We start from the raw sequence: 57671 nt of genomic DNA on the forward strand, positions 1-57671 counted from the left end.
TCCGGTGGGCGACGAGAACGGCGAGCGCATCGCCGCGTACCCGACAGACCCCATGGGCGAGGACGACGAGGCCCCCGTTTTCCGCAGCGGATCCGCCGTTGACTGGTCAGCGGGACGTGGCGACTACCTGCAGGGGTTCAGCGAGTGACCGTCCTGATCGCCGACACGTCGGGACTGTACGCGTACTACGACGGAAGCGACCCAGAGCACCGGCAGTGCCGCAAGGCGGTGGCCGCCGCAGCCCACTTGGTCGTGACGCCTCTGGTGCTGGCCGAGCTCGACTATCTGCTGAGCACGCGGATCGGCCCCGAGGCAGCACATGGTGCGCTCGCCCACATTCGCGACCGCGTTGCCGTTCGGCGGTACGCAGTGCCCGAGATCGAGCCGCACCTGTCGACCGCGCTGGTGACGATGCGGCGGCATCCGCAGATCGGCCTCACGGACACCATGAACGTGGTCATGGCATCCCAGTACCACACGGACTCGATCCTGACTCTGGACCGCCGACACTTCCGGATGGTGCGCCCCCTGACCGGGCACACGGCGTTTCTTCTGTGGCCCGACGATCTCTGACACCTGCGGGATAACTGTCAGCTCCTGCCGGTGACTGCCACTACGTGCTCGGTTGTACACGGGTGGTGTCAGCGACGCGTCGCCGAATTCAGGCAGCCACCGGGTTGCCTCGCCCGCCCGTGTCAGCGCCGCCGCCTGCCTCCCCTCCGTGCCCCCCGGCCCCTGCCGTGCGGCCCCTGCTGGACGATGCGGCCGATGCGTGCGCTCGGCTTGCGCAGCGCGCGCCCGGCGACGGTCCTGAGTTCCGCGATGCCCGCCCGGTCCGGGTGGCGGGAGGCGAGAGCTGCCTCGAGAGTGTCCCGGGCCTGTGGGCCCTGGCTGCGCAGCATCTCGATCACCCCGTCAGGACCGGCCGCTTCAAGGAGCTGAAGCAGGCTCTCGGCGACCATGAGCCGCGCCTCCGGCTCGGTCAGGTCCTCGGCGTCGAGGATGTCCCGGCGTACCAGGACGCTGAGTGCGGTGGGGGCCAGCGACGGATCCGTACGCAGGCTTCGCAGCAGGGTCTCGCCGTCGTCGAGCGCCTCGACGAGGGCGTCCAGCATGGCTTCGGCGCGGGTGCGGAACGGCATGGCCCGTACCGCATCGGTGAGCTGCTCCACCGCTGCGCGCGGGTCGCCCGCTGCGTGTGGAACCCCCGCTGCACAAGGATCGCCCGCTGCCTGCGCGTCGTCGGCTGCCTGCGCATCGTCCGCTGCCTGCGAGTCGCAGTGGGCCGCGATCCACGCGGCGAGCTCCGCGCGGGCCGATTCCGGGTCGTAGTGGTCGACGAGGACGCCCAGCAGACCCGCCGCGGGAGCCTGCGTGAGTTCTCCGACCAGCGGGGCGTCCCGGCCTTCCGCCAGCAGCCGCCGGCGTACGGAGTCCGTTCCGAGCTCGGTGAGCTGAATCAACTCGACTGGCCCCGCGGTCAGTTCGGCTCTCAGCTGCTCGGCCCGCTCGGCGGCGGCACCCTCGTCCGGGGCGGCGGCGCCGAGTAGCTGCGCGACCTCCAGCGGCATCCCGGCGGGTGGCAGCTCGGGGATCTCCTCGTCCAGAGGCACGTCCAGCGGCACGTCCAGCGCCACGTCCAGGAACACCCGGTCGGCCATGTCCCGGTGGCGTGCGACGGCTCCCAGGTCCTCCAGTGCTGCCAGCACCGTCCGCAGATCGCGGTCGGCGTGTTCGGACCATATCGAGTGCCCGCCGAAGCCGCCCAGCTGGAAGCCGGTCCGGTCCCTGATGGCGAGGTGGACGGAGTCCCGCAGCCGGGGCCACGGCATGGGGTGCGGCAGGCTGTAGAGGGTGGCCAGGACATCGGGCAGGACGTCGTCGCAGGCATCGAAGAGCATGGATTCCACATGCCAGCCGCTGCGCGGGCCGATCAGTGGCCTGCGCAGTTCCAAGAACGCTTCGAAAGCACGCCGCCACAGTGCCAGGGGGTCCCTCAGCAGCGGCTCGGCCTTTGCCACCGCGTACAGCCGTCCCTTGGCGACCCGTACCAGCCTGGCCGTCTTCGCCCACTCCAGTACGAGGCCGAGGCGCGGCAGGTCCCCGGAGGAACGGACCCCGGCGGTGGCATCGCCGGTGCCCAGCTGTTCGACGAGTTCGCGCGCATCAGCCAGGCGCAGCCTGCCGGTGCCGGTGAGCGCCCGGCCGTCCCGCCCGGCCCACTCGGTCAGGCCACGCAGCCACCCCAGCACCGGCGACCGCTCGGCCTGCTCACGCAGCACATCGTCGCCGGGCAGGGTGACGGGCAGCTGCGGCTCGGCCCGGGACACGGGCCCGAGGCCGCGCCTCAGGTGCCGCTGGACGATGGCGTCCAGGACGTCACGATCGTGGGGCACCTCGCCGCGCTGCGCCCGCTCCACGAAGTCCTGCATGGCCTGCTCGTCGTGAACGTCGACGCCCTGCTCGGCGGCGGTGGTGACCCAGAACTTCGACAAGCCCCAGCGACTGCGGTCGGCCATCTCATCTGGATAGCGGGGTGCCGCGGCATCCACGGCCGCCAGGCACTCGGCGAGGGTTGCGCCCCGGGGATCTGCGAGGTGGGCGGCGTTCAGGTAGCGGAGCAGGGCGCGCAGGGTGCCCGGGGCGTCGGCCAATTCCTCATCGGGCAGTACGGTGACCGTCCGGGGTAGCCACTCCAGCAGGAATTCGTCGACGTGGCGCGGTTCCCACAGTCCCAGTCTGCCGTCAGGTGTGCCGCGGTGGCGGTAGTCCAGCGCGGCTTCGGCGACGAACATATCGGCGTCCAGGCCCTCCTCTCGGGCCCACCGCTCGAACCGGTCGAGGAGCAGGCTGGACGCCGCCTCGTACTCGTCCTCTTCCTCGGGTTCGAAGATCATCCGCATGAGGAACCAGCCTTGCCTTTCGCCGTACGCAGTCCGTCCTCTCACGCTATCGGCCTTGCATCGGCAAGGTCGTGTTTGCGGTTCGGCCAACGGACGACGGGCTGCCTCACAACCGGCGAGACACCCTGGAGCCGCGGCACGGCCGACACGGCCCACGGCATGGCGGACACAGCCCGCGGCACGGCCGACACGGCGGACACGGCCGACACGGCGGTGCTTCCCGTGCGCCTGCCACCACGTCGGGCCAGCGGAGCCCGGGGGCACCCGGGGGCTCCGACCGACACTGCTTGCCCGACCGTCCCCGTTGCCCGACCCGTTAGCATCTGTGCGGATGGCACGGCTGACACGCGCATCGACTCAGCGCTGCGTTCACTGCATGCTTCCCACCCCACGGCGCGGGCCGGCACGGCGCACGGCGCACGGCGCTTACCAGGCCATCAACCACATGAGCCAGGGCCACCAAACCGAGCAAAGGCGCCGACCATGGATCCAGCCGCCGCGGAACCCCCATCCGGCACCGGCACCGGCCATGGCCCCGGCCCCGGCCCCGTCCCCGTCCCCGTCCCCGTCCCCGTCCCCGGCGTAAGCCTGCGCCAGCTGCTGATGTCCCTGGGTGAACCGCTGGTCGAGCTGCAGACCGCTCCCGCCGGACTGGATGTCGAGATCCGCAGCGTCGCCCTGCTCGATCCCGAGGACCCTCCAGCCTTCCGTCCTGGCGAGTTGGTCCTCGCCATAGGCGCCCGCGGCCGCGCCGCGTTCCCGGCGCTGCGTGCCGGTGGGCGCGACGGAGCCGCCGCTGTCGCGGTCAAGGTGGACTCCCCCGAGCAGGCCGGCGCCCTCAGCGAGACTGCCGTGGAGGCAGGGGTCGCCTTGCTCTCCGTACGCGGTGACGCCCGCTGGGAGCAGGTGAACGCCCTTGCCCGCGCCGCCCTCGACGATGCGCCGCCGGGTCACCCCGGCGAGGGGATCGATGAGGGCGACCTCTTTTCGCTGGCCCAGACCACCGCCGTTCTCACCGGCGGCATCGTCAGCATCGAGGACACCGCCAACCGCGTGCTGGCCTACTCCCGTTCCACGGACCCCGACGAGGTCGACGATCTGCGGCGGCTCTCCATTCTGGGCTGGCAGGGCCCGGAAGCGTATCTGGCGAAGCTGCGCGACTGGGGAGTCTTCCAGCGACTGCGCGCCTCCGACGAGGTCATCCGCATCGACAGCCACCCCGAGCTGGGCATCCGCCGCCGCCTCGCGGTGGCCATCCGCTCCGGGAATCGGCAACTGGGCACCATCTGGGTGCAGGAGGGCTCCGTGCCCCTGACCGAGCGCTCGGACCAGGCGCTGCTGGGCGCGGCGCGCGTCGCCGCGCTCCACCTGGTACGCCGCCGCCGGGAGCCTTCCCCGGACCTGACGCTCACGTGGACCTTGTTGGCCGGACTCCTGGAGGGCAGCACCAGACCCCAGCCGCTCGCCACCCACTTGGGACTGGACGCATCACGCCCCAGCGCGGTCCTGGGCTTCTCGTACGAGGCGGCCGATGTCACCACGCCGGAGCTGACCCGCACCGAGGTCACCAACCTGATCTCGGTGCACACAGCCGCTCACCATCGCAGCGCCCTGGTCACGCGGATCGATCCCCGGATCTACGTGCTCCTGCCGCAGTTGCCGCCCAGCATCGACGTCGCCACACTGCGGGCCTGGGGGCACGAGATCGCCGATGCCGCCCACCGCCACCTTGGCCTGTCGCTGCGGGGCTCGGTCGGCTGCATTGTGCCGGGACTTGCCCGCGTACCCGAGTCACGCCGCGAGGCCGACCGCATCCTCGACGCCATGGCGAGCGTCGACGTCACCAGGACCACGGTCGCGGCACTGGCCGACATCGAGGCGGAGGTGCTTGTCAGCGAACTGGTGACGCTGCTCTCCGCGCACGCCGACATACGGGACTCACGGCTGACCGAGCTGGTCGCACACGACAGTCGGCACCAGGGGCGGTTGGCCGAGTCGGTCCTCGCCTACCTGGATGCCTTCGGCGACGTACGGGTAGCCGCCGCTCAGTTGCATGTGCACCCCAACACGCTGCGCTACCGGATCCGCAGGGCCGAGCAGTTGACCGGTCTCGACCTGAGCCGCCCTGAGCAGCGGCTGCTGGCCATGCTTCAGCTGCGGTTGCCGCCCGCCACCTGATCCGGAACCGCGGTGCGCTGATCTGCGGTGCGCAGGCCCGGCGTCAAGCAAGTCTCTTATCTCCTGTGTCCTGTGACCCGGTGTCGGCATTGTTCAGCTGGACAGCAGTCCGGCGTGAACTTCGTCCCCCATCACAAGCAAACCACCCCATCCCCCCTAATACGCTGCTCAAATCCCACTCTGAAGTGATACCGCTCACCTCTCACAAGGAGGAGGAGCGAAAAACAGACGTGGGGTAACGCTCCGTTCCCGGCACCGGAATCCCAAAACGCGCGGCCGTGCATGCACCACTTGCCACACGCATCAGGGGGAACGCATCAGGGCCGCGATCACCGACTGCTGAGATGCCCCGGCCCGCCCACCCGTTCACCCGCTGTCCGGCGATCCGAGCCGTGGTGCCGCGCCTCATCCGCCGACCCAACTCATTGGCAGTCCCCCAACTCATTGGTAGTCCGCCCAACTCATTGGCAGTCCCCCCAACTCATTGGAACTTCAGATGACTACACGTCCCCCAAGCCCGGTGGCCTCCGCATCTCCTCCCCCCACGGACGGTCAACCTCCCCAGCGCTCAAGCCTGCAGGCCGGACTCAAGAACCGCCATCTATCCATGATCGCCATCGGCGGCGTCATCGGCGCCGGCCTCTTCGTGGGATCCGCCTCCGGCATCGCGGCCGCCGGTCCCGGCATCCTGCTGTCCTACGCCCTGGTCGGCGCCCTGGTCGTCCTCGTGATGCGGATGCTCGGCGAGATGTCCGCGGCCAACCCCAGCTCCGGCTCCTTCTCCGCCTACGCGGACCGGGCGCTCGGCCGATGGGCGGGGTTCTCGATCGGCTGGCTGTACTGGTTCTTCTGGGTCGTGGTACTCGCCGTCGAGGCGACCGCCGGTGCCGTGATCCTCGAAGGATGGATCCCGGCCGTTCCGCAGTGGGCGTGGGCTCTGATCGTGATGGTCGTGCTCACCGCAACGAACCTGGTTTCGGTCGGCTCCTTCGGCGAGTTCGAGTTCTGGTTCGCGGGCATCAAGGTCGCAGCCATCGCCGCCTTCATAGTCATCGGCGGCCTGGCGGTCTTCGGTGTGCTGCCCGGCTCCGACAACGCCTCGGCCGGCTTGGGCAACCTCAGCGCGCATGGCGGCTTCCTGCCGAACGGGCCGAGCGCGATCCTCACCGGTGTGCTGCTCGTCGTCTTCTCCTTCATGGGCAGCGAAATCGTCACCCTCGCCGCCGGTGAGTCCGCCGACCCGCAGCGCGCGGTCGCCAAGGCCACCAACAGCGTGATCTGGCGGGTCGGCGTCTTCTACCTGGGCTCGATCTTCGTCGTGGTCTGCCTGCTGCCGTGGAACGATCCGGCGATCGCCGAGAAGGGCTCGTACGTCGCGGCCCTCGACTCGATCGGCATCCCGCACGCCGGCCAGGTCATGAACGTCGTCGTGCTCACCGCTGTGCTCTCCTGTCTGAACTCCGGCCTCTACACCGCCTCCCGGATGGCCTTCTCACTGGGCCAACGCGCCGACGCCCCGAAGTCCTTCGCACAGACGAACGCGCGGGGTGTGCCGGGGGCCGCGATCCTGGCGTCCGTCGCCTTCGGCTTCGTCGCGGTCGCCTTCAACTACCTGTGGCCCGACACGGTCTTCCAGTTCCTGCTGAACTCATCCGGCGCTATCGCGCTCTTCGTGTGGCTGGTCATCTGCTTCTCGCAGCTGAGGATGCGCGGGATCATCCTGCGCGAGGACCCCGAGAAGCTGGTCGTCCGGATGTGGCTGTTCCCGTATCTGACATGGGCGACCATCACGTTGATCGTGTTCGTGCTCGGCTACATGCTCACCGACGACGGTGACGGCGGTGGGCGGATCCAGGTGCTGCTGTCGGTGCTGCTTGCCGCACTGGTCGTCGCGGTGTCACTGGTCCGGGAGCGGATCGGCCGGAGGGCCGAAGCCGAAGCGGTCAGCCGCCGATAGGAGCAGTGGCGGCCGCGGGGACATGGTGGTCGGCGGCGGGTACGTACCCTGCCGGCCGCCACACCGACCGTGGCCTCCGTCATGATGACCTCGTGCGAACCCTTGGCATCGACCTTGCCGCCGGCCCCCGGACCACCGCGGCCGCCGTGGTCGTCTGGGAGGCATCGACCGCTGTGGTCGAGCCGCCGCGGCTGCGGTGCACCGACGAGGATCTGCTTGGGCTCCTCGGCGGGCTCCAGCCTGGTGACCGCGCAGGGGTCGACTGTCCCTTCGGGTGGCCGATCCCCTTCGTGGAGGCCGTCTCCGCCCATGCCGCCGGGAGGCCGTGGCCCGGGCGGGGCACCGACAGCACCACGCACCGGGCCACGCTGCGCCTACGCCGTACCGACCTGTTGACCCACCGGGCACTGGGAGCCGGGGCCCGTCCGCCGCTGTCCGTGTCCTTCGACCGGCTCGGCGCCACCACCGCCCGCTGGGCGCACCTTGCAGATGCGCTGGCCGCCCGGGGGCTGGAGGTGGAGCGGACTGGAACGGGCAGTGTCGTCGAGGTCTACCCCGCCGCCGCCCGGCTCCGCTGGGGTCTCGGCAGCCCGCGCTCCATGGAGGTCCTGCTGGGCGCGGCACCGCAGCTCCGGTGCGATCCGGGCGTCCGTGAGCTGTACGACCGCAGCGAGCACGCCTTCGACGCGCTGATCGCGGCGCTGGTGGCGCGTGCCGCCGCACTCGGACTCACCGAGCTGCCCGAGGAGCAGGACCGGGCCACCGCCGAGATCGAGGGATGGATCCATCTGCCGTCGGAGGGCAGTCTGCCTCGGCTGTTCCGGCGTTCAGTGGGCGGCCTCTGAGCCGCATCGGCGCACCTACTTCTTGCCGCCGACCGCCTCCTTCTTCTTGCCGGCTTCCGCCTCCTTCTTCTTGCCGCCGACCGCCTCCTTCCGGAGAAGGTCGAGGAGGCTCGGTGTCCCTTCCGTGGTGCGCACATCGATGAACGTACGCACATGACCGCCGTCCACTGCCCGGCGCAGCAGCGCGTTCGCGAGATCCGCACGCGAGGTGAACCGGCCGGGAAGGCGCGCGTCGCCGACCTGGTAGTCGCTGACGGCGGTCGTGTCGAAGAGACCGGCGGGACGGATGACCGTCCAGTCGCGGTCGCAGTCGCGCACGATCTCCTCCATGCGCCGCATGTCGTCGTACACCGTGCGCCCGGGAAAGCGCACGATGAACGGCTCGAGCACCTTGCGGAAGAAGAAGCCCTCCCCGGGCGCTTCCACCCCGAACAGCACGGTCGAGGTGACACAGACCAGGCGTCGGACGCCCTGTTTCGTCATCGCCTGTGTGATGTGGGTGATGCCTTCCGAGTACACCGTGACGGGGTCCGGGCTGTAGGGAACGCCGAGGGCCGAGATCACCGCGTCCTGACCGGCCACGGCCCGTTCGACCGCAGCCGCATCGAGCACGTCCGCGCGTACCACGTGCAGGCGCCGGTCCTCCAACGGGAAGGTGTCGGGCCGGCGTGTGACGGCGGTGACCGTGTGGCCTTCGGCGAGCGCCTGTTGGGTGACCTGCCGTCCGGTCGGACCGTTCGCTCCGAAAACGACGAGCTTCACTGGCTTTCCTCTCAGTTCTGGGGTGTCTTCGCCGTCCAAGAGGGGCCGCCGGGCGGCGAGTGTGACATCCCGGTGAAGGGGCGACGATGGGAGGTACAGAGCAGGCAATCGTGGCGGGGAGCTGGGTGATGCATCCGGAAGACAGTGCACGGCACGCCGGACACCGCGGTGTGCCGCACACCGCGGACCTGCGGGTGGAGGCGTGGGCCCCGACCCGCGAGGAGTGTCTGGCACACGCGGTGCGGGGTGTCTGCGAATCGTTCCTGGATCTGTCGGGGGCGGGCGCGACCGGTGTCCGCAGGCGGGACGTGGTCGTACGGGCGGACAGTGATGCAGACCTGCTCGTGGCCCTGCTGGAGGAGGTCGTGTACTGGCTCGACACCGCGGACGAGGCACCGGTCGACGTGGAGCTCACCGAGACGCCCGACGGTCTGCGAGCCGGTCTGCATATGGCTGACGCCTCATCATTTCCCGTGACAGGGGCGGCGCCCAAGGCGGTCACGCTGCACGAGCTGGACTTCACTCACGGCCCCGAAGGCTGGACCTGCTCCGTGACGCTCGATGTGTGAGGGCCCGCTCGACACGTATGAGGGCCCGCTCGACGTGTGAGGGCCCACTCGACGTATGAGTGCCGTGATCCCTGCGCACGGCGGCATCTGCCGCCCCAGCCGTGTGATCCCTGAGCACGGAGCGCATCCGCACTCCTGGCCCGTGGAAGACGGATCGCGAGCAACCTTTTCCGAGCGGGAGCCGAGCCCGGGCGAACCGAGTGCGGCCCGATGACCGCAGTACATCGAGGAGTGAACCTTCATGGCAGTGTGCGAGGTCTGCAACAACGACTACGAGATGTCGTTCGAGGTACGGGCGCAGGGAGCCGTCCACGTCTTCGACAGCATCGAGTGCGCGGCCCAACGGATGGCCCCGACGTGCGTGAACTGTCAGTGCCGCATCCTCGGCCACGGGCTGCAGAGCGACGGGCAGTTCTTCTGCTGCGCGCACTGCGCCCGCCAGCAGGGGTTCTTGCAGCTGGTCGATCACGCCTGATCCCGGCCCGCCCCCAGTGCACTCGCGGGATCCTGCTCGTACCCCGGAGGATCTCGTACGGGCCCTCCGCGCGGCAGGGATCACTGATGAACGTCTGCTCGAGGCCGTGCGTACGACGCCGCGAGAGCATTTCGTCCCCAGCGGCCGTGCGGCTGCGGCCTACGACGACGTACCCGTGTCGATCGGTCATGAGCAGGTGACCACGCAGCCGTCGCTGTCGGCCATGATGATCGAGAGCCTCCAGCTGGGTGGGGACGAGCACGTACTGGAGGTCGGTACCGGTCTCGGCTTCCAGACCTCGCTGCTCGCCCGGCTGGCCGCCGACGTGGTGAGCATCGAGATGTGGCCGGACGTCGCTGCCCAGGCCGAGCGCAACCTGGCAGCCCAGGGCATCCGGAACGTGGAACTGCGGGTCGGGGACGGCAGCGGCGGCGTGCCCGACCGTGCTCCGTACGACGCCGTCATCGTGTCCGCCGCCTTCCCCGAGGTCCCCGCGCCGCTGATCGAACAGTTGCGGCTCGGGGGCCGCCTCGTGCAGCCCATCGGTCACGGCGGCGACGAGGAGGTCGTGTCGTTCCGGCGCACGGCTTCCGGGCTGGACGAGGGGCGGCTGCTGACGGCGGCCCGTTTTGTACGTCTGCGGGGGCGGTACGGCTTTCCCTGATCCAACGGTGCTTCGGCGACACCGCCGCACGTACGCTCGAAGCATGGACATCACGCTGGTCCAGGACGGCCCGTTCCGTTTCCGTATCGACCAGCAGGATCCGATGCGGGTGCCTGGGGTCGTCTTCGCCACGCGCGACCTGTTGCCGCAGGCCGCCGGGGACAAGGCGCTGGAGCAGGTGGCGAACGTGGCGACGCTGCCAGGCATCGTCCGGGCCTCCTTCGCCATGCCGGACGTGCACTGGGGGTACGGCTTCCCGATCGGCGGTGTGGCCGCCACGGACATCGACGACGCGGGTGTGGTGTCGCCGGGCGGGGTGGGATTCGACATCTCCTGCGGCGTCCGGCTGCTGGCCGCCGACATCGAGTGTGATCCGCTGGCCCCGAACATGCGGACGCTGATGGACATCCTCGGCGACACGATCCCGCGCGGCATGGGACGCGGCGGGCTGTGGAAGCTCAAGGGCCGTCCGCAGATGGAGGAGCTGCTGGTCGGCGGCGCCCGGTACGCGGTCGAGAGCGGCCACGGTGTGCCGCGCGACCTGGCGCGCTGCGAGGACTACGGAGTGCTGGACGGGGCCGATCCGTCACAGGTCGGGCAGCGGGCGGTGGAGCGGGGGCTTCAGCAGGTGGGGAGCCTTGGCTCGGGCAACCACTTCCTGGAGGTGCAGGCCGTGGACCGCGTGTACGACGCCGAGGCGGCGGCCGCCTTCGGCCTTCGGCCCGACCAGGTCTGTGTGATGATCCACTGCGGCTCGCGGGGCCTGGGGCACCAGGTGTGCACCGACCACGTCCGCGTCATGGACCAGTCGCTGCGGGCCTACGGCATCCACATCCCGGACCGGCAGCTGGCCTGCGTGCCGGTCGTCTCGCCGCCCGGCCGTGCGTATCTCGGGGCGATGGCAGCGGCCGCCAACTACGCGCGCGCCAACCGTCAGCTGCTCGCCGAGGCCGCACGCCATGCCTTCGCCGTCGCGGCGGGGGTGGACGTGGACCTGGTGTACGACATCTCCCACAACACCGCGAAGATCGAAACCCATGAGGTGGACGGCGTGCAGCGCCGGCTCTGCGTCCACCGCAAGGGCGCCACCCGGGCGCTGCCGCCTGGCGACCCCAGCCTGCCGGACGATCTCGCCGGAGCCGGACAACCCGTACTGGTCCCGGGCACCATGGGCACCGCCTCGTACGTGATGGTCGGCACCCCCGGGAACGACGCGTTCCTGTCGGCCTGCCACGGCGCGGGGCGGGTGTGGAGCCGCCACCAGGCGCTGCGCCGAGTCCGCGGTGAGGAACTCCGCAGCGAGCTGGAGTCGCAGGGCATCGCCGTACGACCGTCCTCCTGGCGGGGACTGGCCGAAGAGGCACCCGGCGCCTACAAGGACGTCGACGCGGTCGCCACCGCCACCGAAGGCGCGGGACTGGCCCGGCTGGTCGCCCGCCTGCACCCGCTCGGCGTCGTCAAGGGATGACGCCGGAGGCTGACCGTGCGGCTTCTTCCGCCAGCCCCTCAAGCACCGTAGCTGACAGCGCTCGCGGCGTGCGACGAAGCGACTCCCGCCGCCCCCGCGCACCGCGACCGCGCAGGCGCTGGAACTGCTCGGAGAGCCCCTACGGATCTGCGTGGCCAATTTGGTTCACATGGGGTGTCGCTGGCTCGACTGGTACCCACGGTCCTTATGGTCTTGGTGCTCGTGCTCGTTGGGCACCGCCCCCGAAGTGGTAGGTGCCCGCTCGGCCGAATATGCGAAGCCGGGGCAGGAACGTACGTGCTCGGTCGACCAGGAGTGCTGCCGTGCCATCTACCGAAGCCTCATCAGCGCCGGGCAGTCTCGGCTGGAACCGTGAGACCGCGACACTGGCGCTGCTGTCGTTCGCGATGCTGATCGTCTCGCTGGACCAGTACATCGTGGTGGTGGCACTGCCTGACATCGCACGCGATTTGGGCTACTCAGCGCAAACGCTCCAGACGGTCATCAGCGCTTACTCGGTGGCCTCGGCCGGCTTCCTGCTGTTCGGCGGTCGTGCGGCGGACCTGCTGGGGCGACGCAGGATCCTGGCGACTGGGCTGGTTCTCTATGCCGGAGCGTCACTTGCGGGTGGGCTCGCCACCGGGCCAGGCATGTTGCTCGCTGCCCGCGCGATTCAAGGACTTGGCGGAGCCTTGGTTTTCCCCACCACTCTGGCGCTTGTCAACACCACGTTCCCCGAAGGTCAGGTGCGCAACCGTGCGCTGGGTATCTGGGGTGGTGCGGGCGCGGCCGGCCTTGTGATCGGCGTGTTGCTCGGTGGACTACTGACTCGGGCTTTCGGTTGGGAAGCGGTCTTCCTGGTCAACGTCGCCTTGGCGGTTCCGGCGCTGCTGCTTGCGTTCGTACTGATCCCGCCCGACGGTGAACGCGAGAAGGGCCGCAAGTTCGATCTGCCTGGCGCGCTGACTGTCACTCTGGGCGTCACCCTGATCGTGTTCGCTCTGGTTCAAGGACCCGGGCTGGGCTGGCTTTCTCCAGGCATTCTCATCAGCGCAGTGGCCGGTCTGCTACTGATCGGAGCATTCGCGCTGATCGAGCGCCGCAGCTCCGACCCGCTCATGCCCCCTCGGCTGCTCTCGAACCGAAATCTCATCACCGGCGTCGTCATCGCATTCATGTTCATGGCGACCTTCGGCTCTGTCCTCTACTTCCTGTCGCTCTACCTTCAAGAGATCCTCGGCTACGACGCCCTGCAAACCGGCGCCGGATTCCTGATCCCCACAGCGGTGGTGGTGGCAGGCTCGACGATGGCGGGCCAGATTGTGACGCGCATGGGACTCAGAGCCACGCTGGTGGCCGCGCTTGGCATAGGGGCGATCGGCGCCGTGGCGCTCGGCTTGGCGATCTCGCCGGACGGCTCGTACGTCGAACTGATCCCAGGACTCGTGGCGCTCAGCATCGGTGACGGCGTGGTGTTCACCACCATGTTCATCACCGCCGCGACTGGGGTGTCGGACCGAGATCAGGGCATCGCCTCAGGGGTCGCCTCCACGGGCTCCGGAGTCGGTGCCGCGGTGGGCCTCGCCATCCTTGTCCTGGTAGCCACCGCGGGTCTCGACGACCTCACCGGCGAGCGCCTGCGGATCGCGACCGCAGACGGGATCCGCACCACGCTGTTCGTCGTGGCCGGCGGGATCGTCGTCACGCTGCTCGTTGCTGTAGCGCGGTGCCCTACGCCAACAGCGCCACCACCTGCTCCCGTACCCGCCCAGTGGCGTCGGTGTTGACGCGCGTGGGACGCGGCCACCTCCGGCAATGCTGCCCGATGTCGCGACATCTACGGGCGACCGTTCGGGCCCGACTGCACGCCCGGGGCCCTTGTCTCTGGTCCGCCCGGTGATCCAAACGAAACTGCCTACTGATCCGGCGGGATCCGGTAAACGGAAACGTGGGAACGCGACTCGGAAGTGAAGTCGGATCCGGTCCAGTCCGCGTGCCTGGTCTCCACCTCGAACCCGGCCAACTGAGCCATGAGGTCGAGCTCGGCCGGCCAGATGTAGCGGTGCGGGCTGCGGAACAGCTGCGCTTGCCGGCTCTCATCAAACCTGAAGTGGTGCGATACGACGTGCTGCCGCAGAACGTCGTACGTGTCCAAGCCGATGTAGCCGGGCTCGGCACCCCAGACCGTCGCTTGCTGACCCGGTGGGAGCCTGCGCAGGTCAGGCACCCAGAGTTCGATCACGAACCGCCCGCCGGGTGTGAGGTGGCGGGCGGCATTGCGGAAGCACGCGACCTGCTCGGCTTGGGTGAGCAGGTTGGAAATGGTGTTGTAGACGAGATACACGAGCGTGTACTCCCCCGGGGCGAGGGCAGTCGCCATGTCACCGACGATCACTGGGATCGTCGCTTCATCCGCCTTCGTTCGCAGCCGGTCGATCATCGGGAGTGACATCTCGATACCGGTCACGGCCACCCCTCGCTCGGCGAGCGGAACCGCAACGCGCCCGGTTCCGATGGCGAACTCGAGCGCCCGCCCGTCGCCTGCGAGTTCAGCGAGGCGGTCTACGGTCGGCCCCAAGACCTCCGGCGCGAACATACCCGTACCCGGCGTGTCATAGCGCTCGGCGGCATTGACGTCCCAGATCTGATCCGGCTCCATGCCGCCAACGATCACCATGGGTGCGCGTGTTGTCCAACGAATTTGCGACCTTACGGCCCCGGTACGCGGTCGGTGTTGAGCGGCTTCTCCGGTCGGCGGTCCGTCAGGCAATGAAGGACCGCTGACACCTGCTCGCTTGTGAGTTGGCTTCTCGTTGCGCGTCACCCCAAAGGGTGAATCCGGCTGCCCGCCGCGCCGGGTGCCAGGGTGGGACGGGTGGACATGGGCATCGTTGCGGGGGTCATACGGGGCCGCGGAGCGGTGGTCCCGCAGAGCCGATGGAGGGCGCGCATGCTCGGCACAGACTTCACCCATGGATCACCCTGCTGGATCGATCTCGGCAGTCCGGACACCACCAGGGCGGCCGCCTTCTACGGCGCCGTCTTCGGCTGGCAGTTCGTCTCTGCCGGGCCCGAGGCCGGCGGGTACGGGTTCTTCCAGAAGGACGGCAAGACCGTCGCCGCACTGGGGCCGCTCACCGAGGAGGGCGCGACGAGCGCCTGGACGGTGTACTTCCGGACCGATGACGTCCAGGCCACGACCAAGGCCGCCGAGCAGGGCGGCGGCACGGTGCGGGTGGCGCCCATGCAGGTCATGGGCGAGGGGTGGATGGCCCAGTTCACCGACCAGCAGGGGGCGCAGTTCGCGGTGTTGCAGCCGGGCACGCCGCAGGGAGGGCTGGAGAAGGCGTCCGAGGACAACACCCTGGTGTGGGTGGAGCTCCACGTACCCGACCCGGTGGCCGGGATCGGCTTCTATCACGGCCTGTTCGGCTGGCGCTCGCAGGAGATGCAGGCGCCCGGAATGACGTACCGGGTGCTGAGCCTCGAGCACGGGGACCAGCAGGACACGTCCTTCGGCGGGGTGGCCGCGCTCCAGGAGGGCGGTCGCGGGCCGAGCTGGGTCCCGTACTTCGCGGTCGCGGACGCCGACGAGACCGTCAGGAAGACGGAGGAGAACGGCGGCTCGGTCCTGATGCCGGCGGAGGACGTACCGGAAGTCGGCAAGATCGCGTGGCTGGCGGACACCGCCGGTGCGGTCTTCGCAGTACTCAAGCCGAACCCGCCGCAGGCGTAGGCAGGACGACGCGTCCGGCCGGTCGGTCCGCCGACTGCCCGCCGCCCGGAAGCACCCAGAGCCTCCAGAGCGGCAGCCACGGGTAGTTGGGGTGCGGCGTTCCACGATGGTGGCAACGCCCCCGTGGGCGTCCGCCGTGGTCATGTTGATCTCCTGGGCGGTGCCCACGGCGGCCGGTGCGGTGGCGCGGGCTGGTGTCGAGGTAGGCGTTGACCGGCGCTCTCGGCACCAGCACTCCCAACCTCGACGACGGGCAGTGGCGCGGCGCAGCTCCGGCTGCGGCGGCGCGAGCCGGGTCGGCCTGCTCACCGCGCCATGCTCCTCGCCCCGGACAGGAGGGACCACCGTCGTCACGTTGTGGAGGAAGCAGCTCCTTCGATGAGGTCCGCCGCTCTGCGCAGGCCGTCGCGGCGGCGTATTTCCCCTCCCACGTCGGCCAGCCGCTTCCGCAGGGTGTGGTCCGCGAGCAGACGCTCAACTGTCCCCGTCAATTCGCCGTCCGTGAAGCGGTAGGTGTCCAGCCGGACGCCGAAGCCCAGCTCGTCCATCCGCTGGGCGTTGTCGTACTGGTCCCAGAACAGTGGCAGCAGCACCATCGGCTTGCCGAAGTGCAGGGCCTCCGTCGTCGTGTTGTTGCCGCCGTGCGTGATGACCAGATCGACGACCGGCAGGATCGACGTCTGGGGCAGGAACTCCGCGCCCCACATGTTCGGGGAGAGCTCGATCTCCTCGTGGAGCGGGCCCTTGGACACGATGTAGCGGTGCGGAGTGCCGGACAGCACGCCGACGACGCGCCGCATCAGTTCCACATCCGCCGAGCCGAGTGAGCCCAGCGAGAAGTAGATCAACGCGCCGTCCCCGTCGCGCAGTTCCTCGGGCAGCACGAATTTCTCGTCCGTCTCCCGCACCGAGGAGTCCAGCCGGTGCCAGGCCGGGCCGGGTGCGCGCTCGTAGTCCGCGGCCTCGGGGTACACGTAGAGGTTCGTCCCGGCTTCGTGAATGAAGTCCAGCACCGGCAGGGCCTGAGCCCCCTGCTCCACCACCCACGCGTTGAACTCCTCCCAGAGCGCACGGTGCGAGCGGTCGTACGCCTCCCGGAACTCCGCCCAGCCGGAGCGGTCCGCCGCCGGATAACCGGAGAAGACCGGGGGCACGTCGCCCCTCCTCAGCTCGAGGGGGTTGCAGGACATGATGCGGACGAACGGCTTGCCGGCGGTCAGCAGGGCGGGGAAGCAGACGACGTTGTCCTCGACGATCACATCGGGCTGGACCCGTTCGATGATCTGCCGCAGCTGCGGCTCGCAGTACTTGACGCCCGCGATGAGCTCCTCCCAGACGGCCTTGATCCAGGTCTCCAGCTGCTCGATGGTCGGCTTGCGGAACTCCGGGGCGGTGTCCCGGATGAAGTCCTTCCAGAACTGGCCCGCGTCCTGCTCGCCTTCCGACGGCGGCGCGAGTTCGACCAGGTCCTCCTCGAAGCCGAGCGCTGTGAGCTTGCCCTTCCAGGACGCCTCGGCGGCGAAGACGACGCGATGGCCACGGCGGCGCAGGACATCGCCGATGCCGACACAGTTGTTGGTGGGTCCGTAGGCGCTCTCCGGTACGAACAGCACGGTGAGTCGGCGCTCTGTCATGGCTCTTCCCCCTCGATCGGACTGGCAGGAGTGCTGACGGGAGTACTGGCAGGAATGCTGGCGGGAATGTGGACGGCGGCGTCCGGCGGCCAGGACAGCGAGACCTGCTCGCCGGACGTGACACGAGATGGGCCCTGGACGGCGATGAGCACGGGCCGGTCCAGTCCCGGAACGCGCACGGCCAGGTGTGACGTGCCGCCATGGAAGCTGACGTCGACGACTGTGCCCGTGAGCCGCTCGCCCTCGCCCTCGACGGTTCCGTCGTTGTCGTTGCCCCCTTTGCCGCCGCCGATTCGGTTGCGGATGCGGATGCGCTCCGGGCGCACGGCCGTGATGCCGTTCGGCCCAGGAAAGAGGTTGTTCGCGCCGACGAAGCCCGCGACGAAGGTGGTGCGAGGCCGTTCGTACAGCGTCACCGGTGCGTCGGTCTGCTCGATGCGGCCCGCGTTCATGACGGCGATGCGGTCGGCGAGCGACATCGCTTCCTCCTGGTCGTGCGTGACCACCAGGAAGGTGATGCCGACCTCGTGCTGCAGCCGCTTCAGCTCCAGCTGCATCTCCGCCCGCACCTGTTTGTCGAGCGCGGACAGCGGCTCGTCGAGGAGCAGCAGCCGGGGCCGCTTCACGATCGCGCGGGCGAGCGCGACACGTTGGCGCTGTCCGCCGGAGAGCTCGTGGGGTTTGCGGCGGGCGTACGCGGTCAGGCCGACGGTGGCGAGGACCGCGTCGACCCGTTCCCGTATCGCAGCACGCGGGAGCCGTTCCCGCTCCAGCCCGTACGCCACGTTCCGCTCGACCGACATGTGCGGGAAGAGCGCGAACGACTGGAACATCAGATTGACCGGGCGCCGGTGCGGCGGCACGGACAGCAGGTCCTCCCTGTCGAGCGTGACTGCGCCCACGTCCGGGGTCTCGAAACCGGCGAGGATGCGCAGCAGGGTCGTTTTACCGCAGCCGCTCGGCCCGAGAAGCGCACAGAACTCGCCTTCGCCGATGTCCAGCGAGACATCGTCCAGCGCCCGTGTCCGCCCGAAGCGGTGACTGACGCCCTTGATCTCGATCATCCGATCGCCTCCGGGGCGCCACGGGTGGTCGTACGGGTGAGCCGCTGCGCGGCGACGACTGCGGTGAAGCTGACCGCGAGCAGCAGCGTCGCGAGCGCGTTGATCTCCGGAGTGACGCCGAAGCGGACCATCGAGTACACGACCACGGGCAGCGTCGGCTCGGTCGGAGCGGCCGTGAAGAACGCGATGACGAACTCGTCGACGGAGAGCGTGAAGGCGAGCAGCGCCCCGGCGGCGACGCCCGGAACGAGTGACGGAAGCGTGATGCGGACGAACGTCGTCAGCGGTGTCGCGCCCAGGTCCCGGGAGGCCTCCTCCAGCGAGGGATCCGTGTGCGCCAGCCGGGTGCGTACGAGCGCGGCAACGAACGCGGTGCCGAAGACGGTGTGCGCGAGCAGCACGCTGTGCAGGCCGAGGGTGAGCTGGACGGCGGCGTAGAAGACGAGCAGGCCGATGGCGAGCAGCAGATCAGGAACGACGGCGGGGAGCAGCGTGACCGCGTCCAGCAGCCGTGAACGCCTGTCATGGCCCGCCCCGACCGCGAGCAGGGTGCCGAGGACGGTGGAGAGCGCCGCGGACCCGGCCGCGACGATCAGGGTGTTGACGAGCCCGTGCAGGATCTCGTCGTCGCCCGCCAGCTCGCCGTACCAGCGCAGGCTGAACCCCTCGAAGGCGTACGGGGAGCGGCCCGCGCTGAACGACATGGCGACGAGGACGACGACGGGCGCGTAGAGGAAGACGTACGTGAGCCAGAAAGGCATCTTCACCAGAAGCCGGTGTCTCATCGGGTCGCGTACCTCCTCGCCGCCCACGCCTGAGCGAGGAGCAGCACCATCAGCACGGCCAGCAGCGCGAGGGCGAGCGCCGACCCGAAGGGCCAGTCGCGGGCCTTGAGGAACTGGTCGCGGATGAGGTTGCCGACCAGCACCGAGCGCCCGCCGCCGAGCAGTTCGGGGATGACGAAGTTGCCGAAGCTCGGTACGAAGACGAAGAGACAGCCGGTGAGGATCCCGGGGACGGTGAGGGGAAGCGTCACCGTGCGGAAGCTGGTCCACGGCCCGGCGCCCAGATTCGCGGCGGCCTCGCGCAGCTGCGGATCGAGTCGCACGAGGGATGCGTACAGGGGGAGGATCATCAGCGGCAGATACGCGTACAGCAGACCGGTGACGACGGCTGCGTCGGTGTACAGGACGTCCACCGGGCCGAGGCCGATCGCGCGCAGCGCCTTGTTGAGCCAGCCGGGGCCGCTCAGCAGCACGATCCACGCGTAGACGCGGATGAGGAAGCTGGTCCAGAAGGGCAGCACGACGGCGATCAGGGCGATCGTCTGCCGGCGGCGCGGCAGGCCGGCGATCACGTACGCCGTCGGATAGCCGATCAGGAGGGCGAGGACGGTGGTGAGGGCGGCGATCCAGGTGGAGTGCAGGACGACGTCGGCGTACAGCGGGTCCGCGAGGCGGGTGAAGTTCTCGGTGGTCGGCTCGTCCACGACGCCGCCGAAGCGGCCGCGCCGGAGGAAGGCGTAACTCAGCACCAGGCCCAGCGGAATGACCATGAAGACGGTCAGATAGGTCAGGCCGGGCCCGGTCAGGGGCCACCGCTTCATGAGCCGGCGGTCACCTCGGTCGACAGCCGTGTGTACTTCATGGCCGAGTCGCCCACGTCGACGATGGACTCGCCCTTCAGCAGCTCGGCCGGGGTCATGCGCAGCGGTGCGTTGGCCTCGAGCACCTTCGGGTCGAGCTGTTCCATGGCGGCCTTGTTGGGCACCTTGTAGAGGATGTTCTCGGCAGCCCAGCTGTGGATCTCCGGGTCGAGGATGTAGTTGATGAGGGCGTGCGCGGCCTCTTTGTTCTTGGAGGACTTCAGCACGACCATCGTGTCCACCCAGAGGTCGCTGCCCTCCTTCGGCACGGTGAACTTGATCTTCGGGTCGCTGGTCGGGCACCAGCCGTCCCAGGCCTCGGCCATCGCCGACTCGCCCTTGGTCAGCCGGTCACCGAAAGTGGTGTCGTCGTAGGCGAGCAGGTTCTTCTTGGCGTCGAGGAGCAGGGCGCGAGCGTCGGTGAGTTCCTTGTCGCTGGTGGTGTTGACGGAGTGGCCGAGCACCTTCAGTGCCGGGAGGGCCAGCCAGCGCTCGGTGGTCATCATGGTGACCTTCTTCTTCAGCGCGGCCGGAGGCTTGAGGATGTCGTTCCAACTGGTCGGGGCCTGCTCCACGAGGTCGGTGCGGTAGCAGATCCCGGTCGTCCCCCAGGTGTAGGGGACGGAGAAGGTGTTGTCCTTGTCGTAGGCGAGCTGCTGGGCCTCGGGATAGAGGTTCTTGAGGTTGGGGATCAGGTCCGCGTGGATGGGCTCGAGCAGTCCGGCCTCGTTCAGGGCCTGGGCGTACTGGCCGGAGACGAAGGCGACGTCGATACCGCTGTCGCTGCCCGCGCCGCCGGCCGTCAGCTTGGCCATGATCTCTTCGTTGGTGGCGTGGTGCGCGATCTTCACCGGGACCCCGAGGTCGTTCTTGACCCGCTCGGGGAGGTCTTCGGGGCTGTAGCCGTCCCAGATGGAGACGGTGAGGGACTGTTCGGTGATGTCGGCCTTCGGGTCGAGTGCGTCCGGGCCGCCGTTGCTCTGGCTGCCTTGTTCTCCGCAGCCTGCGAGTAATAACAAGGCCAGCCCCGTAGCCACAGCCCCGACTGCACGCATGCCTCTCATGTCACAACTCCCCCCGCTGAAGCGCCCGTTGCGGCGTGAGTCTCGCATCACGCCGCAATTTCCACAACGGGGCAGTGGTGGTCAGTGGCCGTCAGACGGGCCGGACGCTTCCACGGACCGGCATGTGACAAGCCGGCTCATCGCGACCTATGAGCCCGGCTTCGGGCTTGAATCATCTTGCCGTCACCGGAGGCGAGCCGACGCTCGGTTTCCTTGTCCGTCTTGCCCGAGGGGCGCTTCTGCTGAAGCAGGTGCCGCACGGGGCGCGGGCGGCACTGGACATCGGGTGCGGTACGGGACAGTTCGCACGGCTGCTCGCGGGAAGGGGGCTGGACGTCGAGGGGATGGATGCCAATGCGGACGTCATCGCGGCGACGCAAGCCTGGTCCTACCCGGGAGTGGTGAAGCCGGCCTGCCACAGGTCGCGGAGCAACGCGATCTCGGCCATGTGGTGGATGAATTCGAGGTTGGACCCCCACAGCACCGAGACATACGGGTCGTCGGGGGCGGAGCCGTACGGGTACTGGGAGAAGCCGACCGTGTCGAGCTGCTCCTCGGTGACGGCAGCCACGCTGTCGCGCCAGCGGTCGATCGTCGCCCAGAATTGCTCGAGTGCCAAGGCGGCGGAGGGGGTGAAGTCGACGAGCTGCTTGGGGTCCTGCCGCCGCTCGCCGAAGGTCCACTCCCATTCGCCCGCGAATTGGTAGTGCAGGTGTCCCAGCCGCCACGCGAGGGTCGTGACTGGTGTTTCGTCGGGCTCCGGCTCACCGGTGTGGGCGAGGATCTGCTCGACCCGCTCGACGCTCACGCTCCAGTCCTCGGCAATCTTGGCGACGGTCATGCCGTCGGCGGCCTGCCGGGCAACCTCGGCGTACTCGCTGGCCGGGATGTCCGGGGCGCCCAAGTCGAGCACCCACTCGCCCGGCCCGAACGCCCTGGGGGTCACCGCCTCGCCCCGGCGCCGGACCGACCAGCAACCGGGCACCGGCTCCCACAGGTACTCCTCGTCGCTGAGCCCCGTCAGCCGCACCTGGGCCGTCTCCCTGGCTTTGTCGAACTGGTCGAGCAGTAAGCCCAAACGGTCGGTCCGCGCGCGCTCGATCTCCATGCCTGGCTCCCTTCGCGGTCGCAGCTCACACTCGCCGCGATCGGAGGGAAGCTAACGGCTCACCTCACGGGGCGCGACTGATTTTCCCGCGACCGCAGCGGTGCAGCACCACCCGCATCACCGCACTCGTTCAGGCTTGACGCCGTCGGTGCCGGTGCTCATCGTCACCCACAGCAAGGTCCTCGGCGCCCTTCAGCCGACAACCGCCGCCAACCCACCTCGGCCGTAACCCGGCGACGGCGGCCAAGTGCGCCGACGGTTCACCGAAGACGTCGACCACCCGTTCGTAGGCGTCGAGGCCGGTCTCCACCGGAACATGGGGGAGTTCTCCCGAGTACGGGGTTCTTGAAGAGCGGGGTGATTTTCCCGACAGAGCGGACGAATCGATTTCGCTACAAGTTCCGAAATTATTCGTGATGGGTCCGCCATGCCGCCGCAACACATCATTCCTACCGTCGCTATCGGTCGCATCGACACCATCACACCCATGAAGTGCATCGGACCAAAAAAGCTGCTTCCCCCCGAATTCACATTGCTGTCCTCAGTGCCTTCATGAGACAGGAGCCTCGAGTGTCCAACCTCTCCAGACGCGGCGCCCTACGGCTGACCGGTGGCATAGCTCTCATCGGTACCTTCGCCCTGGCGGGCTGTGGCCGCAGCGGTGACACTGCCGCGACAGCCACCGCCGAGCCCGTCGACACCTCCCCGGCCACCGGCACCCTCAACGTCTGGGCCGCCCAGGGTGATGCCGATGTGCTCGACAAGGTCATCAAGCCCTTCGAGGCCGCCAACCCCGACCTCGACGTGAAGTTCACGCTGATCCCGAACGCCGAGTACTACACCAAGCTCCAGTCGGCGATCGCGGCGGGCAAGGGACCCGATGTCGCCCAGTTCTTCCCCGAGTCGCAGGCGCAGTTCCTCGATCCGTCGATCCTGCAGGCCGTTCCGGACGGGCTCGTCGACCCGGACAGCTTTTTCAAGAGTCTCTGGGACGCCGGTGTGGTCAAGGACGTCGCCTACACGGTGCCCTGGTACGCCTACACCTACGCACTCGTCTACCGCTCCGACCTGGCCAAGAAGGCGGGCGTCAAGGCGCCGGCCACGTGGGACGAGATGGTGCCGTTCTTCAAGGCGCTTCAGGGCGCCGGCGCCGGGCACGGCCTCGGGGCCGACAACGGCTGGGACATCTTCAACGGCCAGGACGTAGCGATGTACGCCTGGCAGGCCGGCGGCTCGCTGCTCTCCTCCGCCGGTGAATGGACACTCGACACGCCCGCGATGGTCGACGCGATCAAGTACAACGCGTCGTTCTTCACCTCGGGCGCCGCCGACACCAGCACGCCCACGTTCCTCGACGCGCAGCCGTACTTCGTCGCCGGCAAGACCGCCACGATGATCACGGGCCCGTGGGTCGTCGGTCAGCTCGACACCGCCGCGAAAAAGGACGGCTGGACGGCATCCCACGTCGCCACCGCACCGCTGCCGGCCGGGGCGTCGGGCAGCGTCTCCTTCTCCGCCGGAGGCAGCTGGGGCGTGCTCGCGGACAGCGGCAACTCGGACGCGTCGTGGAAGCTCGTCCGGTACCTCGCGAAGCCGAACACGCAGGTCGCGCAGTACAAGGCGTACAGCTCGCTGCCGGCCGTCATATCCGCCTGGGACGACCCCGCCATCGCCGACCAGCCACTCCTTGACGCCTTCCTCACACAGCTGAAGAACACCCGGGCCTTCCCTCAGGTGAGCACCTGGCAGCAGGTCGCGACCCGGCTGGGCAGGGAGATGGAGGCCGTGGCCAAGGGCACGGAGACCGCCGCAAAGGCCGCCTCGAACGTCCAGTCGTACGCCGAGAGCGTCGGCACGGGCGCGAAGTGATCCGCGGATGACCACCACCCTCGTCCCCGGAACCCGGCGAGCACAGGGGACGCGGCGGACTCCGGGGACGCCGCACAGGGCGCGTCGCTCCCGGGGCACCCGTCGAACGGCTGTCGCCTGGCTGTTCCTCGCACCGTTCACCCTCGTGTTCCTGCTCTACACGGCGATCCCCACCATCGCCGCGCTCGGATTCAGCCTCACCGACCTGCGGGGCACGGATCTGCGTCATCCGCTCGCGGTCGACTTCACCGGACTCGAGAACTATCTCCGCCTGTTCAGGGATCAGAGCTTCCTGCGGGACATCCTGAACACCGCCCTCTTCGTGGCCGTCGGTGTGCCGATGACCATGGGGATCGGATTCGCACTAGCCGTCGCGCTGAACTCCGGCATCCGGCGCCTGCGCGGCGTGTTCCGTACGGTCTTCTTCGCACCGGTCGTCACCAACGTCGTGGCGGTCGCACTGATCTGGCAGTACGCCTTCAACGAGAGCGGCACCGTCAACAAGGTGCTCGGCGCCGCCGGCTTCTCCGGGCCGAACTGGCTGGACGATCCCAACCTGGCCATGCCCGTGGTCATCCTGCTCGGCGTGTGGCGCAACTTCGGCACTGCGATGGTGCTGTTCCTCGCCGGCCTGCAGGCGATTCCGGAGGACGTGTACGAGGCGGCCTCCCTCGACGGGGCCGGCCGATGGCGGCAGTTGAGGCACATCACCCTGCCGCTGCTGCTGCCCACCACGCTCATGGTGTCGGTACTGCTGACCGTCTTCTACCTCCAGGTGTTCGACGAGCCGTACCTGCTCACGAACGGCGGCCCGCTGGGCTCCACCGAGTCAGTGGCGCTGTATACCTACCACCAGTTTGGATCCGGCGAGTTCGGGTTGTCCTCGGCCGCGTCCTTCGTGATGCTCCTGCTCGTGGCCCTGGTGAGTGTCGTCCAGTTCCGGCTGCTGAAGCCCCGCGCATGACCGCCGTCGCCGCGTTGGAAGACGCTCACATGACCACCGACCGGATCGTCTTGCGGCGCCGGTCCGTCTCCCGGCCGCTGCTGTACGGCGCGCTCGTACTGTGCGCACTGCTCACGGTGCTTCCGTTCATCTGGGTGATCAGCGGCTCGCTGCGCGGTCTCGACGAGATCCGCTCCGACCCCGGTGCCTGGCTCCCGCATGACGTCACCTTCGACAACTTCGTACGGCTGTTCAGAACCGAAGGTTTCGGTCAGTTCAGGGTCAACAGCATCGTGGTCGCGACCATCGTGGTGGTCGGCAACATCGTGGCAGCATCGGCGGCGGGCTACGCGCTCGCGAAGTTCGACTTCGCGGGCAAGCGGATCGCGTTCGGCGCGGTCATGGCGGCGATGATGGTGCCGTTCACCACGGTGTTCGTCACGCAGTTCGTGATCACTGTCGACATGGGTCTGGCGGACACCCTCGCCGGTATCGCCCTGCCCGGCGTGGCGATGCCGATGTCGGTCTTCATCATGCGGCAGTACGCAATGTCGATCCCCGACGAACTGCTGGAGGCGGCCCGGATCGACGGCGCGAGCGAGTTCCGGATCTTCTTCAGGATCTTTCTCCCACTGGCCGGCCCCGCTGTCGCGACGATCACGATCATGTCGTTCCTCACCTCGTGGAACAACTTCATATGGCCGCTCATCGTCGCCCAGAGCATGTCCACTTACACGCTGCCGGTGGGCCTCGCCGCCACCAGTCAGGCGGCGGCGCACGTCACCGACTACGGCCTGATGCTCGCCGGTGCGATCGTCGTGATGCTGCCGGTACTCGTGCTCTTCCTGCTCCTGCAGCGCTACTTCGTGCAGGGCATCGCCGGAACCGGAATGCGGTGATCCCGATGGACGACCTGACATACGACCGGATCGACCCGCTCGACGCGCCCGGCGAGCGACGCGAGACGGGGTTCCCCCGGCCGAAGGCTGGGGGACGGTCACCGTGCATGCTCCCGCGGGCACGATCATCGGCCGTCGCAGCGGGCGCGTGCGGCGCTTCCTCGGCATCCCGTTCGCTGAAGCACCCACTGGTGCACGGCGGTTCGCCGCGCCGGTCCCCCGCGGCCGGTTCACGGAACCCTTCGACGCCTCCCGGCACGGTGCCACCTCCCAGCGCGTGCCGCTGTTCGCCACGACCACCGTGCCGGAGCCGTCGGTGCCGGGCGACGACGTGCTGAACCTCGCCATCGTCGCTCCGGCCGCGGACGACGACCGCGGGCCCTTCCCGGTCGTGGTGTGGATCCACGGGGGCGCTTTCCTCGCGGGAAGCCCGGCCAGTCCGTGGTACGACGGCAGCGCTTTCGCGCGCGACGGTGTCGTCTGCGTCACCGTCGGGTACCGGCTGGGCGTCGACGGATTCGCCCCGCTGGACGGCGTACCCACGAACCTCGGGCTGCGTGACCTGCTGCTCGCCCTGGACTGGGTGCAGGAGAACATCGCCGCTTTCGGCGGTGATCCGGACCGGGTCACCGCGGCCGGCCAGTCGGCGGGTGGCGCGGCGGTGCTCGCGCTGCTGTCGTCGCCCGTCGGCAGCGGCCGCTTCCACCGCGCGGTCAGCCTGTCCGGTGGCACCTTCGCCGTGGGTGCGGACGCGGCACGCGACTTCCTCGAGCAGCTCGGGAACAGGCTCGGCGTGCAGCCGACGCGAGCCGGATTCGGCACCCGCACCGTGGAGCACATCCAGCAGGCCCTCATCGACCTGCGGAGCGAGCGGGGCGACGACACGCTCGTGCTCGGCCCGTTCGTCGGCGACGACATCCTGCCGGTGCCCGTCACCGACGGACTCACCGTGCACGGACACGGCGTACCTCTGCTGCTCGGTGCGACGGGCGACGAGTTCGACGGCGGTGCCACACCGGAGAACCCTCACCCGAGCTGCCTCTTCGGCGCTGAACAAGCCTCGGCCGAACTCGCCGCGGCCCGCGCGGCAGGTACCCGCGTGACGGACACCCTGTTCCGCGCCGCCTGCCCGCGCGTAGCCGTCTCCCGTCGCGACGCCACCGCCGGTACCTGGCTGTACTCCTTCGAATGGCCTTCCCCCGTGCTCGGCGGCTCCGTGCACTGCATCGACATCCCGTTCTTCTTCGACGTACTGGACGCCCCAGGCGTCGCCGAGGCGCTCGGACCGAACCCACCTGCGGAACTGGCCACGTTGATGCACGCCGATCTGGTCGGGTTCGTCCGCGGCCGGGAGCCGACCTGGGCGAGGGCGACCGGGACGCTCGGAGACCCGGCTCGCGAATACGGTCGGCCTGGCGTAGCGCTCGTGGCAGACACCACGGGCGCGTTCGATCCCGTGGTACGGAGGGTGTCCGAGGTGGCGGAGGCGTGCTGATGTCCGGGATGAACCAGAGCGCGGTCCGACGAGTCAACACCTCGGTCATCCTCCGCGCGCTGGCGGTGTCGGCCGGGCCGACGACATTGACCGGGCTCGCCGAGCAGGCCCGCCTCTCCCGCCGCACCATCGAGCTCATCCTGGACTCGCTCGTCGAAGCGGGCTGGGTGACCGAACTGGACCGCGTGCCGACCAGCGGCTGCGCCGGGCGCCCCGCCCGCCGATACGAACTGCGGGCCGAGCACGCGCTGCTGGCGGCCGTGGGCATCACCACCTCGGACGCGTCCGCGGTCGTCGCCGATGTGCGCGGCCGCATCCTCGGCCGGGCGCACCGGCCGCTGCGCGCCTACCAGGATCCGCAGGTCACGCTTGACGACGCGGCGGCGCTGGTGCTGGAGGCACTCGATGACGCGGGCGGATCGGCGGACCGCCTTCGAGCCGGTGCGGTCGCAGGCGGCGGCGCCATCGACGACGACGGAGTCGTGCGGCGCCTGGTGCATACGACGCGGTGGGAAGGCGTGAACCTGCCCGAGGAACTCACGCAACGCATCCGGGTGCCCTGGTTCGCGGACAACGACACCAACCTCGGTGCGCTCGCGGAGCGTTGGCGGGGCGTGGCCGGTGACCACGACAACGTTGTGTGGGCGATGCTCGGGAACCGAACCGGTCTCGGCATCCTCATACGAGGTGTCGTGCACCGCGGTCTCGACGGTGCTGCGGGCGAGATCGTCGAGGCGGTGTCGATCCCGACCGGCTCGGTCGAGGACCGCCCCGTGGCGTGGCTCACCTCACCGGAACCGGCCCAACGCAGGGTTGCGCTCAACCGGTTCGAAGCGGCCCGGGCCGGCGATGCGACCGCGCTCGCGGAGGTCGACGAGTTCGTGGACAACATCGCCTCGATCCTCACGACCTTGTCGTGGACGGTCGCGCCGTCGCTCATCGTGCTCGGCGGCGGTCTGGAAGACGCGGCCGATGTGCTGCTGCCCCGAGTGCGTGATGCGATGCGCAATGCCCGCACCCCCGCGATCGAGCTGCGCGCCACCGGCCTGGGCCGCGACGCCGCGCTCATCGGCGCCGTGAAGTTGGCACTCGACCGCATGGACACCGAGCTGTTCGGCCCGCTCGTCCCCAGCGTGTGATCGCGCACCGAGCGCCCACGCGCCCCTCATCCCCCCGTGGCACAGGTCTCCCCACCAGCACCTGTGGCACAAGACAGGAGTCTCACTGTGACCGGCACCCCCCGCACCGACGTCCTCATCGTGGGCAGCGGCATCATGGGATCCGTCGTGGCCCGACTGCTGCGCGACAGCGATCCGGCGCTGGACATCACCATGGTCGACGGCGGCAGTGCGATAGGCGAGGCCCCGGGCCTGCACCTGCACGACGTCGAGGACCCAGTCCTCTGGTCGCGCTACAACGAACAGGTCGCCACCGGCATCCAGGGCATGTACACGGGCGCCGAGGTGGTGCGCGAGGTCGCGGACAGCCTCACCGACCTGACACCCGGCATGTTCCACGCGCTCGCCTTCGGCGAGGAGGCCGAGGCGATGCCCGCGACAGCGCTCGCGTGGAACGCGGGCGGCATGGGCGTGCACTGGACCGCCGCGACGCCCTGGCCCGCCGGACACGAGGTGTTCGATTTTGGCGACCCGGCCCGCTGGGCGGCGGATCTGGACACCGCGTACCGAGTGCTCACGGTCACGCCGGCCCCGATCGGCCCGACCGAGGTCGGCCGGACGGTGCTCGACGTACTACGCCGGCGCTTCGACGGCGTCGGACCGGACGACCGGCGACCGCAGCCGATGCCCATGGCCGTCACCCCGACGGCATCGGGACCCATGCCGCGCACGGCTCCGGGGACGATCTTCCCCGCGATCGCGAAGGGCGGGGACCCGGCGTTCACCCTGGTGACCCGAGCGCTCGCGACGGCCCTCATCGTCTCGGACGGCCGGATCGCCGGCGCCCGGCTGCGCCGCATCACCGACGGCGCCGAGTCGGAACTCCTCGCGGATGCCGTGGTGGTGTGCGCCGATGCGCTACGCACCCCGCAGCTGCTGTTCGCTTCAGGCATCCGGCCCCAGGCGCTGGGGCGCTACCTCAACGAACACGCGTTCATCACCGCCCGGGTGCTGCTCGACCTCGACCGGTTCGGCATCGAACTCGGCGCCCTGCCCCTGCCACGTGCGGGCGAGTTCAGCACGGATGCGATCTGGCTGCCGCAGAACGGAGCGGCGCAGCCGTTCCACGGTCAGATCATGAACCGCACGTACGTGGATGAGGACGGCAGCCCCCTTGCGCACTCCGTGGGCCTCTCGCTGTACGTCCCCGTCGAGTCACGCCCCGAGAACCGGCTCGTGTTCTCCGAGGCCGAGACCGATCTCGCCGGGATGCCGCGGATCGGCGTCGAGTTCGGTTATTCCGACGCCGATCGCGCGCTGATCCGGCGGGCACTGGCCGAAGTCGAGTTGATGGCCGAGGAGTTCGGCTCGTTCGATCCCGCGACCGAACGGGCCCTGCTTCCGCCCGGCTCGTCGCTGCATCTGACCGGCACCGTCCGGGCCGGCGTCGCCGACGACGGCACCAGCGTGTGCGACCCGGACGGCCGGGTGTGGGGCTTCGACAACCTGTATCTCGCCGGCAACGGCGTGATCCCCACCGCGATGGCCGCCAATGTCACCCTGACCGGCGCGGTGACCGCCGTACGGGCCGCCCGTGCCGTCGCCGCACGCCACGCCGCACTCACCGCACACTGAGAGGAATCTCGATCATGATCGACATCGCGAAGGAATACCGCGTGGCGCTGCCGGCGTGGATCGACGACGAACTGGCCGCCGTGCCCGCCGTCGTCCCCGACCGCGACGACCGGATGCGCCTCGTGCACCGCCTGGCCGACCGCAACTGGCGCGAGGGCAACGGCGGCCCGTTCGCGGCACTCGTCGCCGAGCAGGACACCGGCCGGATCGTCTCGGTCGGCGTGAACGTCGTGCTCGCCTCAGGCGTCTCCAGTGCGCACGCCGAGGTCGTGGCGCTCGGACTGGCCCAGACGGCGACCGGCGGCTGGGACCTCGGCGGCGACGGCATGGCGGCGCACGAGCTGGTCGTGAACTGGCGTCCGTGCATCCAGTGCTACGGCGCGGCCATGTGGTCCGGGGTACGCGGCCTCGTGGTCGCCGGTGAGGGCCCGGAACTCGAGGAGATCACCACGTTCGACGAGGGCCCGCTCGGCGCGGACTGGGCCGAGCAGTTCGAGGCACGCGGCATCAAGGTCGTGCGGGACGTGCTCCGGGACGAGGCGCTCGCCGTGTTCCGCAGCTACCGGGAGGCTGTCGACGGCGACGGTGTGGTCGTCTACAACGCCCGCGGGGGTGCCGAATGACACGGGTGGAGGACACCACCGAGCCGCGTTTCGCTACGGACATCATCACCTTCTACCACCCGGCTTTCTGGGGCCTCGAATCAGCAGACGCCGTGCGCGGCTGGGCCCTCGACAACCCCGGGAGTTTCTGGCAGCGGGTGATGGACGCGCTGGCCGAGGCCGGTGTCAGCGGCATCGAGCTCACCTTCGCGCCCGGCGACATCGACTCGGCCCTGCGAGCCTTCGGCGACGCACCGTCGTTCCGCCGCGAACTGGAGTGCCGAGGCCTGTCCGTCGTGAGCGCCTTCATCGCCGCGAGCGAATGCCCCGACTGGAGGCACAGCGAGAACCTGCCCGCGATCGTCGCCGACGCCGAACGACGCGCGACCTTCCTCGCCGACGTGGGGGCGGAACTCCTCGTCGCCGGACTGCCCATGCGGACGACGTTCGGGACACGCCCGCCCTTCTTCGTCGACGCCGCGTACATGACCCGGATGGCCGACATCGCCCATGTGGTCGGCGAGGCCGTCGCCCAGCACGGTGTGAAACTCGCCTTCCACACGGAGTCCAACAGCACGCTCTGGTACGAGAGGGACATCGACCTGTTCATGGCCCTGACCGACCCGCGCTACGTGTGGCTGTGCCCCGACTCGTGCCACATCGCACTCGGGGGAGGCGACCCCGTCGCTGTCGTGCGTCGCCACTCCCAGCGCATCGCTCTGGCGCACTGGAAGGACGCGGTCAAACCGATCGACGTCGAACTCACCATCGACGAGACGGTCTTTGCCCAGCAGCAGCCCTACATGACCGAACTGGGCAAGGGCATCGTGGACTGGCGGGGATGGGCCGACGCGATGTCACTCACTCCCGGCGCGGGCATCGTGCTCATCGAGCTGGATGAGGCGGCTGATCCCGTTGCCGCGCTCCGGGCGGGGACGGCCGTTGCGAAGAAGGCTCAGGCATGATCGACTTCGCCGCCGACCGAACTCTCGATGTCGGTCCGCACGGTCTCGGTGATCCTCGCCGACACGCCACCTCGCCGAAAACGACCCCGGAATGCAGTTGATCGGCCCGAACCGCTTGTACCACGGCGAGTAGGAGCCGACGCAGCTCCAGACGGATCTCGATGGTCACCGGCCCCCGGAAACCCGCAGCCCTCGCCCGCTCTCATCTGGCTGGTGCGGCTGGTTGGGGGGCCGGTCACCCGCTGCCGCTGCCCGGACCGGCAGCGGGGGGTACTGCTATTGCGCGTAGGTCTCGAACTCGGCGACCCGTGGTGTGCCGGTCGAGCCGGTGATCTCGAAGGTGATCTTGTTCAGTGAGGTCCGGGGGAAGGTGATGACGCCTGCCCCGCTGCCCGCGGTCAGGACGGCGCCGGTGTCGGCGTTGACGACCCGCCAGGACCCGATGGTGCCTTCGGAGCCCGACGCCTCCCGGATGTTGATCCTGGACACGGTGGTGGCGGAGCCCCACTTGACCGAGATGGAACCGGTCGAGCCGGCCGGCGACCAGTAGGTGCTCATGTCACCGTCCCGCACATTGCCGTAGCTCGTCCCGTCGGCCTTGCTGGAGCCGTCGGAGCCGGCTCCGATGCTGAGGTTGGTCCCGCTGGGGTGGGTCGATGTCGCGGTGGCGGTCGGCGTCGCGGTGGGTGTCGAGGTGGCGGTCGGCGTCGCGGTGGCGGTGGGTATCGAGGTCGCGGTGGGCGTCGGCGTCTGCGGCGTGCAGTTGCCGTCCGACACCTGCAGCCCCGTGCCGGCGCCTGCCGTCCGGCTCACGATGTCGGGCACGCAACCGGCGTCGTCGAGGCTGTAGGAGTAGGGGATGCTGACCGAGGTGTTGGACTCCGGGTCGGGGCCGGCCGGGTTGTAGTCGCTACTCGGGCTGGACCAGGTCACGTTGTCGAAGATGTTGCCGCTGACCTGCCAGTAGCCGGCCGCGTCGGTGTAGAAGGTGCCCAGGATGTCCTTGGAGTCCTCGAAGTAGTTGTTGTCCACCTTGGCGCGCGCTCCGGCGCGGGAGTTGATGCCGGACTCGTTCAGGCTCACGTAGTGGTTGTTGTAGATGTGGGCCGTGCCGCCCCGCAGAAGCGGTGTACGGGAGTCGATGTTCTCGTACAGGTTGTGGTGGTACGTGATGAAGCTGTTCGTCAGGTCGCTCTCGCTGGACCCGACGAGGCCACCGCGGCCGGAGTTGCGCAGGGTGCTGTAGGACAGGGTCACGTACTGGGTGTTGTCCTTCATGTCGAAGAGGCCGTCGTACCCCTCCGACTCCCCGCCCGACGCCTCGAGGGTCGTGTGATCGACCCAGACGTTGCGGACGTCGCTTTCCATGCCGATGGCGTCACCGCCGTTGGACGTGGGCGAGCCCGACTTCTTGACGTTCCGGACGGTCACGTTCTGGATGATGATGTTGCTTGCCTCGCGGATGTGGATGCCCAGTTGGTCGAAGACGGCGCCGCTGCCGACTCCGACGAGCGTGACGTTGCTGATCTGCTTGAGCTCGATCACGTCGTCAGCCGTGTTGCAGCTGTCGCCCGACACCTTGCTGGTGTTGCCGTGGTTGATGGTCCCCTCGACCTCGATGGTGATCGGGGTGCTGCTGTCGGCCCGGCCGCACAGTGCCGCGTGGATCTCCGTTCCCGTGGTGGCCCGCACGGTTTGCCCGCCCGCACCACCGGTGGTCCCGCCGTTCTGGGTCGCGTAGCCGGTGGCGCTGCCGGTGGCCGCCGAAGCCTCGGGCATCGTCAGAACCGCACCGGTCACGGCCGCCAGGCCCATCGCGGCCAGCGCCGCATAGAGCTTCACTGCGACTGGTCGTCTCATCCTTGTCTCCCCAATTCATCGTTGAATTACGGGTGTTGGTGTCTCAGGCCGTAGTCGCCGCGGGTGGCGCCGAGGTTGCAGACCTGTCGCAGGCAATTTCGCCGGTCTGCTGCGAGCGGTGGGCCGCGCGGAGGCGGCCCGCAAGGCGGCCGTCACGCGCGCACGGAACAAGGAGCGCGCCGAGCAGGCCCGCCACGAACTGGCTGCCGTGCGCGAGCAGACCGCACACAGCTCGCCCGTCGCCCTGGTGCGCTACGCCGCCGCGCTGGCAGCGCACCTGCCGCAGAGCCCGGAATTCCTGCGGAGGTTCACCGCGGACGAGGCGGTCGCCGAGCTGTTCGGCCTTCTGGTTGACGTCGCCGCCGCCCTGCACCCGCGCCGCAGGGCGCGGTGGTGGCACCCCCAGCACGTGAGCAACCTCCTCGCCGCACCACCACCCTCGCTGCGAAGCGAGGAGGCCGCCCGCGCCGGAGTCGCGCTGCGCGCGGCACGGTCTGAACGGGCCAGACAGGCGCGCGCGAACCGACGGCGGGCGGGCTGGCGCTAGGACCTGGGCCGAGCAGCTCGGCGTGCCGCTGGACCAGGTGCCGGAGAACTGCGGCAGACCGACCGCCAAGGCGGTGCGGGCGGCCCGTGCCGATCCGCCGGGCTGGGCCCGACAGTGACCGGCCGGGGCACTGCGTCCGCGTGCGCGGCGCCGCAGGGGCGGTCGGGCGCGGGGGCGGTCGGGCGCGGGGGGCGTAGGAGGCGCAGGAGGCGCGGAGACATTGCCCGACGCCACCGCCCGGGCAACACAAAGTGCTGGTCGAGATCGCTCCCGACCAGCACTCCGTTGCAAAAACCAGTTGTTCGTCTGCGTTGTGTCCGAGGGGGGACTTGAACCCCCACGCCCGATAAAGGGCACTAGCACCTCAAGCTAGCGCGTCTGCCATTCCGCCACCCGGACTAGGTGTCTGTCGTTCGCGTGGTGTTCCCCGCGGCGACATGGACAACAATACCAAGGTTTCGGAGTGCCCTTCACCTGCGTATCCGGGCCGCCCGCCCCCCTCCCGACCCCTCTCTCACCTCACTCAGCGACTAAAGGGACCTCACTCGGCAGTTTTCACCCTGAGTGCCCGACTCGTTACGAGACCCGGGGGCGGAAACGGGCGGCGCCGACCGCTACTGCCCGCAGAAGCGGTCGGCGCCGCCCGTCCCGGGGCAGCGCCGACTCGTTCCGCCGTGTCGGGTGCAGGGATGCCGCTACGGCATCAGGTGGTACTCCGGGAAGTTCCCCGGCAGCCGCTCCTCCCCCGGCCCCTGCGTCACGGCGCGGACCAGCAGCTCGCCTCCGACGAAGGCGCCCCGCCAAGACGCGCCGAACCCGCCGAACAGCTCCTCGCGGTCGCCGCGCGATCGCGGCTTGCCCTCGCCGACCTTGAAGGCCCGGATCTGCGGAGTCAGTCGCTCGTACGTCGCGGGGTCGTCGGTCGAGAGGGTGGCGACCAGCGCGCCGTTCGACGCGTTCATCGCCGCCAGCAGCTCAGCCTCGGTGTCGACCAGGACGATGGTGTCGACCGGGCCGAACGGCTCCGCGTGGTGCAGCGGCGAGGACGGGGGCGGGCCCAGCAGGGTCACCGGCGGGACGTACGCGGAGGTGTCCTGGCCGGGGAGGAAGCGCCCGTCCGCGAGCGAGCCGCGGTGGAGTGGCACGGCTCCGCGATCGATGGCTTCCGTGACCTGGTCGGTCAGCTCCTTCGCCTTCGCGGCGTTGATCAGCGGTCCGAAGTCCAACTCCGGAAACGAGTCCTCGGGACGCTCCACCGCGAGCGGGTGCCCGATGCGGATGGTGCGGACGGCCGGCAGATACGCGGCGAGGAACTCGTCGAACAGACTCCGCTGCACGACGAAGCGCGGATACGCCGTACAGCGCTGCTTGCCGTAGTCGAAGAGCTTCGGGATGACGGCCGACAGCTTGTCCCAGTCGCTGTAGTTCCAGATGCCCCAGGTGTTGAGTCCTTCCTGTTCGAGGATGTGCCGCTTGCCGAGGTCGGCGACGGCGGTGGCCACCGCGGCGCCGGTGTCGCGGCCGCCGACGAAGGAGACGCAGCCGATCTCCGGCGCGCGCACCAGCGCCTCGGAGAGCTCGCCTCCGCTGCCGCTCACGAGGGTGACGGGAATCCCTTCGCGGGCGGCGAGCGCGCCGGCCAGGGTGAGGCAGGAGACGCCGCCGTCGGTCGGGGCCTTGGCGATGACCGCGTTGCCCGCCAGTGCCTGCACCAGCATTGCGTGAACGAGCACGGACATCGGGTAGTTCCAGCTCGCGATGTTGGAAACCGGGCCGTCCAGCGGAGCCCGGCCTCCGAGCATCGGTTCGATGCCGTCGACGTACCAGCGGACCCCGTCGATCGCACGGTCGACGTCGGCCTGCGCGAGCCGCCACGGCTTGCCGATCTCCCAGACGAGGAGCAGCGCGAGCAGTTCGCGGTGCTCGGTGAGGGCGTCGAGGGTGGCGGCGACACGGGCGCGCCGTTCGTCGGGGGCGATGTGCCGCCAGGCGCGGTGCTGGTCGAGCGAGGCCCGCACGGCCTGCCCGGCCGTCACCGCGTCGAGGCGCGGCGGGCCCGCAATAGGGCTCCCGTCGACGGGGCTGGTGGCGGGCAGTGCCCGGCCGTCCGCCTGCCAGGCGGAGCCCCAGAGGTTGAGGACACGATCGTCCCGGAAGGCCTCAGGGGCGACGGCGAGGCAGCGCTGCCAGGCGTCGTCCCAGGACGTTCCGGACTTGAGGGTGAGGGTGGATGCCATTCGGTTTTCTCCGCTCACGGTGCACAGTCGGGGGCGGGGGCATGGCTCGTACGGGTTCCGTCGCGGATCCGCGTCGGTGTTCGCGCTCGTCTCCGCGTTTGTTCCCGCTTACGTACGTGCGTACGTAAGCGGAAGGTAGTGAGGCGCCGTTATGGGTGACAGGGGCCCGTCCTCAACTATGAGTGACGTCACGTTGCACTGTGGGTGACATCAGGTTGGGCAGCTGGGCGTGTCACGTTGGGTGTGACGTCCTCATGGTCCTCATGGTCCTCATGTCACGTTCCTCTCGGCCTTACGTTCGCTCTTCGAGCCGCGCAAGCACCAGCTGTGCCGTCTCGGTCGGCGTGCTGCCGACCCCGACTCCGGCCGCCTCCAGGGCCTCCTTCTTCGCCTGCGCGGTGCCTGAGGAGCCCGAGACGATCGCTCCCGCGTGCCCCATCGTCTTGCCTTCGGGTGCGGTGAAGCCGGCGATGTACGCGACGACGGGCTTGGTGACGTGGTCGCGCACATAGGCGGCCGCCCGCTCTTCCGCGTCGCCGCCGATCTCGCCGATCAGCACGATCAGATCCGTGTCGGGGTCGTCCTGGAACGCGGCCAGGCAGTCGATGTGCGTGGTGCCGATGACGGGGTCTCCGCCGATACCGACACATGTCGAGAAACCGATGTCGCGGAGTTCGTACATCAGCTGGTAGGTGAGCGTGCCGGACTTGGACACCAGTCCGATCCGGCCGGGCTTGGTGATGTCGGCGGGGATGATGCCGGCGTTGGACTGCCCGGGAGTGATCAGGCCCGGGCAGTTGGGGCCGATGATGCGCGTCCCACGCGCGCGTGCGTACGCGTGGAACGCCACGGCGTCGTGGACGGGGATGCCCTCGGTGATGACGACGGCGAGTCCGATCCCCGCGTCGGCGGCCTCGATGACGGCCGCCTTGGCGAACGCGGGCGGGACGAAGACGACGGAGACGTCGGCGCCGGTCGCCTCGATCCCTTCGCGTACCGATCCGAAGACGGGGATGGCCCGGTCGTCGAAGTCGATACTGCGGCCTGCCTTGCGCGGGTTGACGCCGCCGACGACGTCCGTGCCGGCCGCCAGCATCCGACGGGTGTGCTTCATGCCCTCGGCCCCGGTCATGCCCTGGACGAGGACCTTGCTCTCCTTGGTCAGGTAGATGGCCATGTCTCGTCTCCTTCAGCTGCCCGAGATGGTTGCGGTTGCCGTGGTGTCGGCATGGGCGAGGGCGGCGGCGCGACGCGCGGCGCCGTCCATGGTGGTGGCCTGCTGAACGAGGGGGTGGGCGCGCCCGTCGAGGATGGCGCGACCGCGGACGGCGTTGTTGCCGTCGAGGCGTACGACCAGAGGCTTCGTCAGGTGCACGCTGTCCAGGGCCTGGACGATGCCGTCGGCGACCGCGTCGCACGCGGTGATTCCGCCGAAGACGTTGACGAACACCGACTTCACGGCCGGGTCGGACAGGATCACGGAGAGCCCGTCGGCCATGACCTGCGCCGATGCTCCGCCGCCGATGTCGAGGAAGTTCGCGGGGCGTGCACCGCAGCCGGCTACGACGTCGAGGGTCGACATGACCAGGCCCGCGCCGTTGCCGATGATGCCGACTTCCCCGTCGAGTTTGACGTAGTTGAGGCCCTTTGCGGCGGCGGCTGCCTCCAGGGCGTCGTCGTGCTCCACTCCCTGGGAGCCCCATCGCGACTGGCGGAAGCGGGCGTTGCCATCGAGGGTCACCTTGCCGTCCAGGGCCAGGATCTGCCCTTGCGCGGTCCGGACGAGGGGGTTGACCTCGACGAGGAGTGCGTCCTCGCGGGTCAGCACCTGCCAGAGCCTGACCAGGACGTCCACCGTCTGCGGGGGCAGTCCTGCGGCCTCGGCGATCTGCGCGGCCTTCGCCGTGGTGACACCCTCGGCCGGATCGACCGGGATGCGCGCCACGGCCTCGGGCCGGGTGGCGGCGACCTCCTCGATGTCCATGCCGCCCTCGGCGGAGGCGATCGCGAGGAAGCCTCCGGCCGCGCGGTCGAGTACGTACGAGACGTAGAACTCGCTGTCGATGTCGACCGGTTGGGCCAGCATCACCTTGTGCACGGTGTGGCCCTTGATGTCCATGCCGAGTATCTGGCGCGCCGTCAGTTCAGCGGCTGCCGGGTCGGCTGCGAGCTTCACGCCGCCCGCCTTGCCGCGGCCGCCCGTCTTCACCTGGGCCTTGACGACGACGCGGCCGCCGAGGCGGCGTGCGCTCTCGCGTGCCCCTCGGGGCGAGTCCGTGACCTCGGCCTTCGGCACCAAGATGCCGTGTTCCTCGAAGAGTTCCCTTGCCTGGTGCTCGTACAGGTCCATCTCGGCTCCTGACTGCCGTGGCTTCCGGGGAGCAAACCCTGCTACCCGAACAGCCCTCAACTGGTCCTCGGCTGGTCCTCGAAAAGTGCCGCACGCCCCCTGGACACCACCCACCGGATGCGGGATAACAAGCTTCATACAGTATTCGTCGACTGTATGCAATCCATCGCGACGGCAGCCGGGAGTAGCGCATCCGTGCTCCCAATCCCCTACGAAGGGACAGGACTTCGCCATGCCCGACGACAACAGCCAGGACCTCATCTCCGGTGGGCATCTGGTCGCCAAGGCGCTCAAGGCAGAGGGAGTGGAGGTCATCTACACGCTCTGCGGCGGCCACATCATCGACATCTACGACGGCTGCGTCGACGAAGGCATAGAGGTCGTCGACGTACGTCACGAACAGGTGGCCGCCCACGCCGCCGACGGTTACGCGCGCATCACCGGAAAGCCCGGCTGCGCCGTCGTCACCGCCGGACCCGGCACGACGGACGCCGTCACCGGTGTCGCCAACGCCTTCCGCGCGGAGTCCCCCATGCTGCTCATCGGCGGCCAGGGGGCCCACACCCAGCACAAGATGGGATCGCTGCAGGATCTCCCGCACGTCGACATGATGACGCCCATCACCAAGTTCTCCGCGACCGTGCCGGACACCGCGCGGGCGGCCGACATGGTGTCCATGGCCTTCCGCGAGTGCTACCACGGCGCTCCAGGCCCGTCCTTCCTGGAGATCCCGCGTGATGTGCTCGACGCGAAGGTGCCGCGGGAGAAGGCCCGGATCCCCCAGGCCGGGCACTACCGGGCCTCGACCCGCTCGGCCGGCGACCCCGAGGCCGTCGAGAAGCTCGCCGATCTGCTGGTGCACGCCGAGAAGCCGGCGATCCTGCTCGGCAGCCAGGTGTGGACGACCCGAGGCACCGAGGCCGCCATCGAGCTCGTACGGACGCTCAACATCCCCGCGTACATGAACGGCGCGGGCCGTGGCACCCTGCCGCCCGGCGACCCCCACCACTTTCAGCTCTCGCGCCGGTACGCCTTCACCAACGCCGATGTCATCGTCATCGTCGGCACTCCGTTCGACTTCCGGATGGGATACGGCAAGCGCCTCTCACCGAGCGCGACCGTCGTCCAGATCGACCTCGACTACCGCACCGTCGGCAAGAACCGGGACATCGACCTGGGGATCGTGGGCGACGCCGGGCTGATCCTGAAGTCCGTGACCGAGGCCGCGTCCGGGCGCCTCAACGGGGGCGCGTCCAAGCGCAAGGAGTGGATGGACGAGCTGCGGGCCGCCGAGCAGACCGCGATCGAGAAGCGCCTGCCGAGCCTGAAGTCCGACGCATCGCCCATCCACCCGTACCGCCTGGTCAGCGAGATCAACGACTTCCTCACCGAGGACTCGATCTACATCGGCGACGGCGGCGACATCGTCACCTTCTCCGGGCAGGTCGTGCAGCCCAAGTCGCCGGGCCACTGGATGGACCCGGGTCCGCTCGGCACCCTCGGCGTCGGTGTTCCGTTCGTCCTCGCCGCCAAGCAGGCACGGCCCGACAAGGAGGTCGTGGCCCTCTTCGGCGACGGCGCCTTCTCGCTCACCGGCTGGGACTTCGAGACCCTCGTCCGCTACAACCTCCCCTTCGTCGGGATCGTCGGCAACAACTCCTCGATGAACCAGATCCGTTACGGCCAGAAGGCCAAGTACGGCGAGGAGCGCGAGCGCGTCGGCAACACCCTCGGCGACGTCCACTACGACAAGTTCGCCCAGATGCTCGGCGGTTACGGCGAGGAGGTCCGCGACCCCGCCGACATCGGCCCTGCGCTGCGGCGGGCCCGCGAGTCCGGCAAGCCCTCGCTGATCAACGTGTGGGTCGACCCGGACGCGTACGCCCCCGGAACCATGAACCAGACCATGTACAAGTGAGGGGCCCTGCCATGACAGAAGCCATGACAGACACGGCGACCACGGCGACGAAGGCGCTCGACGGCATTCGCGTGCTCGACATGACGCACGTCCAGTCCGGGCCCTCGGCCACGCAGCTGCTGGCCTGGCTCGGCGCGGACGTCGTCAAGCTGGAGGCGCCGACCGGCGACATCACGCGCAAACAGCTGCGCGATCTGCCGGACGTCGACTCGCTCTACTTCACGATGCTCAACTGCAACAAGCGGAGCATCACCCTCAACACCAAGACCGAGCGCGGCAAGGAGATCCTCACCGAGCTGATCCGGCGCTCGGACGTCATGGTCGAGAACTTCGGCCCGGGTGCCGTGGACCGTATGGGGTTCACCTGGGACCGCATCCAGGAGATCAATCCGCGTATCGTCTATGCCTCCATTAAGGGTTTCGGTGAGGGCCCGTACACCAACTTCAAGGCGTACGAGGTCGTCGCTCAGGCCATGGGCGGCTCCATGTCGACCACGGGCTTCGAGGACGGGCCGCCGCTCGCGACGGGCGCGCAGATCGGCGACTCGGGCACCGGCATCCACGCGGTGGCCGCGATCCTCGCCGCCCTGTACCAGCGGGTGAGCACGGGGCGCGGGCAGCGCGTGAACGTGGCCATGCAGCATGCGGTGCTGAATCTGTGCCGGGTGAAGCTGCGGGACCAACAGCGCCTGGCGCATGGGCCGCTGGCTGAATATCCCAACGAGGACTTCGGCGACGAAGTTCCCCGCTCGGGCAACGCTTCTGGCGGCGGTCAGCCGGGCTGGGCGGTCAAGTGCGCGCCGGGCGGGCCGAACGACTACGTGTACGTCATCGTGCAGCCCGTCGGCTGGAAGCCGGTCACCGAGCTCATCGGGCGTCCCGAACTCGCCGACGACCCCGAGTGGGCGACGCCGGAGTCCCGGCTGCCCAAGCTCAACAAGATGTTCCAGCTCATCGAGGAGTGGTCCTCGACGCTCCCCAAGTGGGAGGTGCTGGAGAAGCTCAACGCCCACAACATCCCGTGCGGCCCGATCCTGTCCACCAAGGAGATCATCGAGGACGCGTCGCTGGCCGCGAACGAGATGGTCGTCGAGGTCAGCCACCCGGAGCGCGGCAGCTTCACCACCGTCGGCTCCCCGCTCAAGCTCTCCGACTCGCCCGTCGAGGTCGTCAGTTCGCCGCTGCTCGGCGAGCACAACGAAGAGGTCTACGTCGGCGAGCTCGGACTCGGCGACGAGGAGCTGCGCCTGCTCAAGTCGAACGGAGTGATCTGATTGATGGCCGAAGACCGCGTGCTGAGGGTGCGAACGCTCCTCGACGCCGTGCGGGCCGAGGGCCGTACCGCGCTGACCGCGCCCGAGGGCAAGGTGATCGCGGACGCGTACGGGATCGCCGTCCCCGGTGAGGAACTGGCGACGGACGTCGACGAGGCCGTGGCATTCGCCGCACGCTTCGACGGCCCGGTCGTCCTGAAGATCGTCTCGCCGGACATCCTGCACAAGACCGACGCCGGCGGCGTGATCGTCGGTGTGCAGGGCGCGGCCGACGTACGGGCCGCGTTCTGCAAAATCATCGAGAACGCGCGCGCGTACGCGCCAGAGGCCCGTATCGAGGGCGTGCAGGTGCAGGAGCTGCTGCCGAAGGGCCAGGAGGTCATCGTCGGTGCGGTGACCGATCCGACGTTCGGGAAGGTCGTCGCCTTCGGGCTCGGCGGCGTACTGGTCGAGGTCCTCAAGGACGTCACGTTCCGGCTGGCGCCGGTCGACGCCGACGAGGCCGTGTCCATGCTCGACTCGATCCGCGCCGCCGAGATCCTGCGCGGTGTGCGCGGCGCGCAGCCGGTCGACCGGTGGGCGATCGCCGAACAGATCCGCCGCGTCTCCCAGCTGGTCACCGACTTCCCGGAGATCGCCGAGGTCGACCTCAACCCGGTGATCGCGACGCCGGAGGGTGCGGTCGCCGCGGACATCCGCGTCATCCTCTTCGAGGGAGAGGTGAAACAGCGGCGCACCTACACGCGCGCGGAGATGCTCACTTCGATGCGCCGGCTGATGCAGCCCCGCTCGGTCGCCGTGATCGGCGCCTCCAACGAGCAGGGGAAAATCGGCAATTCGGTGATGCGCAACCTCATCGACGGCGGCTTCTCCGGAGAGATCCACCCGGTGAACCCCAAGGCCGATGACATCTTGGGCCGCAAGGCGTACAAGAGTGTCACCGACGTCCCGGGTGAGGTGGATGTGGCGGTCTTCGCGATCCCCGCCAAGTTCGTGGCCGCGGCCTTGGAGGAGGTGGGGCGCAAGGGGATTCCCAACGCGGTGCTGATCCCCTCCGGTTTCGCGGAGACCGGCGAACACGAACTGCAGGCGGAGATCGTGGCGATCGGCGAGCGCTACGGCGTGCGCCTCCTTGGGCCGAACATCTACGGCTACTACTCGACGTGGCAGGACCTGTGCGCCACGTTCTGCACGCCCTACGACGTCAAGGGCGGCGTTGCGCTGACCTCGCAGTCGGGCGGCATCGGGATGGCGATCCTCGGCTTCGCACGGGCCACCAAGACGGGCGTGTCGGCGATCGTGGGGCTCGGCAACAAGTCGGACCTGGACGAGGACGACCTGCTCACCTGGTTCGGCGAGGACCCCAACACCCAGTGCATCGCGATGCACCTGGAGGACCTCAAGGACGGCCGCGCCTTCGTCGAGGCCGCACGCGCGACCGTCCCGAAGAAGCCGGTCGTGGTCCTCAAGGCGGGCCGCACCGCGGCGGGGGCCAAGGCCGCAGGCTCCCACACGGGCGCGCTGGCGGGCGACGACGCCGTGTACGACGACATCCTCAGGCAGGCCGGTGTGATCAGGGCCCCGGGCCTCAACGAGATGCTCGAGTACGCGCGTGCGCTGCCGGTGCTGCCGGCGCCCAAGGGCGACAACGTCGTGGTCATCACGGGTGCGGGCGGTTCGGGCGTACTGCTGTCCGACGCGGTGACCGACAACGGGCTGAAGCTGATGGAGATCCCCTCCGACCTGGACGCTGCCTTCCGGAAGTTCATCCCGCCCTTCGGCGCCGCCGGCAACCCGGTGGACATCACGGGCGGCGAGCCCCCGTCGACGTACGAGGCGACGATCAGGCTCGGGCTCGAGGACACGCGGATCCACTCGCTGATCCTGGGTTACTGGCACACCATCGTCACCCCGCCGATGGTCTTCGCGGAGCTCACCGCGCGCGTGGTGGCCGAGTTCCGCGAGCGCGGCATCGAGAAGCCGGTCGTGGCGTCGCTCGCGGGCGACGTCGAGGTCGAGGAGGCCTGCGCATACCTCTTCGAACGAGGCGTCGTGGCCTACCCGTACACGACGGAGAAGCCGGTGGCCGTACTCGGTGCGAAGTACCGGTGGGCGCGGGCGGCTGGGCTGCTGTGATGCGGCGGCGCACAGCGAACCGGCCGGTCCCTGGCCCCGTGCGTGACACAGACCGGTGGGGCGCGGGCGGCTGGGCTGTTGGGGGGCGGTCGATGAGGTGACCGAGGGAGGGTACGGCCGGCGGTGCGCGCCGGCCGTACCCGGGACCCGTGCGCACACGAAAGGAATTGGACAGGGGGCGCTGGCCAGATCTTTCGACGCAAGGGGTGCTTTCTCGACATGACAACCACCGATCTGCCCACGTCGGTTCCGTACCGGGAAGTGGCCGACGCGAACGGACGCGTCTACCGCATCGGTGAGACCGACATCGACATCATGGGCCGCAAGCGCAAGTGGATGGTCATCCTGCCGTGGGTCGGCATGATGGGCATCAGTTCGGCCGAGTACGCCTTCGCGTCCGCCGAGGACACGCTGCACACGGCGCACAGCTGGAGCAGCGCACACATCTTCTGGATGCTGGGCGTCTGGGTCTTCTTCCAGGCCGCGGTGGCCTTCCCCGCGGGAAAGCTGCGGGAGAGCGGCAAGCTGCCGGCCCGTTGGGCGATGATGCTCGGCGCGATCGGCACGCTACTGGGCTATCTGTCCCTCGCGTACGCGCCGCATGTGATCGTCGCGTACATCGGCTTCGGCATGTTCAGCGGCATGGGCGCGGGCATGGTCTACGCGACCTGCGTGAACATGGTCGCCAAGTGGTATCCGGAGCGCAAGGGCGGCAAGACGGGCTTCGTCAACGGCGGTTTCGCCTACGGCTCGGTGCCGTTCGTCTTCCTCTTCACCGGCTACATGGACCTCACCAACTTCCGCTGGGTGCTGGTCTCGGTGGGCTTGTTCCTGGCAGCCGTCGTGGCGGTGGCGGGTTACTTCTTCCGCGACCCGCCGAAGAACTGGTGGCCGGCCGATGTCGACCCGCTGAAGAAGCCCGACGACCCACGTGCCCGGCGCGCGCTGGAGAAGAACCCCCCGGCCGTGCACCAGTACACCCCCAAGGAGGCATGGCAGACCGGCCGTGTGGCCCTCATGTGGTTCTGTCTGCTGTGCACCTCGGGCGTGAACATCTTCGGCATCGCATTCCAGGTTGAAATAGGCAAGGAGGCCGGTTTCGCCGGCGGAATCGTCGCAACCGCCATGTCACTGAAGGCCATCGTCAACGGCACCGGGCGTGGTGTGATCGGCTGGCTGTCGGATCGCTACGGACGCAAGCAGTGCCTGATCTTCGTCTGCATCGTCCTCGGCCTTTCGCAGTACGGCATCCTGTGGTCCGCCGACATCAAGAACCTCCCGCTGTTCCTGCTCTTCTCCAGCATCTCCGGGTTCGGCGGAGGCGCCATCTTCCCGATGTTCGCGGCAATGACCGCGGACTACTTCGGCGAGAACAACAACGCATCCAACTACGGCCTGGTCTACAGCTCCAAGCTGGTGTCCGGCCTGCTTGGATCCGGCATGGGTGCCGTCGTGGTGGCCAACTGGGGCCACAGCGGGGCATTCACCCTGGCCGGCTCGATCTCGCTGTTCGCCGCGGTTGTCGCACTGTTCCTGAACCCACCGGGCAGGCCCAAGTCCAAGCGCATCGTGCCGAACCCGCGTCCTCTCGGCGAGGAGACGACCTGACGGACATCCGGACAACCGAACACCGGACAGCCGGGCAGCCGGGCAGCCGGGCAGCCCCAAGGTGGGTGGGGCTGCCCGGCTCATACGGGACCGGTACGGCCGACAGCGGCGCACCTTCCGTAGCGGTCCCGGAACCGCAGCGGCCTCCCCGTGGCTACGTGCCGCGGGGAGGCCGCTGTGTGCGCCGGGGCCGTCTCGTTCGGCGTGACGCCCGGTCAGCTCGTCTCGCGCAGCCTCAGCGCTTTTGGCGCAGGGCCGCGAGGTTGTCGTAACCGATCTTCGCGTGCTTCAGCGACTGCCCGAGGTCGGTGGAGCTCGGGGCGTTGTCCTGCTCGACCATCGGGTTGTGGTAGTTCCTGGCGCCGACGCGCGAGAAGAACGTGGTGTAGTCGATGACGCCGGTACCGAACGGGACCATGTCGTAGCCCATCCCGTTCGTGGTGTTGACGGTGCCGTCCTTGGCGTGGAAGAGCGGGTAGCGCTCGTTGTTGCGCGCGACGAGCCCCGCCGGATCGAAGACGTTCTCCTGCGTCGAGCCGTCGTGGGCCGTGTAGGTGTGGAACTTGTACTGGGCGACGTGCGCCCAGAAGATGTCCATCTCCAGCCACACGACCTTCGGATCGGTGATCTCGAGGAAGTACTCCAGCTTGCGGATTCCGGAGCTGCGGGTCGGGCGGCCCGCGGCATCCAGCGGGCCTCCGTCGAGCAGGAAGCCGTATGCCGCGTCGTGGTTGTGGGTGTACAGCTTGATGCCCTCGCGGCGGGCGATCTCCCCGAGCGTGTTCCACTTGTCAGCGGCCACGTCCCAGTCGGCCCGGTAGGCGCTGCCGGTGGGGTCTCCACCGGTGCCCATGTGCCCCAAGCCTAGGATGTTGGCGATTTCCAGGTGTTTCTTGAAGGTGTCCAGGTCGGGTGTGGTGAGCGGCCAGGAGGGCGGGATGAAGCCGTGGTTGCCCTGCGCCCTGAGGCCGTACTCGTCGAGCCAGGAGCGCAGCAGCTTGGCGCCCTCGACGGACTCCAGGCTCGCGCCGCCGGGGGCGTTGGCGTGCTGGCCGTATCCGGCGAACTCCACCTGCCGGTAGCCGTACCGCGCGAGCTCCTTGAAGACCTCGCGGAATCCGGAGGGCAGGTCGGTGGAGAGGGGATCGCGGCCTACCGCATCGCGGACGGTGTAGAGGATGATTCCGCGCCTGGCGGCGGGGACGAGGACGTCTCCGCCCCGGCCGTCACCTCTTCCCTGGTCCTGAGCGTCCTGAGCCAGGGCTGGTGAGGCGCCGAAGACGGGTGCGGCGATTGCCGCGGTCGCGGCGGCGGTGCACGTGCTCAGAAAGCGGCGGCGGCTTACGCCGAGAGCGCGACGCAGGGCGTCGCCGGTTCCGGATTCGTCATTGAATGCGGTCACGGTGTCTCTCTTTCGAGTCGGTGTTCGGGTCGAACGGGTGCCGAACGGTCTGCTGCTCCTCCGCGTGCCGGACGCGTTGTCGGTGGCGCGTGTTTCACTTTCTGCAGTTGCTCAGTTGCTTGTCATGCGAGGCCGGCCAGGTCGAGCAGCAGGGATTTCACATCGGTGGCCGCAACTCGGTCGCCGACAGCATGGGGGGTGGAGCACATGATGAGCGGACCATCGTCGTCGCTCGCCGGGAGGCGGCCGTGGCTGCCTCGAATAGGTGAGGGGTCCAGGGGCACGACCGCCATGCGGTAGCGCATGCCGAGCTTCTTGCGGGCCAGCGCTCCGGCGGCCTTCACCCTGACGTAGGGGTCGAGGGGGTCCATGAAGAGCTCGGCGGGGTCGTAGCCGGGTTTGCGGTGGATCTCGACGAGCTGCGCGAAGTCGGGGGCGCGGTCGTCGTCGAGCCAGTAGTAGTACGTGAACCAGGCGTCCGGCTCCGCTACGGCGACCAGCTCGCCGGCGCGGGGGTGGTCGAGGTGGTGTGCCTTCTTGCCCTCGTCGTCGAGGAGTTGGTCGATGCCGGGCAGGTCCTGGAGTGCTGCTCGCGTGGCGTCGAGGTCTTCTGGTCGGCGGACGTAGACGTGGGCGATCTGGTGGTCCGCGACGGCGAAGGCGCGTGAGGCCATCGGGTCGAGGTACTCCATGCCGTCCTGGGTGTGTACTTCCAGCAGGTCGGCCCGGCGTAGGGCGCGGTTGATGTCGACGGGGCGGTTGACGCGGGTGATGCCGTACTCGGAGAGAACCACGACGGTGCGGCCCTGGGTGCGCGCGTCGTCGAGGAGGGGGGCGAGGGCTTGGTCGAGATCGGCCGCGGCCTGGTGTGAGCGGGGATCGTCGGGGCCGTAACGCTGCAGGTCGTAGTCGAGGTGGGGGAGGTAGCACAAAGTCAGGTCGGGGTTGCGGCCGGCCATGATGTGCCGGGTGGCGTCGATGATCCACCGGCTGGAGACGAGGTCGGCGCCCGGGCCCCAGAAGTGGAAGAGCGGGAAGGTGCCGAATTTCTCGGTGAGTTCATCGTGCAGTGCCGGTGGCCGGGTGTAGCAGTCGGGTTCCTTGCGGCCGTCGGCGTAATAGACAGGACGGGGGGTGACGGTGATGTCGGTGTCGGCGCCCATGGCGTACCACCAGCAGATATTGGCGACCGTGTAGCCGGGGTGGGCGCGGCGGGCGGCGTCCCACAGTTTGTCTCCGGCGACGAGACCGTTGTGCTGGCGCCACAGCAGTACGTCGCCGAGTTCGCGGAAGTACCAGCCGTTGCCGACGATGCCGTGCTCGGCGGGTGTGGTGCCGGTCAGGAAGGTCGACTGGGCCGCGCAGGTCACGGCGGGCAGGACGGTGCCGAGAGCGGCCTGGGAACCGTGCTCACCGAGTGCCCGCAGGCGCGGCATGTGCTCGAGGAGGCGCGGGGTGAGACCCACGACGTCGAGGACGAGGAGAGGAGTCGGGCCGGGGCGATCCGGTCGTTGCGTCACGGGAGTTGTCACGCCAGTCGTCATGGGAGCTCCTTCAGGCCTAGGTCCGTCAGGAGGTCGCGGGCCAGGGTGAGTTCGGCGGTGATGCCGTCGGCGAGCTGGGCTCGGGTGTGTGGGCGCAGCTCGGGCGGAAGGGCCTGCCAGGTGTAGGTCTCGACCTCGAGATGGCTGGTCAGCGGGTGCGGGCCGCCGACCAGCCGGGCCAACGTGTCCTGGAGCACGGAAAGAGTGGAGGTGACTGGCGCGGCGGGGGCCGTGTGCAGGGGGACGTGGAAGTGGGCGCGCCACGGGGTGGCCTGGGGCAGCGTGTCGCCGGCGAGGGCCTCGCCGAGGTCGTCGGTGCCGTGCAGTGCGGCGGGAGTGCGGGCGCGCGTCTGGTGCAGGAAGCGGGGTTCGTCGAAAGCCGCGAGGGCTTCGCGTACGTCGGGGAGATGGGGGTGTTCGGCGTGGAGAGCCGCGGAGAGCTGGCTCTTGACGATGGGGATGCGGGCGGCGGTGAGTTCGTCCAGTGCGGTGTGCGGGTCTTCGAAGGAGGTGGCGAGGTGGCAGGTGTCGACGCAGATGCCGATGCGGTCGTGTCCGACCGCGGTCAGAGGCGCTATGGCGTCGTGCGTGGTCTCGACGATGCAGCCGGGCTCGGGCTCGAGGCCGATGCGGATGGAGCGCCCGGTCAGCTCCTCCAGGGCGTCGAGGCGTTCGGCGAGGGTGCGCAGTGCGGCGTGCGCGGTCGCGGCACGGTCCGCGTCATACGAGGTACGCCAGGCGAGCGGCAGGGTGGAAATGCTGCCTTCGGTGACGTCGTCGGGGAGCAGCTGGGCAAGCAGGCGGGCCAGGTCGGTGGTGTGGGTGAGGCGTTCGGGATCGGTCCAGTCCGGCTTGTACACGCGGTACTTGACCTCTGCGGAACCGAATCCTTCATACGGGAAACCGTTGAGAGTGACCACTTCCAGGCCGCGCCGGTCGAGTTCGGTGCGCAGGCCGCGCACCGCCGACGGGTCCCTGATCAGTGCCCGGGCGGCGTCCTTGGCGAGCCACAGTCCGATGCCCAGGCGGTCTCGGCCGACCCGTTTGCGGACCGGTTCGCAGTGGTCGCGCAGTTGGGCGAGGACGCCCTCGAGTGTTTCGGCGGGGTGGACGTTGGTGCAGTAGGCAAGGTGGACGGTGGAGCCGTCGGGGTGCCGGAAGCGCATGGTTCACGCCTCCGTCTGCGGGGTGCCGCGCAGGATGGAGTTGCCCTCGTGGGTGGCGTCGGGCCGTGGGACGTCGAGGGTGAGCCGACCGCTCAGCCCGTAGAAGGCGACGGGATTGCGCCACAGCACCCGGTCGACGTCGTCCTCGCTGAACCCGGCCTTGAGGAGGGCGTCACCCACCTTGCGGGTCTTCAGCGGGTCGCTCCTGCCCCAGTCCGCGGCGGAGTTGACCAGGACCTTCTCCGGCCCGTACTGCTCCAGCACGGCGACCATCCGCTCCTCGTCCATCTTGGTGTCGGGATAGACGGAGAAGCCGAGCCAGCACCCCGCGTCCTTGGCTTCCTTGACGGTGGTCTCGTTGAGGTGGTCGATGAGTACCCGCTCGGGCGGCAGAGCGGACTCGCGGACGACATCGAGAGTGCGGCGCAGCCCGGCGAGCTTGTCGCGATGCGGGGTGTGCACCAGAGCCGGCAGCTCATGGTCGGCGGCGAGCTGGAGCTGGGCGGCGAGTGCGATGTCCTCGGCGGGCGTCATGGAGTCATAGCCGACCTCGCCCACTGCGACGACGTTGTCCTTGACGAGATACCGGGGCAGCACGTCCAGGACGGGGGTGCAACGGGGGTCGTTCGCCTCTTTGGGGTTGAGGGCGAGCGTGCAGTGGTGCGCGATGCCGTACTGGGCGGCGCGGAAAGGTTCCCAGCCGAGGAGGGAGTCGAAGTAGTCGACGAAGGAGGCCGGCGAGGTACGGGGCTGACCCAGCCAGAAGGCGGGCTCGACGACGGCGCGCACGCCCGCCGCATACATGGCCTCGTAGTCGTCGGTGGTCCGTGACGTCATATGGATGTGGGGGTCGAAGATGCGCATCAGGACTCCTCGCCGGTCGAAGGAGCGGAGGGGGGCGAAGGGATGGCCGAGGACGCCGAGGGGGCGGTTGGCAAAGCCAAGAGGGTGGTCAGGGCAAGGACGCGGTGCAGGTCCTCGGGGATGGGGCGGCCCGCGGCGGTGCGTTCGTTCGCGTAGTCGACGAGCATGCGGGCAAGTTCAGCGTCGGCTCGTGCGCGCTCCGCCAGGCCGGCTACCGCGTCCACGGAGACACCGGTGAAGAGGCACTTGAGGACGGCGTGCCGCCAGTTGTGGGGGTCCAGATGCTCGGCGGCATACGGGCCGACAGCGGCGGCGACCAGGCGTGTGTCGTTGGTGCGCAGGGCGTCCTCGACCAGCTGCAGGGCTTGGGGGCCAGGGACGAGGTGGGGCAGTGCGTGCAGGACAGCGCGGCGTTCGGCGGCGTTGCCCTGGGCGTAGATACCGGTGAGGGTCGCCGGGTCGGCGCCTGCGGCGTGCAGGAGGAGCAGGCGGGCGGCGTCGGCGTACTCGGGGCCGCAGCGGCGCCCGGCTTCGGCGAAGCGTAACTCCCACGAATGCAGGGGGCTTTGGGTGCCATGCCCCTGCTCCTGCCCCTGCCCCTCCCCGTGCCCCTGCCCCTTGTCTTGGTCCTGCCCCTGGCCCTGGGCCTGGGCCTGGGCCTGGGCCTGGGTCTGGGTCTGGGTCTGGGTCTGGGTCTGGTCCAGCCTGCGGTCCCGCTCGTGGTGCCGGTGCCGGTGCCGGTGGCTGGCGGCCTCGGCGAGTGCCTGGTCCAGCCAGGCGCGGGCGGCGCCGTCGAGTGCGGCGTCGAGGTGGGTGTGGAGCGAGGCGGTGGAGGGTTGCACCGTGGGGTGGTGCGTCATGACGTGCTCCCTTCCAGTGCGGCCTCGGCTGCCCGGCCCCGGGCAGCCCGCCCTGCGCCGGGGCAGGCGCGGCGCAGGAAGTCCAGCGACTCCTCGGCGAGGCGTGGGCCGGCGTGGGAGTGGCGGGGCAGTTCGACGACGGTCAGTCCCTGGTAGCCGGTGGCGGCAAGGGCTTCGAGTACGGGCGGGAAGTCGATCTCCCCGTCCCCGAACGGGAGGTGTTCATGAACACCGCGGCGCATGTCCTCGATCTGGACATGCCGCAACCAGGGTGCCGCGGCCCGGACGCAGTCGGCAGGCGGCTCCGCTTCCAGGCACTGGCAGTGGCCGATGTCGAGGGTGAGACCGAGGACTTCGGGACTGCCGAGTGCATGTCGCAGGTGGTGGAAGTCGGCGAGCGTGGCGACGAGGTGGCCCGGCTCGGGTTCGACGGCGAGCGGGATTCCTGCGGCGGTGGCGGCATCCAGTACGGGTGCCAAGGCCTCTGTGAGCCGTTGCCACGCCACGTCGTCCGACGTGCCCTCGGGTGTGACGCCGCTGAAGCAGTGCACCGCGTGCGCACCCAGGTCGGCGGCGATCTGCACGGCGAGGATCAGCAGCCTCGTGCGTGCGGCACGGCCGGCCGGGTCCGGGTCGAGGAGGGAGGGGCCGTGCTTGCGGCGCGGGTCGAGCACATACCGGGCGCCGGTTTCGATCGTCACGCCCAGTCCGTGCCGGTCGAGTCGGCGGGCCACCTCGCGGGTGCGCACGGCCAGGTCCGGGGCGAGCGGGTCCAGGTGCATGTGGTCGAGGGTCAGCCCGACCCCGTCGTACCCGAGGTCGGCGAGCAGACCCAGGGCGTCGGTGAGACGCAGGTCGGTGAGGCCGTTGGTGCCGTATCCGAAGCGGAGGGTGTCTGGGCTCATGTCACGCTCACCTTCCGTGCGAACGCCCGGGCGGCCGGGGCCAGGGCGGCAGTCAGCAGTGCGCTGCGGAGTCCGCCGCCGCGGGCGGCGAGTGCTGCCTGGAGCGGGATCATGGCTCGAATACCGCCCCCGACGGCCCGTTGTGTGAGCGGCGGAGAGGGGTTGAGTACGGCGTGGAACAGGGGGCGGGCGGCAGTTGCGGCGTAGGCGGCGCTGAGAACGCCCTGGAGGACGGTGGCAGTTCTGTTCGCCGCAGTTTTGGTCGCCGCAATTCCGGCGGTCGCGGTTCTGTCGGTTGCGGTTCCGGTGGCCACAGCTCCGACGGTGGCGGTTCCAGTGGCCACAGTTCCGGTGGCCACAGCTCTGCGGCTCGGCGCCGCAGCGCCCATCGACGCGGAGGAGCTGGAGCCCGGCAGGCGGAGGGCGGAAGCCGTCCGTCGGCCCGCCGGGAGTTCGGGGGTGGTGCGACCGGTGGTCCGACCAGTCGTGCGACCAACTGTCCACGCCAGCAGTACTGTCGCCGACAGCGCCGCGAGTGGTGCCAGGGAGGAGCCGCCCTGGGTCTCCCGGCGAGACACGGCCGTCACCGCGAGTGTGTGCACGCCGAGGACCGTGGCCGAGGGCAGGGCCGTGCGCCACCGGCCGCCCGGGACCGTTGCCGCCGCGCCCAGCATCAGGTCCAGTCCCCGGGCCGCCGCCATGGCCGTGGGACCGGCGGCCGTTCGCTTCAGGCCCAGGTCGTACGCCCAGACCGTGGTCGCGAGCGTCCCTGCGACCGCCAGCGCCGGCCGCCCGGCGCGCGCGGCCAGCGCAAGGCCGGCGCAGGTGAGGCCGCCGGCCGCAGCCAGCGCCGCTCCGGGGCTGACGCGGCGGGACGGCAGTGGGCGGTACGGGCGTTCCAGTGCGTCCTCGGCGCGGTCGGCCCAGTCGTTGAGCGCCATGCCCGCTTCGTACAGACACAGGGAGGAACCGATGGCCAGAAAGGTGCGGCGGTTGGGCGGGGTGCCCGCCGCGGCGGCGCCCGCGAGGGCGTCTCCCGGCACCGTGAACAGTGCCGGCAGCCGGAGCAGTTCCGCCCAGGCCTGTGCACTCGGCCGGATCTCGCTGCTCATCGTGCCGCCCGCAGCCGCCCGGCGAATCCCACCAACTCCCCGTACTGCGCTGCGAGTGCCGAGGGCGAGCCGGGGTCCGGGTCCTTGAAGTAGAAGCCGAGTTCCGGCAGGGGTCCCGAGAGGCCGGCCTCGTGGGCGCGGGCGGTCAGGCGGGCCAGGTCGAGTACGAGGGGCGCCGCGAGGGCGGAGTCGCAGCCCTGCCAGGTGGTCTGGAGCACCATCCGGGAGCCGAGGAAGCCGTCGAAGGCGATGTGGTCCCAGGCGGTCTTCCAGTCGCCGAGGGCCGGTACGTCGTCGATGTGCACCTCGCCTTCGGGGGCCGAGCCGAGGGTGTCGGTGAGGACGCGTTCCTTGCCTGCGTTCTTCGCGGCGGCCGCACCAGGGTCGGCCAGCGCCGCGCCGTCGCCGCCGCCCAGCAGGTTGGTCCCCGACCAGGCGCGCACGGCCAGGGCACGCTGCGCGAACATCGGGCCCAGCACCGATCGCAGCAGCGTCTGCCCAGTCTTGCCGTCGCGTCCCGCGTACGGCAGGCCGGAGCCCGAGGCCACCGCGCGCAGTGAGGGGTGGTGCAGGCCCGTCGACGGGGTGAAGTTGACGTACGGGCAACCGGCCCGCAGCGCAGCCGCCGCGTACAGAGAGCTGGCAGGGAGCCGGGCCGGGAGAGCGGCCTCGGAACGCGTCGCAGCGGCCCCCGACTCCGCCGCCCCTGCCGCCCCCGACTCCGCCGGCCCCGTCGCCACAGGCTCCGTCGACGCGACGTTCACCACGACGGTGCGGGTCAGCCCGCCCCGGCGTACGAAGTCCCGTATGTCGGCGGCCAAGGACTCGATGAGCTCCTCGTCGGAGCGGGTGTCACCGGGCAGGGGTCCGCCGGTGCGGATCTCCCGGTCGGCGGCGGCCAGTTCGCCCTGCACCGCCGACGGCAGACCGTGCGGCAGGACTCCCCCTGCGACCAGTGCCTCCGCGCGCTTGGGCAAGGGGCAGTCCACCGTGTCGTGACCGCCGAAGACGAGGGACGACAACGTCGGCAGACCGCAGTCGGCAAACGGCGCCGTCTCGGTCACCATGCCGGTGGCCGGGTGCAGCCCCGCGGCCACGGCGGCACATCCCACCACCACGGTGGTGGCCACGGAACCGCGCGCTCCGACGAGCCACACGCCGGTACGCGGACGGGGAGCGGAAGGTTCGGCGGACATGAACAACCTCCTTGACGACAAGGACAGAAGGAGAGAGAAGACGAAAGGCGAGGAGAGAGGGCCGAGCACAGACGATGAGAGGAAGGTGACGGCGGGCGGAGGTCCGGCGTCCCCCGCCCGCCGCCGTCTAGTCGCCCTTCACGGGCAGTTCCCGGAGCTGTTCACCCCCGAAGCTGCTCACCCCGGAGCTGCTCACCTTGGACCTGCTCACTCCGGACCTGCTCACCCTGGAGCTCCTCGCCTGCGCCGAGCTCCTTGATCCGGATGTTGCGGAACGACACCTGGTCCTCGGCACCGTGGTTCTGGATGCCGATGTGACCGTCCTTCAGGCTCCGCGCCGGATCGGTGTTGGTGAAGTCGTTGATCTTCACCCCGTTGAGCCAGACGCGCAGCCGCTCGCCCTGGACGCGGATCTCGTAGGTGTTCCACTGGCCGGGCGGGTTGAGGGCGCGGTCGCGCTTTTTCAGGTCGGCGGACTGGGAGCTGTACACGGAGCCGGTGGTCTTCTCCGGTGCGTCGGTCGCGTCGATCTGGATCTCGTAGCCGTTGTCGACGGCGGACCACGGGTCGTCCGAGGGCGGAAAGCCCACGAACACACCCGAGTTGTCGTCGCCGGCCATCTTCCAGCCGAGCTTCAGCGAGTACGCGCCGAACGCCATGTCCGCGTACCAGAGCATGCCCATGCCGCCGCTCGACGTGAGCGTGCCGTCGTCGAGGGTGAACGAGCCGGGTCCGGCCTGCTTCCAGCCGGCCAGTGACTCCTGCGTGCCATCGAAGAGCGGGCTGTAGCCGTCCTCCGGGCGGGAGTCGGCCTGCGCCGCTCCCCTGGCCCACTGGATGCCGCCGAGCAGATGCTGCCGGAAAGCGGGATCGGCGTAGGACTCCTTGGTGTGCCCGCCGCCGGTGTAGAAGGCGCGGCCGCCCCCGTACTCGTGGCACCAGGCGATCGGGTGGTCGCCGTTCATGGTGCCGCCGGTGTACGACGACTCGTCCAGCGAGGCCAGGACGTGGACGTCCTGGCGCGGGTTGGCGCGGTAGTTGTACCACTCGTCGGTGCGGTTCCACACCGCCGGCAGATGGGAGGTCGCCGGGTGGGCGCGGTCCTCCACGTCGACCGCTGCCGGCTGGATCGCCGGGTGGTTCTGGAAGTAGGCCCCGACGACCCCGCCGTAGAACGGCCAGTCGTACTCCGTGTCGGCCGCCGCGTGCACACCGACGTAGCCGCCGCCGTGCTCGATGTACGACTCGAAGGCCGCCTGCTGGGTGGCGTCGAGGACGTCGCCCGTCGTGGACAGGAAGACCACGGCGTCGTACCGGGAGAGGCCGGCGGTGGTGAAGGCGCCCGCGTCCTCCGTGGCGTCGACGGTGAATCCGTTCGCCTGGCCGAGTTCCTTCAGCGCGGCGATGCCGTCCGGGATGGAGTCGTGCCGGAAACCCGCGGTCTTGGAGAACACCAGCACCCGGCTCTCACGGGTGCCGGCGGCGCCGGCAGGGCCGGACGCGGCACCGGTGAACAGGGCGGCCGTCGCCGTGGCCGCCGCAAGGAACGTACGTCTTCGCATGATCGGTCCTCCTCGCGTCAGCTCGTGGTGAAGGTGAAGTCGTCCACCTCGTACAGGGCATCGCCACTGCCGCCCTTGAAGACGAGGTAGAGCGTGGTGGTGCCGGAGGGCGCGCCCTTCAGGGTGGCCGTGACGTCCTGGTAGTTCTCCCAGCCGCCCGTGTCGGGGACGGTTGCCGTGCCGAGGAGCCTGCCGCCCGCCGAGCCCGCGCGGATCTCCAGGGTGCCGCCCGCGCCGGCGGAGGCGACCCGTGCGCTGATCTTGGTCGCGTTGGACAGGACGTACGGCTGGAAGGCGATCCAGTCGCCGTTGCCGATGTCGCCGACGGTCTTGGCGCCGTGGGCCGTCGTCCGGCTCTGGACGGTGATGCCCTCGGAGGTGCCGAAGTGCTCGGCCTGGCGGTGCCTGGGCTGGACGACGTGTCGGTCGTGGGTGGTCAGCGCGGCCTGGCCGCCGCCACCGCCGTCGGTGTACTCGGCGTCGAAGACCCCGAAGACGTTGGCGTCGTCGTCGTGGCCGCCGTCCGCGCCGGTCTGGATGGTGCCGGTGCAGCCGTTTGCCGAGGTCAGCAGATGACCGTGGCTGTCGTGGCCGAGAATGAAGTTGACCTTGACCTTGGCGCAGTCGATGGTGCCGTCCTCCGGGTCGGTCACCTTCACCTTGAACGGCACGGCGTCGCCGAAGCTGAACAGCTGGCCGTCACGCGGCAGTTCAAGCGTCACCTTCGGGGCCGTGTTGCCGACCACGATCTGCACGCTCGCACTGCCGGTGCGTCCGCTCGGGTCCTTGGCGGTCAGCGTCGCCGTGTACGTTCCGTTCTTCTTGTACGTGTGGGAGGGGTTCGCGGCGGTGGATACGGCGGAGCCGTCGCCGAAGTCCCAGCTGTAGGTGAGCGTGTCACCGTCTGCGTCGGTGGTCCCGCTGGACGAGAAGCGGACCTTCAGCGGGGCCTGCCCCGAGGTACGGTCGGCGGAGGCCTGCGGGGTCGGCGAGTGCCCGTCGGTGGCGTTCTCGATGCGGTACAGGGCCGAGTTCTCGTCACCGCCGAACCAGGAGACGCCGTAGTCCAGGACGTAGAGCGCACCGTCCGGCCCGAAGGCCATGTCCATCACCTGCGTGCCGGTCCAGGGGATGTCGTTGATGGACTGCACCGTGCCGTCGGCGTCCGACGATATGCGCTTGATCCAGCGGCGGCCGAACTCCCCGGCGAAGAAGTCACCGTCGTACGCCTCGGGGAACTTGACCGGCGAGTCGAGCGTTGCGTCGTAGTGATAGACCGGTCCGCCCATCGGGGACTCGGAGCCGTCGCCGAACTCGGGCACGGACGGGCCGTTGTAGGGGATCCAGGCGGGCTGCGCCGGGGGCAGGTCGGTGAGGCCGGTGTTGTTCGGGGAGGTGTTCTTGGGGGCGTTGCAGTCGAAGCTCGCGCCGGAGGTGCCGGTGGCGAAGTCGTAATCCACGTACGCGTCGTTGTTGCCCGTGCAGTAGGGCCAGCCGAAGTTGCCGGGCTTGGTGACGCGGGCGAACTCGAC

The 57671-nt window shown here is 69.4% G+C and carries 47 protein-coding genes, 1 tRNA gene and 1 pseudogene (2 of these 49 cut by a window edge); 25 read left to right on the top strand and 24 right to left on the bottom strand.

Going from position 1 to position 57671, the window contains the following annotated elements; genetic code table 11:
- Together H1D24_RS12005 and H1D24_RS12010 are read left to right on the top strand one after the other, a co-directional pair.
- Window positions 1-148: the 3' portion of a type II toxin-antitoxin system Phd/YefM family antitoxin gene (locus H1D24_RS12005; RefSeq protein ID WP_181657451.1), read on the top strand. The gene continues 113 nt to the left of window position 1, outside the view; only the last 148 of its 261 coding nucleotides appear in the window; its start codon lies off the left edge, out of view; the stop codon is at window positions 146-148.
- The gene (locus H1D24_RS12010) at window positions 145-573 is read left to right on the top strand and encodes a PIN domain-containing protein (RefSeq protein WP_181657452.1); all 429 of its coding nucleotides are present in this window, start codon (window positions 145-147) and stop codon (window positions 571-573) included. Before H1D24_RS12005 ends, H1D24_RS12010 begins: the two co-directional genes overlap by 4 nt.
- A gap of 122 nt (window positions 574-695) precedes the next feature.
- On the opposite strand, the gene H1D24_RS12015 is transcribed toward H1D24_RS12010, so the two are convergent.
- A complete protein-coding gene (locus H1D24_RS12015) occupies window positions 696-2948 on the bottom strand; it encodes a hypothetical protein (RefSeq protein WP_181657453.1) in 2253 nt (750 codons plus the stop codon).
- A gap of 438 nt (window positions 2949-3386) precedes the next feature.
- On the opposite strand from H1D24_RS12015, the gene H1D24_RS12020 reads away from it, so the two are divergent.
- The 3 genes from H1D24_RS12020 to H1D24_RS12030 all read left to right on the top strand — a co-directional run bounded on the left by H1D24_RS12020 (window position 3387) and on the right by H1D24_RS12030 (window position 7883).
- Window positions 3387-5081, top strand: a complete 1695-nt coding sequence (locus tag H1D24_RS12020; protein WP_258564014.1) for a helix-turn-helix domain-containing protein — start codon at window positions 3387-3389, stop codon at window positions 5079-5081.
- A gap of 496 nt (window positions 5082-5577) precedes the next feature.
- Window positions 5578-7038 carry an amino acid permease gene (locus H1D24_RS12025; RefSeq protein ID WP_181657454.1) on the top strand — a complete coding sequence of 487 codons (1461 nt, stop codon included), beginning with the start codon at window positions 5578-5580 and terminating at the stop codon, window positions 7036-7038.
- Window positions 7039-7130: 92 nt separating this feature from the next.
- The gene (locus H1D24_RS12030; protein WP_181657455.1) at window positions 7131-7883 is read left to right on the top strand and encodes a DUF429 domain-containing protein; all 753 of its coding nucleotides are present in this window, start codon (window positions 7131-7133) and stop codon (window positions 7881-7883) included.
- A 15-nt stretch (window positions 7884-7898) separates the two neighbouring features.
- Here the strand turns inward: H1D24_RS12030 and H1D24_RS12035 are convergent, their stop codons facing one another.
- Window positions 7899-8645, bottom strand: coding sequence for an NAD(P)-dependent oxidoreductase (locus H1D24_RS12035; protein ID WP_181657456.1), 747 nt, complete (start codon window positions 8643-8645; stop codon window positions 7899-7901).
- Window positions 8646-8773: 128 nt separating this feature from the next.
- Here H1D24_RS12035 and H1D24_RS12040 point away from each other — a divergent pair, with 128 nt between their 5' ends.
- From H1D24_RS12040 to H1D24_RS12060, 5 genes are all read left to right on the top strand, one after another.
- The gene (locus H1D24_RS12040) at window positions 8774-9214 is read left to right on the top strand and encodes an archease (protein WP_181657457.1); all 441 of its coding nucleotides are present in this window, start codon (window positions 8774-8776) and stop codon (window positions 9212-9214) included.
- 241 nt (window positions 9215-9455) lie between these two features.
- Window positions 9456-9689: a metallothionein gene (locus H1D24_RS12045; protein WP_181657458.1), complete on the top strand. Its 234-nt coding sequence runs from the start codon at window positions 9456-9458 to the stop codon at window positions 9687-9689.
- 16 nt (window positions 9690-9705) lie between these two features.
- On the top strand, window positions 9706-10353 hold the full coding sequence (locus tag H1D24_RS12050) for a protein-L-isoaspartate(D-aspartate) O-methyltransferase (protein WP_181657459.1): 648 nt from the start codon (window positions 9706-9708) through the stop codon (window positions 10351-10353).
- A gap of 43 nt (window positions 10354-10396) precedes the next feature.
- Window positions 10397-11821 carry an RtcB family protein gene (locus H1D24_RS12055; protein ID WP_181657460.1) on the top strand — a complete coding sequence of 475 codons (1425 nt, stop codon included), beginning with the start codon at window positions 10397-10399 and terminating at the stop codon, window positions 11819-11821.
- 323 nt (window positions 11822-12144) lie between these two features.
- Window positions 12145-13608, top strand: coding sequence for an MFS transporter (locus tag H1D24_RS12060; protein ID WP_309484286.1), 1464 nt, complete (start codon window positions 12145-12147; stop codon window positions 13606-13608).
- 128 nt (window positions 13609-13736) lie between these two features.
- Here the strand turns inward: H1D24_RS12060 and H1D24_RS12065 are convergent, their stop codons facing one another.
- Entirely contained in the window at window positions 13737-14480 is a 744-nt protein-coding gene (locus tag H1D24_RS12065) for a class I SAM-dependent methyltransferase (protein ID WP_181657686.1), read from the bottom strand.
- A 291-nt stretch (window positions 14481-14771) separates the two neighbouring features.
- Between H1D24_RS12065 and H1D24_RS12070 the strand changes: the two genes are divergently transcribed.
- Entirely contained in the window at window positions 14772-15557 is a 786-nt protein-coding gene (locus tag H1D24_RS12070) for a VOC family protein (RefSeq protein WP_181657462.1), read from the top strand.
- 350 nt (window positions 15558-15907) lie between these two features.
- On the opposite strand, the gene H1D24_RS12075 is transcribed toward H1D24_RS12070, so the two are convergent.
- The 5 genes from H1D24_RS12075 to H1D24_RS12095 are packed head-to-tail and all read right to left on the bottom strand — an operon-like array spanning window position 15908 to window position 20955.
- A complete protein-coding gene (locus H1D24_RS12075; RefSeq protein WP_181657463.1) occupies window positions 15908-17191 on the bottom strand; it encodes a glycosyltransferase in 1284 nt (427 codons plus the stop codon).
- Window positions 17188-18255: an ABC transporter ATP-binding protein gene (locus tag H1D24_RS12080; protein ID WP_181657464.1), complete on the bottom strand. Its 1068-nt coding sequence runs from the start codon at window positions 18253-18255 to the stop codon at window positions 17188-17190. Before H1D24_RS12080 ends, H1D24_RS12075 begins: the two co-directional genes overlap by 4 nt.
- Window positions 18252-19040, bottom strand: a complete 789-nt coding sequence (locus H1D24_RS12085) for an ABC transporter permease (RefSeq protein ID WP_181657465.1) — start codon at window positions 19038-19040, stop codon at window positions 18252-18254. Before H1D24_RS12085 ends, H1D24_RS12080 begins: the two co-directional genes overlap by 4 nt.
- A complete protein-coding gene (locus H1D24_RS12090) occupies window positions 19037-19861 on the bottom strand; it encodes an ABC transporter permease (protein WP_181657466.1) in 825 nt (274 codons plus the stop codon). Before H1D24_RS12090 ends, H1D24_RS12085 begins: the two co-directional genes overlap by 4 nt.
- The gene (locus H1D24_RS12095; protein ID WP_181657467.1) at window positions 19858-20955 is read right to left on the bottom strand and encodes a polyamine ABC transporter substrate-binding protein; all 1098 of its coding nucleotides are present in this window, start codon (window positions 20953-20955) and stop codon (window positions 19858-19860) included. The genes H1D24_RS12090 and H1D24_RS12095 overlap by 4 nt, the downstream gene beginning before the upstream one ends.
- A gap of 158 nt (window positions 20956-21113) precedes the next feature.
- Here H1D24_RS12095 and H1D24_RS12100 point away from each other — a divergent pair.
- Window positions 21114-21332, top strand: a pseudogene (locus tag H1D24_RS12100) (methyltransferase domain-containing protein); the annotation flags it as partial.
- Window positions 21333-21352: 20 nt separating this feature from the next.
- Here the strand turns inward: H1D24_RS12100 and H1D24_RS12105 are convergent.
- Window positions 21353-22072, bottom strand: a complete 720-nt coding sequence (locus H1D24_RS12105; protein ID WP_181657468.1) for a DinB family protein — start codon at window positions 22070-22072, stop codon at window positions 21353-21355.
- Window positions 22073-22642: 570 nt separating this feature from the next.
- Between H1D24_RS12105 and H1D24_RS12110 the strand changes: the two genes are divergently transcribed.
- The 8 genes from H1D24_RS12110 (at window position 22643) to H1D24_RS12145 (ending at window position 31598) form a co-directional block, all read left to right on the top strand.
- On the top strand, window positions 22643-23941 hold the full coding sequence (locus H1D24_RS12110; RefSeq protein WP_181657469.1) for an extracellular solute-binding protein: 1299 nt from the start codon (window positions 22643-22645) through the stop codon (window positions 23939-23941).
- Window positions 23942-23948: 7 nt separating this feature from the next.
- Window positions 23949-24905: a carbohydrate ABC transporter permease gene (locus H1D24_RS12115; protein ID WP_181657470.1), complete on the top strand. Its 957-nt coding sequence runs from the start codon at window positions 23949-23951 to the stop codon at window positions 24903-24905.
- A 29-nt stretch (window positions 24906-24934) separates the two neighbouring features.
- Complete coding sequence (locus H1D24_RS12120; RefSeq protein ID WP_258564016.1) at window positions 24935-25783, top strand: carbohydrate ABC transporter permease; 849 nt, start codon at window positions 24935-24937, stop codon at window positions 25781-25783.
- 103 nt (window positions 25784-25886) lie between these two features.
- Entirely contained in the window at window positions 25887-27278 is a 1392-nt protein-coding gene (locus H1D24_RS12125) for a carboxylesterase family protein (protein WP_181657472.1), read from the top strand.
- A complete protein-coding gene (locus H1D24_RS12130) occupies window positions 27278-28417 on the top strand; it encodes an ROK family transcriptional regulator (RefSeq protein WP_258564033.1) in 1140 nt (379 codons plus the stop codon). Before H1D24_RS12125 ends, H1D24_RS12130 begins: the two co-directional genes overlap by 1 nt.
- An 87-nt stretch (window positions 28418-28504) precedes the next feature.
- A complete protein-coding gene (locus tag H1D24_RS12135) occupies window positions 28505-30031 on the top strand; it encodes a GMC oxidoreductase (RefSeq protein WP_181657473.1) in 1527 nt (508 codons plus the stop codon).
- 14 nt (window positions 30032-30045) lie between these two features.
- Window positions 30046-30654, top strand: coding sequence for a nucleoside deaminase (locus H1D24_RS12140; protein ID WP_181657474.1), 609 nt, complete (start codon window positions 30046-30048; stop codon window positions 30652-30654).
- On the top strand, window positions 30651-31598 hold the full coding sequence (locus tag H1D24_RS12145) for a sugar phosphate isomerase/epimerase family protein (RefSeq protein WP_181657475.1): 948 nt from the start codon (window positions 30651-30653) through the stop codon (window positions 31596-31598). Before H1D24_RS12140 ends, H1D24_RS12145 begins: the two co-directional genes overlap by 4 nt.
- A 276-nt stretch (window positions 31599-31874) precedes the next feature.
- On the opposite strand, the gene H1D24_RS12150 is transcribed toward H1D24_RS12145, so the two are convergent.
- A complete protein-coding gene (locus H1D24_RS12150; RefSeq protein WP_181657476.1) occupies window positions 31875-33458 on the bottom strand; it encodes a pectate lyase family protein in 1584 nt (527 codons plus the stop codon).
- 118 nt (window positions 33459-33576) lie between these two features.
- Between H1D24_RS12150 and H1D24_RS12155 the strand changes: the two genes are divergently transcribed.
- Window positions 33577-34005 (top strand): hypothetical protein, encoded by a 429-nt coding sequence (locus tag H1D24_RS12155; RefSeq protein ID WP_181657477.1) that lies wholly within the window; start codon window positions 33577-33579, stop codon window positions 34003-34005.
- Between the two features lie 314 nt (window positions 34006-34319).
- On the opposite strand, the gene H1D24_RS12160 is transcribed toward H1D24_RS12155, so the two are convergent.
- The 4 genes from H1D24_RS12160 to sucC all read right to left on the bottom strand — a co-directional run bounded on the left by H1D24_RS12160 (window position 34320) and on the right by sucC (window position 38592).
- Window positions 34320-34404: transfer RNA gene (locus H1D24_RS12160), tRNA-Leu, on the bottom strand.
- Between the two features lie 296 nt (window positions 34405-34700).
- Entirely contained in the window at window positions 34701-36242 is a 1542-nt protein-coding gene (locus H1D24_RS12165) for an aldehyde dehydrogenase family protein (RefSeq protein WP_181657478.1), read from the bottom strand.
- A gap of 292 nt (window positions 36243-36534) precedes the next feature.
- On the bottom strand, window positions 36535-37419 hold the full coding sequence (gene sucD / locus H1D24_RS12170; protein WP_181657479.1) for a succinate--CoA ligase subunit alpha: 885 nt from the start codon (window positions 37417-37419) through the stop codon (window positions 36535-36537).
- 12 nt (window positions 37420-37431) lie between these two features.
- Window positions 37432-38592, bottom strand: a complete 1161-nt coding sequence (gene sucC / locus H1D24_RS12175) for an ADP-forming succinate--CoA ligase subunit beta (RefSeq protein ID WP_181657480.1) — start codon at window positions 38590-38592, stop codon at window positions 37432-37434.
- A gap of 232 nt (window positions 38593-38824) precedes the next feature.
- Between sucC and H1D24_RS12180 the strand changes: the two genes are divergently transcribed.
- From H1D24_RS12180 to H1D24_RS12195, 4 genes are all read left to right on the top strand, one after another.
- The gene (locus H1D24_RS12180; protein ID WP_181657481.1) at window positions 38825-40510 is read left to right on the top strand and encodes a thiamine pyrophosphate-binding protein; all 1686 of its coding nucleotides are present in this window, start codon (window positions 38825-38827) and stop codon (window positions 40508-40510) included.
- Between the two features lie 11 nt (window positions 40511-40521).
- Window positions 40522-41784 carry a formyl-CoA transferase gene (gene frc, locus H1D24_RS12185; RefSeq protein ID WP_258564017.1) on the top strand — a complete coding sequence of 421 codons (1263 nt, stop codon included), beginning with the start codon at window positions 40522-40524 and terminating at the stop codon, window positions 41782-41784.
- Window positions 41785-41787: 3 nt separating this feature from the next.
- Window positions 41788-43920 carry an acetate--CoA ligase family protein gene (locus H1D24_RS12190; protein ID WP_181657482.1) on the top strand — a complete coding sequence of 711 codons (2133 nt, stop codon included), beginning with the start codon at window positions 41788-41790 and terminating at the stop codon, window positions 43918-43920.
- Window positions 43921-44139: 219 nt separating this feature from the next.
- On the top strand, window positions 44140-45528 hold the full coding sequence (locus H1D24_RS12195; RefSeq protein WP_181657483.1) for an OFA family MFS transporter: 1389 nt from the start codon (window positions 44140-44142) through the stop codon (window positions 45526-45528).
- A gap of 235 nt (window positions 45529-45763) precedes the next feature.
- On the opposite strand, the gene H1D24_RS12200 is transcribed toward H1D24_RS12195, so the two are convergent.
- From H1D24_RS12200 to H1D24_RS12250, 10 genes are all read right to left on the bottom strand, one after another.
- On the bottom strand, window positions 45764-46930 hold the full coding sequence (locus H1D24_RS12200) for a sugar phosphate isomerase/epimerase family protein (RefSeq protein ID WP_181657484.1): 1167 nt from the start codon (window positions 46928-46930) through the stop codon (window positions 45764-45766).
- 122 nt (window positions 46931-47052) lie between these two features.
- Complete coding sequence (locus H1D24_RS12205) at window positions 47053-48474, bottom strand: alkaline phosphatase family protein (protein WP_181657485.1); 1422 nt, start codon at window positions 48472-48474, stop codon at window positions 47053-47055.
- Window positions 48471-49640, bottom strand: coding sequence for a metabolite traffic protein EboE (gene eboE / locus H1D24_RS12210; protein WP_181657486.1), 1170 nt, complete (start codon window positions 49638-49640; stop codon window positions 48471-48473). The genes H1D24_RS12205 and eboE overlap by 4 nt, the downstream gene beginning before the upstream one ends.
- A 3-nt stretch (window positions 49641-49643) precedes the next feature.
- Window positions 49644-50504, bottom strand: coding sequence for a TatD family hydrolase (locus tag H1D24_RS12215; protein WP_181657487.1), 861 nt, complete (start codon window positions 50502-50504; stop codon window positions 49644-49646).
- Entirely contained in the window at window positions 50504-51364 is an 861-nt protein-coding gene (locus H1D24_RS12220; RefSeq protein WP_220136656.1) for an EboA domain-containing protein, read from the bottom strand. Before H1D24_RS12220 ends, H1D24_RS12215 begins: the two co-directional genes overlap by 1 nt.
- A complete protein-coding gene (locus H1D24_RS12230; protein WP_181657488.1) occupies window positions 51361-52269 on the bottom strand; it encodes a sugar phosphate isomerase/epimerase family protein in 909 nt (302 codons plus the stop codon). Before H1D24_RS12230 ends, H1D24_RS12220 begins: the two co-directional genes overlap by 4 nt.
- Window positions 52266-53381, bottom strand: a complete 1116-nt coding sequence (locus H1D24_RS12235) for an SCO3242 family prenyltransferase (protein ID WP_181657489.1) — start codon at window positions 53379-53381, stop codon at window positions 52266-52268. Before H1D24_RS12235 ends, H1D24_RS12230 begins: the two co-directional genes overlap by 4 nt.
- Window positions 53378-54577, bottom strand: coding sequence for an inositol-3-phosphate synthase (locus tag H1D24_RS12240; protein WP_181657490.1), 1200 nt, complete (start codon window positions 54575-54577; stop codon window positions 53378-53380). The genes H1D24_RS12235 and H1D24_RS12240 overlap by 4 nt, the downstream gene beginning before the upstream one ends.
- A gap of 161 nt (window positions 54578-54738) precedes the next feature.
- Window positions 54739-56139, bottom strand: a complete 1401-nt coding sequence (locus H1D24_RS12245) for a ThuA domain-containing protein (protein WP_181657491.1) — start codon at window positions 56137-56139, stop codon at window positions 54739-54741.
- A gap of 17 nt (window positions 56140-56156) precedes the next feature.
- A protein-coding gene (locus H1D24_RS12250; protein WP_181657492.1) for a PQQ-dependent sugar dehydrogenase crosses the window boundary here: on the bottom strand, window positions 56157-57671 show its 3' portion. It continues 990 nt past the right edge of the window; 1515 of the gene's 2505 nt are visible here — the last part of the coding sequence; its start codon lies off the right edge, out of view — the gene reads right to left on this strand; its stop codon occupies window positions 56157-56159.

It is taken from the genome of Streptomyces himalayensis subsp. himalayensis, assembly GCF_013778455.1.
Lineage (GTDB): Bacteria > Actinomycetota > Actinomycetes > Streptomycetales > Streptomycetaceae > Streptomyces > Streptomyces himalayensis.

Coding starts and splice junctions, on each gene's coding strand:
- sucD (WP_181657479.1), bottom strand. CDS start 37,419: ATGGCCATCTACCTGACCAAGGAGAGCAAGGTCCTCGTCCAGGGCATG.
- H1D24_RS12075 (WP_181657463.1), bottom strand. CDS start 17,191: ATGACAGAGCGCCGACTCACCGTGCTGTTCGTACCGGAGAGCGCCTAC.
- H1D24_RS12040 (WP_181657457.1), top strand. CDS start 8,774: ATGCATCCGGAAGACAGTGCACGGCACGCCGGACACCGCGGTGTGCCG.
- H1D24_RS12180 (WP_181657481.1), top strand. CDS start 38,825: ATGCCCGACGACAACAGCCAGGACCTCATCTCCGGTGGGCATCTGGTC.
- H1D24_RS12230 (WP_181657488.1), bottom strand. CDS start 52,269: ATGAGCCCAGACACCCTCCGCTTCGGATACGGCACCAACGGCCTCACC.
- H1D24_RS12120 (WP_258564016.1), top strand. CDS start 24,935: ATGACCACCGACCGGATCGTCTTGCGGCGCCGGTCCGTCTCCCGGCCG.
- H1D24_RS12245 (WP_181657491.1), bottom strand. CDS start 56,139: ATGCGAAGACGTACGTTCCTTGCGGCGGCCACGGCGACGGCCGCCCTG.
- H1D24_RS12080 (WP_181657464.1), bottom strand. CDS start 18,255: ATGATCGAGATCAAGGGCGTCAGTCACCGCTTCGGGCGGACACGGGCG.
- eboE (WP_181657486.1), bottom strand. CDS start 49,640: ATGCGCTTCCGGCACCCCGACGGCTCCACCGTCCACCTTGCCTACTGC.
- H1D24_RS12195 (WP_181657483.1), top strand. CDS start 44,140: ATGACAACCACCGATCTGCCCACGTCGGTTCCGTACCGGGAAGTGGCC.
- H1D24_RS12165 (WP_181657478.1), bottom strand. CDS start 36,242: ATGGCATCCACCCTCACCCTCAAGTCCGGAACGTCCTGGGACGACGCC.
- H1D24_RS12070 (WP_181657462.1), top strand. CDS start 14,772: ATGCTCGGCACAGACTTCACCCATGGATCACCCTGCTGGATCGATCTC.
- H1D24_RS12235 (WP_181657489.1), bottom strand. CDS start 53,381: ATGAGCAGCGAGATCCGGCCGAGTGCACAGGCCTGGGCGGAACTGCTC.
- sucC (WP_181657480.1), bottom strand. CDS start 38,592: ATGGACCTGTACGAGCACCAGGCAAGGGAACTCTTCGAGGAACACGGC.
- H1D24_RS12150 (WP_181657476.1), bottom strand. CDS start 33,458: ATGAGACGACCAGTCGCAGTGAAGCTCTATGCGGCGCTGGCCGCGATG.
- H1D24_RS12205 (WP_181657485.1), bottom strand. CDS start 48,474: ATGACGACTGGCGTGACAACTCCCGTGACGCAACGACCGGATCGCCCC.
- H1D24_RS12220 (WP_220136656.1), bottom strand. CDS start 51,364: ATGACGCACCACCCCACGGTGCAACCCTCCACCGCCTCGCTCCACACC.
- H1D24_RS12145 (WP_181657475.1), top strand. CDS start 30,651: ATGACACGGGTGGAGGACACCACCGAGCCGCGTTTCGCTACGGACATC.
- H1D24_RS12085 (WP_181657465.1), bottom strand. CDS start 19,040: ATGAGACACCGGCTTCTGGTGAAGATGCCTTTCTGGCTCACGTACGTC.
- H1D24_RS12065 (WP_181657686.1), bottom strand. CDS start 14,480: ATGGAGCCGGATCAGATCTGGGACGTCAATGCCGCCGAGCGCTATGAC.
- H1D24_RS12240 (WP_181657490.1), bottom strand. CDS start 54,577: ATGTCCGCCGAACCTTCCGCTCCCCGTCCGCGTACCGGCGTGTGGCTC.
- H1D24_RS12025 (WP_181657454.1), top strand. CDS start 5,578: ATGACTACACGTCCCCCAAGCCCGGTGGCCTCCGCATCTCCTCCCCCC.
- H1D24_RS12130 (WP_258564033.1), top strand. CDS start 27,278: ATGTCCGGGATGAACCAGAGCGCGGTCCGACGAGTCAACACCTCGGTC.
- H1D24_RS12115 (WP_181657470.1), top strand. CDS start 23,949: ATGACCACCACCCTCGTCCCCGGAACCCGGCGAGCACAGGGGACGCGG.
- H1D24_RS12020 (WP_258564014.1), top strand. CDS start 3,387: ATGGATCCAGCCGCCGCGGAACCCCCATCCGGCACCGGCACCGGCCAT.
- H1D24_RS12095 (WP_181657467.1), bottom strand. CDS start 20,955: ATGCGTGCAGTCGGGGCTGTGGCTACGGGGCTGGCCTTGTTATTACTC.
- H1D24_RS12055 (WP_181657460.1), top strand. CDS start 10,397: ATGGACATCACGCTGGTCCAGGACGGCCCGTTCCGTTTCCGTATCGAC.
- H1D24_RS12105 (WP_181657468.1), bottom strand. CDS start 22,072: ATGGAGATCGAGCGCGCGCGGACCGACCGTTTGGGCTTACTGCTCGAC.
- H1D24_RS12215 (WP_181657487.1), bottom strand. CDS start 50,504: ATGCGCATCTTCGACCCCCACATCCATATGACGTCACGGACCACCGAC.
- frc (WP_258564017.1), top strand. CDS start 40,522: ATGACAGAAGCCATGACAGACACGGCGACCACGGCGACGAAGGCGCTC.
- H1D24_RS12090 (WP_181657466.1), bottom strand. CDS start 19,861: ATGAAGCGGTGGCCCCTGACCGGGCCCGGCCTGACCTATCTGACCGTC.
- H1D24_RS12045 (WP_181657458.1), top strand. CDS start 9,456: ATGGCAGTGTGCGAGGTCTGCAACAACGACTACGAGATGTCGTTCGAG.
- H1D24_RS12140 (WP_181657474.1), top strand. CDS start 30,046: ATGATCGACATCGCGAAGGAATACCGCGTGGCGCTGCCGGCGTGGATC.
- H1D24_RS12190 (WP_181657482.1), top strand. CDS start 41,788: ATGGCCGAAGACCGCGTGCTGAGGGTGCGAACGCTCCTCGACGCCGTG.